General features: G+C 52.0%; 59 protein-coding genes and 1 pseudogene (1 of these 60 only partly in view). 38 read left to right on the top strand and 22 right to left on the bottom strand.

What is annotated here, in order from left to right; genetic code table 11:
• From BOW06_RS09620 to BOW06_RS09600, 4 genes are all read right to left on the bottom strand, one after another.
• A protein-coding gene (locus BOW06_RS09620) for a hypothetical protein (RefSeq protein WP_043117200.1) crosses the window boundary here: on the bottom strand, positions 1–287 show its 5' portion. The gene continues 298 nt to the left of window position 1, outside the view; only the first 287 of its 585 coding nucleotides appear in the window; it begins with the start codon at positions 285–287; the stop codon falls past the left edge of the window.
• Between the two features lie 2 nt (positions 288–289).
• On the bottom strand, positions 290–841 hold the full coding sequence (locus BOW06_RS09615; RefSeq protein ID WP_078453173.1) for a hypothetical protein: 552 nt from the start codon (positions 839–841) through the stop codon (positions 290–292).
• A 335-nt stretch (positions 842–1,176) separates the two neighbouring features.
• On the bottom strand, positions 1,177–1,623 hold the full coding sequence (locus BOW06_RS09605; protein ID WP_370602402.1) for an RT0821/Lpp0805 family surface protein: 447 nt from the start codon (positions 1,621–1,623) through the stop codon (positions 1,177–1,179).
• A gap of 232 nt (positions 1,624–1,855) precedes the next feature.
• Positions 1,856–2,455, bottom strand: coding sequence for a c-type cytochrome (locus tag BOW06_RS09600; RefSeq protein WP_043117196.1), 600 nt, complete (start codon positions 2,453–2,455; stop codon positions 1,856–1,858).
• A 225-nt stretch (positions 2,456–2,680) separates the two neighbouring features.
• Between BOW06_RS09600 and BOW06_RS09595 the strand changes: the two genes are divergently transcribed.
• Entirely contained in the window at positions 2,681–3,232 is a 552-nt protein-coding gene (locus BOW06_RS09595; protein WP_043117195.1) for a GNAT family N-acetyltransferase, read from the top strand.
• A 74-nt stretch (positions 3,233–3,306) separates the two neighbouring features.
• Here BOW06_RS09595 and BOW06_RS12965 read toward each other — a convergent pair whose 3' ends face one another.
• The 4 genes from BOW06_RS12965 to BOW06_RS09575 form a co-directional block, all read right to left on the bottom strand.
• Positions 3,307–3,660, bottom strand: coding sequence for a hypothetical protein (locus BOW06_RS12965; RefSeq protein ID WP_143556078.1), 354 nt, complete (start codon positions 3,658–3,660; stop codon positions 3,307–3,309).
• The gene (locus BOW06_RS09585) at positions 3,600–5,849 is read right to left on the bottom strand and encodes an AAA family ATPase (protein WP_143556077.1); all 2,250 of its coding nucleotides are present in this window, start codon (positions 5,847–5,849) and stop codon (positions 3,600–3,602) included. Before BOW06_RS09585 ends, BOW06_RS12965 begins: the two co-directional genes overlap by 61 nt.
• A gap of 28 nt (positions 5,850–5,877) precedes the next feature.
• Positions 5,878–6,624, bottom strand: coding sequence for a hypothetical protein (locus tag BOW06_RS09580; RefSeq protein WP_078461557.1), 747 nt, complete (start codon positions 6,622–6,624; stop codon positions 5,878–5,880).
• Positions 6,625–6,688: 64 nt separating this feature from the next.
• Complete coding sequence (locus BOW06_RS09575; RefSeq protein ID WP_052132175.1) at positions 6,689–8,041, bottom strand: vWA domain-containing protein; 1,353 nt, start codon at positions 8,039–8,041, stop codon at positions 6,689–6,691.
• A gap of 152 nt (positions 8,042–8,193) precedes the next feature.
• Here BOW06_RS09575 and BOW06_RS09570 point away from each other — a divergent pair, with 152 nt between their 5' ends.
• The gene (locus BOW06_RS09570; protein ID WP_078454707.1) at positions 8,194–11,010 is read left to right on the top strand and encodes a coiled-coil domain-containing protein; all 2,817 of its coding nucleotides are present in this window, start codon (positions 8,194–8,196) and stop codon (positions 11,008–11,010) included.
• An 18-nt stretch (positions 11,011–11,028) separates the two neighbouring features.
• Here BOW06_RS09570 and BOW06_RS09565 read toward each other — a convergent pair whose 3' ends face one another.
• The gene (locus tag BOW06_RS09565) at positions 11,029–12,477 is read right to left on the bottom strand and encodes a hypothetical protein (protein ID WP_144077461.1); all 1,449 of its coding nucleotides are present in this window, start codon (positions 12,475–12,477) and stop codon (positions 11,029–11,031) included.
• Positions 12,478–12,672: 195 nt separating this feature from the next.
• On the opposite strand from BOW06_RS09565, the gene BOW06_RS09560 reads away from it, so the two are divergent.
• Positions 12,673–14,691 (top strand): diguanylate cyclase, encoded by a 2,019-nt coding sequence (locus BOW06_RS09560; RefSeq protein ID WP_078462852.1) that lies wholly within the window; start codon positions 12,673–12,675, stop codon positions 14,689–14,691.
• Positions 14,692–14,716: 25 nt separating this feature from the next.
• On the opposite strand, the gene BOW06_RS09555 is transcribed toward BOW06_RS09560, so the two are convergent.
• The gene (locus BOW06_RS09555; protein WP_043117188.1) at positions 14,717–15,055 is read right to left on the bottom strand and encodes a zinc ribbon domain-containing protein YjdM; all 339 of its coding nucleotides are present in this window, start codon (positions 15,053–15,055) and stop codon (positions 14,717–14,719) included.
• Complete coding sequence (locus BOW06_RS09550; RefSeq protein WP_052132173.1) at positions 15,052–16,725, bottom strand: FMN-binding glutamate synthase family protein; 1,674 nt, start codon at positions 16,723–16,725, stop codon at positions 15,052–15,054. Before BOW06_RS09550 ends, BOW06_RS09555 begins: the two co-directional genes overlap by 4 nt.
• A 259-nt stretch (positions 16,726–16,984) precedes the next feature.
• Between BOW06_RS09550 and BOW06_RS09545 the strand changes: the two genes are divergently transcribed.
• The 6 genes from BOW06_RS09545 to BOW06_RS09520 all read left to right on the top strand — a co-directional run bounded on the left by BOW06_RS09545 (position 16,985) and on the right by BOW06_RS09520 (position 23,497).
• The gene (locus tag BOW06_RS09545) at positions 16,985–17,458 is read left to right on the top strand and encodes a J domain-containing protein (protein ID WP_143555843.1); all 474 of its coding nucleotides are present in this window, start codon (positions 16,985–16,987) and stop codon (positions 17,456–17,458) included.
• Between the two features lie 273 nt (positions 17,459–17,731).
• On the top strand, positions 17,732–18,076 hold the full coding sequence (locus tag BOW06_RS09540; RefSeq protein WP_043117183.1) for an Hpt domain-containing protein: 345 nt from the start codon (positions 17,732–17,734) through the stop codon (positions 18,074–18,076).
• A 9-nt stretch (positions 18,077–18,085) separates the two neighbouring features.
• Positions 18,086–21,919 carry an EAL domain-containing protein gene (locus BOW06_RS09535; protein WP_078454705.1) on the top strand — a complete coding sequence of 1,278 codons (3,834 nt, stop codon included), beginning with the start codon at positions 18,086–18,088 and terminating at the stop codon, positions 21,917–21,919.
• 111 nt (positions 21,920–22,030) lie between these two features.
• Complete coding sequence (locus BOW06_RS09530; protein WP_043117182.1) at positions 22,031–22,255, top strand: response regulator; 225 nt, start codon at positions 22,031–22,033, stop codon at positions 22,253–22,255.
• Positions 22,221–22,418 (top strand): response regulator, encoded by a 198-nt coding sequence (locus BOW06_RS09525; protein ID WP_043117181.1) that lies wholly within the window; start codon positions 22,221–22,223, stop codon positions 22,416–22,418. The genes BOW06_RS09530 and BOW06_RS09525 overlap by 35 nt, the downstream gene beginning before the upstream one ends.
• 107 nt (positions 22,419–22,525) lie before the next feature.
• On the top strand, positions 22,526–23,497 hold the full coding sequence (locus BOW06_RS09520; RefSeq protein ID WP_043117179.1) for a GGDEF domain-containing response regulator: 972 nt from the start codon (positions 22,526–22,528) through the stop codon (positions 23,495–23,497).
• An 83-nt stretch (positions 23,498–23,580) separates the two neighbouring features.
• On the opposite strand, the gene BOW06_RS09515 is transcribed toward BOW06_RS09520, so the two are convergent.
• The gene (locus BOW06_RS09515; RefSeq protein ID WP_078453163.1) at positions 23,581–25,509 is read right to left on the bottom strand and encodes a TSUP family transporter; all 1,929 of its coding nucleotides are present in this window, start codon (positions 25,507–25,509) and stop codon (positions 23,581–23,583) included.
• Positions 25,510–25,520: 11 nt separating this feature from the next.
• Positions 25,521–25,757, bottom strand: a complete 237-nt coding sequence (locus BOW06_RS09510) for a hypothetical protein (protein WP_043117178.1) — start codon at positions 25,755–25,757, stop codon at positions 25,521–25,523.
• A gap of 322 nt (positions 25,758–26,079) precedes the next feature.
• On the opposite strand from BOW06_RS09510, the gene BOW06_RS09505 reads away from it, so the two are divergent.
• The 3 genes from BOW06_RS09505 to BOW06_RS09495 are packed head-to-tail and all read left to right on the top strand — an operon-like array spanning position 26,080 to position 28,436.
• Positions 26,080–26,988: a LysR family transcriptional regulator gene (locus tag BOW06_RS09505; protein ID WP_078453162.1), complete on the top strand. Its 909-nt coding sequence runs from the start codon at positions 26,080–26,082 to the stop codon at positions 26,986–26,988.
• 9 nt (positions 26,989–26,997) lie between these two features.
• Positions 26,998–27,624, top strand: coding sequence for a LysE family translocator (locus BOW06_RS09500; RefSeq protein WP_078453161.1), 627 nt, complete (start codon positions 26,998–27,000; stop codon positions 27,622–27,624).
• A 44-nt stretch (positions 27,625–27,668) separates the two neighbouring features.
• Entirely contained in the window at positions 27,669–28,436 is a 768-nt protein-coding gene (locus BOW06_RS09495) for a hydroxypyruvate isomerase family protein (protein ID WP_043117173.1), read from the top strand.
• Between the two features lie 38 nt (positions 28,437–28,474).
• Here BOW06_RS09495 and BOW06_RS09490 read toward each other — a convergent pair whose 3' ends face one another.
• Complete coding sequence (locus BOW06_RS09490; RefSeq protein WP_043117172.1) at positions 28,475–28,855, bottom strand: hypothetical protein; 381 nt, start codon at positions 28,853–28,855, stop codon at positions 28,475–28,477.
• Between the two features lie 85 nt (positions 28,856–28,940).
• A complete protein-coding gene (locus BOW06_RS09485; protein WP_043117171.1) occupies positions 28,941–30,170 on the bottom strand; it encodes a DNA polymerase Y family protein in 1,230 nt (409 codons plus the stop codon).
• Between the two features lie 129 nt (positions 30,171–30,299).
• On the opposite strand from BOW06_RS09485, the gene BOW06_RS09480 reads away from it, so the two are divergent.
• Positions 30,300–32,042, top strand: coding sequence for a sugar phosphorylase (locus BOW06_RS09480; RefSeq protein ID WP_078454704.1), 1,743 nt, complete (start codon positions 30,300–30,302; stop codon positions 32,040–32,042).
• Positions 32,043–32,056: 14 nt separating this feature from the next.
• Here the strand turns inward: BOW06_RS09480 and BOW06_RS09475 are convergent, their stop codons facing one another.
• Both BOW06_RS09475 and BOW06_RS09470 read right to left on the bottom strand, forming a co-directional pair.
• Entirely contained in the window at positions 32,057–33,271 is a 1,215-nt protein-coding gene (locus BOW06_RS09475; protein ID WP_043117169.1) for a glycosyltransferase family protein, read from the bottom strand.
• 2 nt (positions 33,272–33,273) lie between these two features.
• Positions 33,274–34,056 (bottom strand): HAD-IIB family hydrolase, encoded by a 783-nt coding sequence (locus tag BOW06_RS09470; protein ID WP_078454703.1) that lies wholly within the window; start codon positions 34,054–34,056, stop codon positions 33,274–33,276.
• 137 nt (positions 34,057–34,193) lie between these two features.
• Between BOW06_RS09470 and BOW06_RS09465 the strand changes: the two genes are divergently transcribed.
• The 11 genes from BOW06_RS09465 to BOW06_RS09415 all read left to right on the top strand — a co-directional run bounded on the left by BOW06_RS09465 (position 34,194) and on the right by BOW06_RS09415 (position 41,166).
• Positions 34,194–34,436: a hypothetical protein gene (locus BOW06_RS09465; protein ID WP_052132170.1), complete on the top strand. Its 243-nt coding sequence runs from the start codon at positions 34,194–34,196 to the stop codon at positions 34,434–34,436.
• Between the two features lie 53 nt (positions 34,437–34,489).
• Entirely contained in the window at positions 34,490–35,308 is an 819-nt protein-coding gene (locus BOW06_RS09460) for a polysaccharide deacetylase family protein (protein WP_052132169.1), read from the top strand.
• Positions 35,305–35,646, top strand: coding sequence for an SET domain-containing protein (locus tag BOW06_RS09455; protein WP_043117167.1), 342 nt, complete (start codon positions 35,305–35,307; stop codon positions 35,644–35,646). Before BOW06_RS09460 ends, BOW06_RS09455 begins: the two co-directional genes overlap by 4 nt.
• Positions 35,646–36,380: a carboxy-S-adenosyl-L-methionine synthase CmoA gene (gene cmoA / locus BOW06_RS09450; protein ID WP_043117165.1), complete on the top strand. Its 735-nt coding sequence runs from the start codon at positions 35,646–35,648 to the stop codon at positions 36,378–36,380. The genes BOW06_RS09455 and cmoA overlap by 1 nt, the downstream gene beginning before the upstream one ends.
• Entirely contained in the window at positions 36,377–37,342 is a 966-nt protein-coding gene (cmoB, locus tag BOW06_RS09445) for a tRNA 5-methoxyuridine(34)/uridine 5-oxyacetic acid(34) synthase CmoB (protein WP_043117848.1), read from the top strand. The genes cmoA and cmoB overlap by 4 nt, the downstream gene beginning before the upstream one ends.
• A gap of 179 nt (positions 37,343–37,521) precedes the next feature.
• A complete protein-coding gene (gene rpsP / locus BOW06_RS09440) occupies positions 37,522–37,776 on the top strand; it encodes a 30S ribosomal protein S16 (RefSeq protein WP_043117163.1) in 255 nt (84 codons plus the stop codon).
• 16 nt (positions 37,777–37,792) lie between these two features.
• A complete protein-coding gene (gene rimM / locus BOW06_RS09435) occupies positions 37,793–38,308 on the top strand; it encodes a ribosome maturation factor RimM (RefSeq protein ID WP_043117162.1) in 516 nt (171 codons plus the stop codon).
• A 5-nt stretch (positions 38,309–38,313) separates the two neighbouring features.
• Complete coding sequence (gene trmD / locus BOW06_RS09430; RefSeq protein ID WP_043117161.1) at positions 38,314–39,066, top strand: tRNA (guanosine(37)-N1)-methyltransferase TrmD; 753 nt, start codon at positions 38,314–38,316, stop codon at positions 39,064–39,066.
• 2 nt (positions 39,067–39,068) lie between these two features.
• The gene (rplS, locus tag BOW06_RS09425) at positions 39,069–39,410 is read left to right on the top strand and encodes a 50S ribosomal protein L19 (protein WP_043117160.1); all 342 of its coding nucleotides are present in this window, start codon (positions 39,069–39,071) and stop codon (positions 39,408–39,410) included.
• Positions 39,411–39,506: 96 nt separating this feature from the next.
• The gene (locus BOW06_RS09420) at positions 39,507–40,664 is read left to right on the top strand and encodes an MFS transporter (protein ID WP_078454702.1); all 1,158 of its coding nucleotides are present in this window, start codon (positions 39,507–39,509) and stop codon (positions 40,662–40,664) included.
• Between the two features lie 184 nt (positions 40,665–40,848).
• Entirely contained in the window at positions 40,849–41,166 is a 318-nt protein-coding gene (locus BOW06_RS09415; protein WP_052132167.1) for a TusE/DsrC/DsvC family sulfur relay protein, read from the top strand.
• A 49-nt stretch (positions 41,167–41,215) separates the two neighbouring features.
• Here the strand turns inward: BOW06_RS09415 and BOW06_RS09410 are convergent, their stop codons facing one another.
• The 3 genes from BOW06_RS09410 to trxB all read right to left on the bottom strand — a co-directional run bounded on the left by BOW06_RS09410 (position 41,216) and on the right by trxB (position 43,650).
• Positions 41,216–41,965: an arginyltransferase gene (locus BOW06_RS09410; RefSeq protein WP_052132166.1), complete on the bottom strand. Its 750-nt coding sequence runs from the start codon at positions 41,963–41,965 to the stop codon at positions 41,216–41,218.
• On the bottom strand, positions 41,955–42,614 hold the full coding sequence (gene aat, locus BOW06_RS09405; protein ID WP_052132165.1) for a leucyl/phenylalanyl-tRNA--protein transferase: 660 nt from the start codon (positions 42,612–42,614) through the stop codon (positions 41,955–41,957). The genes BOW06_RS09410 and aat overlap by 11 nt, the downstream gene beginning before the upstream one ends.
• Before the next feature lie 73 nt (positions 42,615–42,687).
• Positions 42,688–43,650 carry a thioredoxin-disulfide reductase gene (gene trxB, locus BOW06_RS09400; protein WP_043117154.1) on the bottom strand — a complete coding sequence of 321 codons (963 nt, stop codon included), beginning with the start codon at positions 43,648–43,650 and terminating at the stop codon, positions 42,688–42,690.
• A gap of 129 nt (positions 43,651–43,779) precedes the next feature.
• On the opposite strand from trxB, the gene BOW06_RS09395 reads away from it, so the two are divergent.
• Genes BOW06_RS09395 through BOW06_RS09385 form a run of 3 tightly spaced genes read left to right on the top strand, consistent with a single transcriptional unit; the run spans position 43,780 to position 48,058 of the window.
• A complete protein-coding gene (locus tag BOW06_RS09395) occupies positions 43,780–46,095 on the top strand; it encodes a DNA translocase FtsK (protein ID WP_230209677.1) in 2,316 nt (771 codons plus the stop codon).
• Positions 46,096–46,136: 41 nt separating this feature from the next.
• Positions 46,137–46,742 carry an outer membrane lipoprotein periplasmic chaperone LolA gene (lolA, locus tag BOW06_RS09390; protein ID WP_143555877.1) on the top strand — a complete coding sequence of 202 codons (606 nt, stop codon included), beginning with the start codon at positions 46,137–46,139 and terminating at the stop codon, positions 46,740–46,742.
• Positions 46,742–48,058, top strand: a complete 1,317-nt coding sequence (locus tag BOW06_RS09385) for a replication-associated recombination protein A (RefSeq protein ID WP_078453153.1) — start codon at positions 46,742–46,744, stop codon at positions 48,056–48,058. The genes lolA and BOW06_RS09385 overlap by 1 nt, the downstream gene beginning before the upstream one ends.
• Before the next feature lie 8 nt (positions 48,059–48,066).
• Here BOW06_RS09385 and BOW06_RS09380 read toward each other — a convergent pair whose 3' ends face one another.
• Both BOW06_RS09380 and BOW06_RS09375 read right to left on the bottom strand, forming a co-directional pair.
• Positions 48,067–48,411: a hypothetical protein gene (locus tag BOW06_RS09380; protein ID WP_143555878.1), complete on the bottom strand. Its 345-nt coding sequence runs from the start codon at positions 48,409–48,411 to the stop codon at positions 48,067–48,069.
• 417 nt (positions 48,412–48,828) lie between these two features.
• Positions 48,829–49,626, bottom strand: coding sequence for an inositol monophosphatase family protein (locus BOW06_RS09375; protein WP_043117151.1), 798 nt, complete (start codon positions 49,624–49,626; stop codon positions 48,829–48,831).
• 78 nt (positions 49,627–49,704) lie between these two features.
• Here BOW06_RS09375 and BOW06_RS09370 point away from each other — a divergent pair, with 78 nt between their 5' ends.
• From BOW06_RS09370 to BOW06_RS09320, 11 genes and pseudogenes are all read left to right on the top strand, one after another.
• The gene (locus tag BOW06_RS09370) at positions 49,705–50,448 is read left to right on the top strand and encodes an RNA methyltransferase (RefSeq protein WP_230209678.1); all 744 of its coding nucleotides are present in this window, start codon (positions 49,705–49,707) and stop codon (positions 50,446–50,448) included.
• A 4-nt stretch (positions 50,449–50,452) separates the two neighbouring features.
• Entirely contained in the window at positions 50,453–51,274 is an 822-nt protein-coding gene (cysE, locus tag BOW06_RS09365; protein WP_043117148.1) for a serine O-acetyltransferase, read from the top strand.
• 152 nt (positions 51,275–51,426) lie between these two features.
• A complete protein-coding gene (locus tag BOW06_RS09360) occupies positions 51,427–52,641 on the top strand; it encodes an IscS subfamily cysteine desulfurase (protein ID WP_043117147.1) in 1,215 nt (404 codons plus the stop codon).
• A gap of 19 nt (positions 52,642–52,660) precedes the next feature.
• Positions 52,661–53,044, top strand: coding sequence for a Fe-S cluster assembly scaffold IscU (iscU, locus tag BOW06_RS09355; RefSeq protein WP_043117146.1), 384 nt, complete (start codon positions 52,661–52,663; stop codon positions 53,042–53,044).
• Position 53,045: 1 nt separating this feature from the next.
• Positions 53,046–53,369 (top strand): iron-sulfur cluster assembly protein IscA, encoded by a 324-nt coding sequence (gene iscA, locus BOW06_RS09350; protein WP_043117144.1) that lies wholly within the window; start codon positions 53,046–53,048, stop codon positions 53,367–53,369.
• A 14-nt stretch (positions 53,370–53,383) separates the two neighbouring features.
• Positions 53,384–53,932, top strand: coding sequence for a Fe-S protein assembly co-chaperone HscB (hscB, locus tag BOW06_RS09345; RefSeq protein WP_078462851.1), 549 nt, complete (start codon positions 53,384–53,386; stop codon positions 53,930–53,932).
• Positions 53,932–55,824: a Fe-S protein assembly chaperone HscA gene (hscA, locus tag BOW06_RS09340; protein ID WP_078454699.1), complete on the top strand. Its 1,893-nt coding sequence runs from the start codon at positions 53,932–53,934 to the stop codon at positions 55,822–55,824. Before hscB ends, hscA begins: the two co-directional genes overlap by 1 nt.
• Positions 55,821–56,159 (top strand): ISC system 2Fe-2S type ferredoxin, encoded by a 339-nt coding sequence (fdx, locus tag BOW06_RS09335; RefSeq protein WP_043117139.1) that lies wholly within the window; start codon positions 55,821–55,823, stop codon positions 56,157–56,159. Before hscA ends, fdx begins: the two co-directional genes overlap by 4 nt.
• A 13-nt stretch (positions 56,160–56,172) precedes the next feature.
• Entirely contained in the window at positions 56,173–56,373 is a 201-nt protein-coding gene (gene iscX, locus BOW06_RS09330; protein WP_043117137.1) for a Fe-S cluster assembly protein IscX, read from the top strand.
• Positions 56,373–56,663 (top strand): hypothetical protein, encoded by a 291-nt coding sequence (locus tag BOW06_RS09325; protein WP_043117136.1) that lies wholly within the window; start codon positions 56,373–56,375, stop codon positions 56,661–56,663. Before iscX ends, BOW06_RS09325 begins: the two co-directional genes overlap by 1 nt.
• A 237-nt stretch (positions 56,664–56,900) precedes the next feature.
• A pseudogene (locus tag BOW06_RS09320) lies at positions 56,901–57,120 on the top strand (sulfur globule protein CV1); the annotation flags it as partial.

Genomic DNA, 57,120 nt, shown 5'->3' with positions numbered 1-57,120 from the left:
ATGTCCTGTGACATAGAGCCGAAATTGTTATACATATCCACCATGTGAGTCGTCATGGCTGACATGTTATTCGCCATCAGGTAGATCATGTAGATAAGCACTACTGATGAGATTGCCAGGGCGGTAAAACCCACGCGTATGATAAGCCGTGTTCGTGCAGCGATCTTGGTGCCGGCATTATTGAAGAACTCCATCTCCTCGCGAAACTCAAGCATGGTATCCGCAATAATATCAATCGCATTTGGTGGGGAATTGCCTTGTTTCGGGCTGTTTGTTTCTTCAGTCATGATTAATCAAATGGATTCATGTCATTCATCAGGCGCATAGGACCATTTGCCCGATAGACATCTCTGCCAATCTGCTGAACTGCAGGGTCAATTGAGCGGAACTCCTGGTTCATGTTGGAGACATGGTTGGTGATTCCGTAAACCTTGTAGTTAAGGCTGGCAATGGTCAGATTCATACCACCCACCTCACCGTTCATATTGCTTACACTGTTACTAATATCCACGGTTGCCTGGGTGATGGCGGGGACGTGGGCAATGTTGCGCTGCATGTTATGCATTGTCGTGCGCATTTTCGTCATATCTCCTGACATAGAGGAGAACTGAGTGTCCATTGTTGCCAGGGCATCAATCATCGCGCCCATTTTGGAGGTGAATGCATACAACATCAGGAGGAGAATAATGGTCACGATACTTAAACTTACCATTCCTACGCGCAGAATAGCTGTGACACGCTTGGCGACACGAATCGTCATAGCGTTACGTATCTCCATCGCGATGCTGAAGTCTTCCGTCGCCTGTCGAAGTTGCTTTTCCTGTTGTTCCGTTATTTCCAAAACTGTCTGTTTCCCGATGCCTGATTAAGTCGCCAGTTGTCTGTTTTCAGCCCATGCAGACCAGTTTTCACTTTGTCCGCAAGATATTCCCTGGTACTTGTAATTACTTTGAAAAAGAATGGCTTAGTACAATTAAGAGAGGGCTGAATATGAATTTGATTATACCAGAAATGATGGCAAACAGTAGAAAGGTAGCGACAGCATTTATGTATAACTATTTTGATTTATACAAGGCTTTCGATAAGAGTCAGCCCCTGATGAATCGCCACCAGGGGCCATTTTCTTCAAATTACTGTTATCCGGCGTATTGAATTTGCCAGATAAAACATTCAGCTTCAGTTGGAAGCGCGCCAAGTTCCATCTGACTGACGGCAGGCCGTACCGTAAACAGTTTCACTACGGCCATCGATAATCGCCTCGGTTTTATATTCCCTGCAAGTGCCATACGAGGAGGTTGGTGTGACCGCGTATTGGTTGCCGGTGTCATCATTTCGCCAGCTGGAAGTCTCATTGGCTGAATTATTCTCCAGCGCATTTCTCATGCGATAGCGATCCTGCTCATCCATCTGCCTGCCGATTTCTCCTCCGATATAAGCGCCAAGCAGGGCGCCGGCTACAATAGCGATATCTCTGCCGGTTCCGTCACCAACCTGCGAGCCAACAACGCCGCCGAGGACGCCGCCAATCAAGGTTCCTGATTCCTGCTGCGTCATACAGCCAGTGAGCCCCAGTGATAGTGCCAATGCAACGGCCGTCGGTCTGAAAATCTGTTTGTTCATCATTTTCCCCTGGTGAATAGTGAGTCTGGTTGTGCCTTCTATAATAGTAAAGAGACACTGAGACCTTCTACTTTGTTCAAATAATATACTGCTTTTAATCGTTGTGCAGCAATTCATACCGGACGCCTTTTGCTGGAATCCGGTTAACGAACAACTGCCAATCATCAGCCGTTTGCTTTAGCAACGGATGTAAGGTCTCGTCATGAGGAGGCCTCACAATTACGCGCTTGTGTCTCTACCACCTCTGCCATCTGGAACCACGGTATCCCTGGTGACAGGCGTTACAGATTGTATTGAGCCGCATGTATTCGTTAAGTGCTTCCTTAATGATACCTCCGTCTCGCTCACCCCAGCGGTTCCCATAGGGAGAGCTGTATTCGGGAACCCAGACACCCTGTTTGTAGTCTTCGCTTGTCGGGCGCTTCTCCAAAGCATCTGCGAGCCTGTCTGCGCTCTCTTTCATGGCTGCAGCATTGGCCTTGAAATTGTCAAAGCTTCCCCAAACTGATGGTGCTGCTCTTGAGCCAGGTGAAGCGACGGAAGAGGGTGAATAGAGACGCCAGAGGTTCTCACCTGCTCCGGCTTCAATCTCACGTGCCAGCATTGTTGCTTCACGCCGATCAAATGGTTTCCTGCCCTGGATAATCGCCGCAAGGTCACGCATTGCCCAGCCATGGTCACGCATCATGCCCTGACGATCCTGCTTGTGGGAATTGGGTCCATGCGGGCCATAGTAGGATGGGGCGTAATACCAGGCTGAGGCTGTGCCAATCGCTCCAATACCCAGTGCCAGGCCTGCAACGACAGACAGAAATTTGCGATTAGGTGTTTTCATAATCTACTCCTCTTATGTCGACCTACTCACACTGGAAATATAGAACCCGGAATCCCGCACTTCAATACCATTTCGGGATAGAGAGCTTGCTTCTGCTAAAAAATTGATGCTTGATTCAGACACATCGTTGATGGTTATAAGATCTTTCTGATCATTGAAGGGTAGAATGAATAGATATTGTTATTTATATCTATTTTTTTCATTCACAATCATTGGTACATCTTGATGAATTACAGAGTGCGCAAGGCACTGGAAGCGGATAGCAGGGCAATAACAGATGTCATCATGGCAGCATTTGGCAACGATGAAGGAGAGCTGATTTCACAGCTGGTGACTGATTTGCAGGCAGACCCGACTGCTCAGCCATCCTTGTCGCTTGTCGCAACTGCCGATAACAGTGTGGTTGGACATATTCTGTTTACAAGTGCCTGTATCAGGCATCTTGACAGGAAGGTCTCCTCATCACTTCTTGCCCCCCTGGCAGTACATCCTGAATGCCAGGGACTGGGTATCGGGGGGCAACTGATCAATGAAGGGCTCAGGCAATTGGGAGAGGGTGATACACAACTCGTATTTGTACTCGGCCATCCTGACTATTATCCCAGATATGGTTTTTCACCTGCTGGGACCAGGGGGCTTGATGCGCCATATCCGATCCTGCCTGAAAATGCCGATGCCTGGATGGTGCAGGAGCTTCAACCGGGAGTTATCGGATCGGTTAGCGGGCAACTGGTGTGTGCAGAGACGTTTGCCGACCCGGCTCTTTGGCAAGAGTAATGCATTAGTAAATGCAATCAGGCTCCTGTATTGGCTACTGTGCGACATCAACGGGATGGTTGGCTCACTGGCAATCAATCCAGGAAGTCGATTTTCAGCGTAACGAAGTCCATATGTTCTGAAATTGGTTCGTATCCATTCAGTTTAATCACCTGCACAGAATAGTGCTTCTCCCCGGCGGGTCCTTTCAGAAGCGCTTCCCTGGTACCAAGCTTGACCTTTGCCCTCCTGTCGGGAATGTTAAGCAGCTTCAGGCTGATTGAATAGTGATTACCCTCTTCCACGATCCCCGGGCCACTTGTTCTCCTGAAGCCGGAATCCGGGTCATACTTATCGATTAATATCGCCTGCGTCCTGGTTCTGATCCTTAACTGGTTTTCAATTTCGTCATACTGTTTAAGTGCCTTGTCATAGGCTGAAAAGGCCACCCGCTTAGGATTTCCAGTTGAAAATATGTTGTTAAGTCCCGTGCGACTTCTCGCTCGGAAAGATCTTTCAATAACTCTTTTGTGAGATCCTGTGCGAGGCCTTTGAGCAGATTTCCGGAAACATTTTTGGCATTGAATCCTGCTTTCAGGTTATCAACGTGCCTGTTGTACCGGACAACTTTTTCAGAGCGTTTTTCCAACACCTTGATGGGTAACTCGTTTCTTATTCCCCTGAGCATGTCCCCTTCAAGCCTGTCAGAAAGGAATTTGCTTACCCTTGTCGTAATATGCTTATCCAGTGTTTCATGGGCATTTCTCGAGAAATTCTCCTTCAGCGCCCGCTCGTATGCCTGCCTTGTGGCAGTGCCCGGATCCAGTCCGAACTTCTCCGGTGTGTAATGAAAATCTTCCTCTACCTCTCGCCTGATTTTATCCGCATCTGCCTCGGCGAAATCAAAACCATATTCCCCGTCGAAGAGAAAAGACTCGACAGCAGTTTTCATCGCCGTACTCAGCGCACCAGCGGGCCCGCCTTTCTTCCAGCCTTGGACAACATCCCACAAGTAGTAACCGCTCTCGATAACAGCCTGTCTCTGGGCTGATTTCCAGATGCTTTTTGACACCGCATCCAGCGCCTCTGAGGTTGAATCGACAGCATCGGTAAAACGCCTGGTAGCCTCCTTTTTTATCTGTCCCAGTTCACGGAGCTTACCTTTTAGTCTGATTATTTCACTATCTCGACGATTGATATCCTCGACAGGTACCCATTTTTTCCATTCGCTTATCGGTACACCTGACTCGTCATGGAGGATGATGGTATCGAGTAATGGCTTCTTCCTGGCCTCAAGATGATCGAGCTTGTCCTGCAGATCGGCAATCTCCCTGCGCCTGTTATCGGTATCGTTCAGATGGCTGTACAGCCTGCTCTCCATGTTATTAATTTCACCTTCAATTGGTGTCAGTTCCTTCTGTAATGACCAGAACTCGTCTGATTTTTCCCTCTTTCTCAAACGCTCCATCTTGTTATAGAGCGCATCGCGTTTCTGCACGAGAGCATCCAGTCTTTGCTTGAAGCTGGGCAGGTTGAAATGCTTCTGAGAAGAGTCATTGTGACTATTCTTTTCAGTTATCAATTTTTTGAGATTGTTAATGTCAAAATGAAGGCCACGCGCAGTTATCTCGAATTTGTCGATAGTGTATCTCGGGTGGTCAGGGATGCGTGTCAATAAGCGTGACTTGAAACGTTCCGTATGCACCCTGGATACAGTGTTTTCATCCGAATCATAGGTGACAAGCCAGGTTTGATATTCCCCTTCAAGCAACCGGTCTTCCGGAGTGTCTCGCAGCCTGAGTTCAAGAGAGAGGTTTGGCTGCCACTTAGTGATGAGTTGCCGGCGCACGGCCATCGGTAGCGTTTCCTTGGTGTCATGCAGGTGCGTTGCTTTTCTTTTTGCCCGGATTGTTCCTGACTGGAATAATCCGTTCCAGGTTAATACCTCGCCGTCCGGGAAGAGCTGCTCGAGTTTAACCACGCTTTCTTGGTAATCGTAAAATTTGCCGGAGATTGTCCATAGGTTTCCATCCTGGTCTTTCCACTTGCCAAGCAGGCTCTGGAAAAGTTGTTCCGCCTCGACCCTGATTTCCTGCGCACTGAGTGATTTGACGGGCGTATCGGAAGGCCTGACTGATCGCCGCACCAACTTGCCATCCTCGTCAACCTCCTCGTGCACAGTCCCCGACAGCCTGATTTCGAACGGTGGCTGATCCTTTCTGCCATAGTCCTTGATCCGTATTTCGAAAGAATTCTGTTCAGGGTTCCAGGTTATGTGAATTTGCTGTCCCTGCTCAAAACCCATGATTGTATGGCTTATCGGCTTGTCGCCATTCACTCTCTCCAGGCCCTGCATACCCCTGGAGCTACCTCCCCAGTTTGTCAGGCCATTTCTGCGCAGAATATCGAGTGTGCGCTTGTTGTAACCACTGTGCTCTTCATCAACACCTGCACCTTGCTGCAGTGTATCCCTGGTTGCACGAACCAGGTCGGCAGTCATGGGGACAAGTTGCTTGGGGGCAGGTGCAGCTAGTGCTGAAGTGGACGCCGCCAGGAGAATGATGAAAGCTGCAATCCACAACAGGTTGAACCGGTATAGCCCGCGCAATCGGGCCGGCCTGCGAAGGAGTCTCTGCACGCCTGTCATGCCTGGCAGTGAGAGCGGGTTACTCTGCTGCGGCCTCGAGTTTGACCCAGTCGAAATTGACAACGGTTTCACCCTGGTTGCGATTCACTTGGTAGATGCCGACCGCCGGTTTTCCTTTCTGGCGCAGAATCGTGAACTTGGGCAGGTCGATCCATTTTTCTGTGGTCACCTTGGTCTTGGCATTGGTGACTTTCCACTGGATGCCTGCGCGGTACTTGCGGCCTTCCTTGGCGATGCGCATCTCTATCGGTTGCGAAATGGTTGCCGCCGCCTCATCGAAAACGAAGTTCTCGAAACCCTGTTCCCATACCAGTCGCTTGCTGAATGTAGTCGGCTTGCCTTTTGACATCTTGATGGTTTCTACGGTGACACACAAACGATTGCCCCAGTTACCGCAATGGAAGGCCCTAGGCTGGACGATGACATAGGTTTTATTATCTGTATACAGCCCAAGGAAGACAGCTTCCTGTTCGGTCTGGAAGTCAGCCGTGAACGAGGTTGAGAGAACCCAGTTGCCGCTTGGCAGTTCATTTGTCAGCTTGAGGATGTTCGGAGTGTTTCCAGTTGCAATCGGATCTGTATTGCCATTGGAAAGGATCAGCAGGCTGCCTTCCTCGACTATAAAGGCATCGGGATCGGGATTGATCACTTCCCAGTGCTCTTTCAGATCGTCGCCCTCGAAGTCATCGAAAAATACCTCGGCTGCCATGATTTGAGAACATGCTGCAGCAAGTAAGATTACTGAAATGAATTTAATAATGTGCATGGGAATCACTCTCTTATCTATTTTGTTCAAATTCGTGTTCATGTGTCCACCCAGTTCGGAAAGATTACTCTTCCCCCTCGATTTTGATCCAGTCGATCGATGCAGCAGATTCACCGTTGGTAACACTCTTCTGGTAAATGCCCATCGCCGGCTTGCCTTTTTGCCGCAAAATGGTGAAGTTCTCCAGTTCCACCCATTTCTCTTCAGTGGCATTGGTCTCGGGATTGAGCGATTGCCATAAAATTCCAGGACGGTATTTACGCCCTTCCTTGATGATACGCATCTCGATTGGCTGCATGACAGTCATGACTGCTTCATCGAATACAAAGCTTTCGAAACCCTGTTCCCGTATCAGCCATTTATCGAATCTCGTGATTTCGCCATTCGACATCTTGATCGCCTCGATGCCGAAACAGAGACGGTTGCCCCAGTTGCCGCAGTGCACGGCCATCGGCTGGACAACCAGGTAGTCCTTCTCCGTATTGTAGAGCCCCAAGAAGATGGCTTCTTTCTCAGTCTGGAAGTCGATGTTGAATGAAGCAGACAGGGTCCAGTTGCCTTTTGGCACTTCATTGGTAAGCTTGAATACGTTAGCTGACTGACCTGTATTCAGTGTCGGTGTCTGGCTGCCGCCAACCATCAGCAGTTCGCCATTTTCAACAATGAAGGCCTCTGGGTCCGGGTTGATGACCTCCCAGTGTTCTTTCAGCTCTGTTCCGTCAAAGTCATCCCGGAAGAGTTCAACAATGCGTTTTTCAGGTTCGGGTTCAGGCAGGCTTTGTTCGGCGACTTGTTTGACTTCGGCAACTGCCGCTTTGAGTTCATTTGCATTGCTTGCATTGAAATAACGTCCGTTACCGGCTTTTGGTATGCATTCAAGCTGTGCCTGTTCTTCCTTGCCGACATCAAAGCCAATGACATGAACGCGCGGCTGGATGTTTGCCTTTGCAAGCGCCGCGGCCGCAGCACAGGGATCGCCGTTACAGGTTTCTAGTCCGTCCGAGATCAGGATCACATGGTTATTGGCATCCTGCAGGTTGGCAAATGCACTCGCACTGGCATTCAGGGCAGCTGCGATGGGCGTCTTACCTGTCGGAGTCAGTCCCCTGATCTTGTTTGACAGAGAGGCTGCCGAATCGGTGCCAATTGCAGAAACCAGCTCGATATCGTCGCAGGAATTCTTGTCGCGATGGCCATACACCATGAGGCCGGCACGCGTGCCTTCAGGCAGACCGGTCAGTAGAGATGCAAGGACATCCTTGGCGGTGTCAATCTTGGCAGTACCGTCGATCTGTCCCCACATGGAGTTCGATCCGTCTAGGATGAATAGCATGTTGGTTTGAGCCATAGAGGATACTGGTGCAATGGAAGCAACCAGCAGCGAAAGAAACGCCAGCTTCTTGAGAAAATGATTCATCGGCTTTCCTATGGATGAGCTCGGGTATCTATAATTCAAGTATAGTCATGGTTAGTGAAACCTGAAACCATGGGGAAATGTGCCACGAGCATGGATTTCTACATTCGGGATTGGCTGCTAGACTGATAGTAAGGGATACCGGTGGACCTGTTATGCGTATCATCCTGTTTTGCATGCTCATGCTCTCTTCCGAGGCAGCTCTTTCCGGCCCGGACACTGTTACCGGTGTCTGGCTTGTGGAGGGCTCAACCCAGGCATATGGGCCTTTTCGCTTTTTCACCCGTTTTGAGACCAGTGATGCAGGCAATGTCACTGCAACCAAGTTGAATGCCAGTCCCTACGTGCCACAGAACCAAGTGCACCTGCGCGGACTAATCCAGGGCGATATATTGCAGGCTGATGTCCAGGTCGCCTTTCCCGGTTTCGATTCGCCTGAGTGGAAGCGTCACCATTTTGCCCTTCAGCGCAGTGACGAGGGGGCGATTACCAGGCTGACCCTGTCGGACGGCACTGAACACATCAAACCCGACGGCTCCACTTTCAATGACCAGTGGAACTACACGCCATGGCCGGGAAGCCAGCTCTACCTCTCCCTGCCGAAAATCAATGACCGCGCTTACCAGCTGGCGAAAAATGACGCCAGCAGTGAGATTGCGGACACAGAGAGGAGTCTTGCCCGCTACCGGGAAGAGCAGGCGGCCAATATCGACGAAGCCTCGGTGCTGAAACATGCTTTCGATGCCCAGCAGCTTGAGGTGGACAGGCTGGCGACAGCCTATGATGCGGCATGGCAGCGTTACGCCAACAGGCGATACCCTCCTCAGGCACAACCGCAAGATGAGATTCCCGATGATTTTCATCCCCGCTTGCGCGGCTCCTATGAGACCCTGCGCCGCAACCTGGCGGATATTGAGCGACTCGAGGGCATGGTTCTCGATCATCAGAACGGCGTCAATAGGCTGAATAACGATGCTATCGCTTCGATATTCAGCAATATCGATGACCTCAAAAGCCAGAATGAAATCATCCGCGAAGCGATTCGCCTCGTGAGCGAAGAGCTGGGCATAACGACACGCATGGAAAGCGAAACCCCGCAACAGAGGCGAGCCTCACTGCAACGCCTGGAGGCTGATGCCGACGAGGCGAGCGACAGGTTGCTCGACGCGCAAAAAGCACTGGCGCGAATCTCCCGAGACCATGAATTGATCAGCGGCAGGGTTGAACACCAGGTTGGGGAAATCGCACGGCTTGAAACCGGCAAGATCCAGCTCTCCATGCGCCAGAAGCTGCTGGACAGGGAGAGAAAGCTGGCCCGCATCGAGGCGGCAGCTGACAGGCGCCTCGTTTACGAAGCGATTCCTTCGGCTCTTCGCGCAGACATACTGGGCCTGAAAGAACAGCTCGACACCGTCAGGGATCTTTTGGGCAGAACCACTGAACTGCGCAGAGATTTCAAGTCCGATTACATGGAAGTCTTCAATGAACTGACAGGCAAGAATGAATATCTTCGCTGGCTGCAGTGGCGCAACGCCCTCAAGATGGCCGCAGCAGAAGCGGGTAGCAAGATAGGCGAGCTGGCGCTCTCGTTTGCGACAGGAGGGCCAGCGGGCCTGGCCGTGGAGATTATCACGACACCAATTCTCCAGTTCCTGTTACACGAAGATGGCGTAGTCTTCAGTAATTACGATGAAACAAACCTGCGGCAGGCGTTCCACCAGGCGCACGAAGACCAGGAGAACGGCTTGCCGGATCCGCAATCTGTATGCGACCTGACCAACACTCGCTTGAGCGAGGCCGTCACCACCCTGTTCGATCCGGCTTCGGTCCCTGCTGAGTACGGGAACGTCAATCAAAGACTCAGTGACATTCCTAACCATGCCGTATCAACCTTGCTGAATACAACCAGGGCGGCAGCGGAACATGCCGGGACCAGGATGCATTACAGGGGCAGCGTCGAGGCTGGCCGGCAACGCCTTTATGACCTGGTGGGTGCCCGTATCGAGGCTGCGCACTTAACTTACCGGGAGCTCGACACTGCTGCAAGGGAGAACCTGGCGAGGCGCATCTCCAGCGCGGATCGCTTGCTGATGCATGAAAGCACCTCTATCGGGGAGAGACGGGCTGCACTCAGGGGGCGGCAGGAGATGCTGGGCAGGCTGGCAAACGATTCAGGCCCCGGTGCCAGTCGTGTTGTCACCAGCGTTCAGCAAGAGGCAGCCGGGCTGCTTGATGCTGTCGAGGCTGCCGAGGCAACAATGCGCAGCTCAACAGATGAGACGGCAGTGGCCGCGGCACGAACTGCCAGGGAGGAGTCCCTGTCACGCCTGCGGGCCATCTTGCCCAACTCGGTTGCGGCGGTCGACAGCGTGGCCGAGATCAACTGGTCGAGTGCTGTTTCCCACTATGATGAACTGGTCAGAAGAGTCGCTGCCGAGGAAGTGAGGTTGAGGGGTTTGCGCGTCAAGCTGAGTGATGCGCGCAACCTGAGAAAGGCGGTTGGCGGATCAGCGGCCTCGATCGCCTTCAGCCTGGCAACGGGCCTGGCTCGCAGCTGGTACCAGAACGAGTTGCAGGAGGCAGAGCGGGAAATCTGGTCTGACATCTTTCTTCTGCAAATGCAGCAGGCATTACGTTACCGTGCCTGGATGCAGGCTTCCTGTGCATACTGGGCAGTGACAGACATCTACAATGATCTGAGCCGCCAGCTCTATCGCCTGTGGGCGGCATACGACCCGGAAAGCGGTTTCCACCTGGCAAGAAATAATGCTTTTCGCGATTACGAGAGCCTGCGGGTGAGCATGGTCTACGAGCCGCCGGTCGAGATGGTGTTGGAGACAAGAGTCGGCGGACACCCCTGCCGCCAACAGGGATCAACGACAGCCTGCAGGATTCCGGCCGGTGCTCTCCAGGATGCCAGTGGTCCCTACCTCGAGCTTGATATCGGTCTTATACCGCCGGGTGGGAACTAGTAACTGTAACTGGTTCTCTCAGGGAGCCTTGCGTGGTGGACGGAACAGGCTGAGCGTGTGGGAGTAGGGCGTATGGATATTGCCGACCTTGTAGTCCATGCTGCCGTAGGTGACATGCATTCTCCACTTCTTGCCTTCTACGCGCAGTTCACCGCCGGCAAGATCGATCTCGGCTTCCAGTTCTATCCATTCCGGCGGGCTCCAGCTTGCCAGTAGCTGGTCGATCACTGTCTGTGGCAGGTTGATGATGTCGCATTGCTGCACCAGCGTTCTGCGGGCGCGGATGCTGCTCCCGGTAATGACTGCCTGGTCGTAACTGTAGCTGCAGCCGCCGGCTTCAATGACGTGGATGTCGATGTTTGTCGCACCTTCTTGTTGTACGTTATCGAAACCGACCGGGTCGTGTTGTTGCACCAGTGGTACTTCCTGCTCTGCCAGCAGGCGCCGTTCCTCTTCCAGGCGGGCTATCTCGGTTTCGGTGTTCTCTTCCCGGTAAACCTGTCCCTCGTAAAACCACGGCTCTTTCAGGCGCCGGAACTTCTCCTGCTTCACTATTTCATCCGTTTCCAGGTTGCGCCACTGGTAAACCTTGCTTGCTTGCAGGGTGGCGATCTCTTCATCGAGAGCGGTGATCCTGGCTGCGCGTGATGAGAGGGTGTCATCCAGTTCAGGTAAATCCTTTTCCCCGGCTGCATCGGGGGAGACGATTTTCCAGCGGTGTCCCTCGCCTGTTTGCCAGTCACCATAGATTTCACGGTCAATGTATTCGAGATCTTCTGCAAGAGTGGGTATAACAGGCTGTGCTGCCGGTTGGGCATCGACAGAAAAGAGGTTCTTGTCAGTATCATAGTGGGGCATGGTATCCGCCCGAAAACGTGCTTGGTAGGGTTCGACATATTCACTGCCGGGCTCTTTAACCAGGACCTGGAAATCTCCGTCAAATGGCTCCCACATCAAGTCAACAGTCGGCTCTGTTTCGGAATCTCCCAGCCTATGGCTCTTTTCCATGGTGCTAAAAGAGTCACTATGGAGTTTATTGAACTGCTCGCTTAATTGGCGCTGTTCATCATCTGACAAAGGAGCTCTTTCAAGTGAGATATAGAGTTTGTCCAGTGCTTCTTCGGTATCTCCCTCGCTGATCTGCAAGAGAAAGTGATTTAACGCCTCCGCTTCATTTGGTTTGCTTAAATCGATCTTCAGCAAGGCTGCTATTGAATCAGCAAGCTCGGGAAGGGTAATCTCTGACTGCGCCCAACGGTGTACACCATATTGTCGTAGTACCTGCTGGGCCTGCAGAATAGCCCATCCTCGTTCCTTGTCTGATGCAGCTTGTTTGAATTCAGAATCCAGTGACCGGTATAGCCCGGAGGCTAATGAGCTCAAGTGAGACGGAACGGCAGCAGCCTGTAGTTGAGGTGCTGCTCCAAGTAAAACAATTGTTACCCACGTCCTGAGTCTCTTCTGCATGCCCATTGCTTCATCTGGCGATTGAAAAAACGATCACTCATATTGCTTATTAACAGCATAGCAGTTAATGGTTGAATGCATTGTGCAAATAGAGACCTTCTTTGATGTATTGAGTAGGCTGATTACCCATTTAGTATAGACATACTCTATAGTGTAGAATCTGAAAAAATATAATTCTAAACAAAGGGAGTCTAAGTGACAGTAGCCTGGCTGGATAATCTCAATGTCCGTGCAAAGCTGTGGCTGTTCATGCTTGCTCCCATGGTGTTGATTCTGCTCCTGATCAGCAGTGGCATTCATCAGAAATGGCAGCAATATCAAAACAGTGTCTACACAGAGTGTTTCGCTGCAGTCACTTCTATTCTCGACACCTTGCTGCATGACTTGCAACAGGAGCGTGGTATCAGCTCCGGGTTTGTTTCGACCGGCAGAGAAGAGTTCGAGCGAGAAATGGTCGTTCTGCGCCAGGCAACAGACATGACAATCGCAAATCTACTCGAAAGAATAGAGATTGCCCGGAATTCAATAGCCAACCCAGATGTAGTCGAACTGCTTGATAACGTGATGCTGCAACTTGATGAGTTGCCGAAATGCCGTGATCTCGTCGATGCTGGAAAATCGATGGAGTTTCTGAAGCCCTACACAGACCTGAATGATGCCATTTTGCAGGTTTTCAATCATCTCGAACTGGTTAGCCAGGATTACGTTACATCGCGGCATGCAAATGCGCTTGCCCTGTTGCTGCAGCTTGAGGAGAAAGCCGGGCAGGAGAGAGGCTTGCTGATGAACAGTTTCTCTTCATCAGAGATGAGTCTGCAGGAGTTCCGCAGGGCCAATGGTTACGTAGCCCAGCAAGAAGTGTTGCACCAGTATTTTGAACTGGCGTCATATCCACGTTTTCACCATATGCTGCATGAAAAGCTTGAGCTGTCAGGTGAGAATCAATTCGAGAGGTTAAGAGCGGCAGCAAACCAGAGAGCGGAGCGCAATGCCCTGCTCAATCAGCTGCAGAGTCATATCGGTTACGGCGGCATGATCCATGATTTTAAAAACTATGTTATCCGTGGAGATGATGTCTACCGCGACAGTCTAATGGAGCGTGTCCGGAATGCAGAGAGGATTCTGCAGGAGTACAGGGGGTTGCCTGGCCTCACAGCTTATGATTTATACCACGTCACGACAATTCAGAACGTGATCAAGTCATACCGGGATCAGATGGATGTCATTCAAGCAATGTGGAATAACGAGGCAGATATCGGTGAAATAGACCGGAAAGTCAGGATTGATGACGCACCCGCCCTGCTAGCATTTGACTATCTTCGCAGCGGATACAGTGATATCGATCCATGGCAGTGGTGGAGTGTTGCCACACGTCGCATCGATGCCATGCATGATGTCAGCAAGGCAATCAATGAAGCCATCGACCAGCAGATCCAGGAGAGGCTGGCCGTCTCCCTGCAGAGGCTGACAATTTATATTGTTACCTTGCTCGTGATTGTTATTCTGGCCATCTATCTTGGTGTTACCCTGCAGCGCAGAGTGGCCGGGGTACTTGGAAACATGGCTGATGATATTGGACGTATGCATGAAAAGCAGAGATATGACAGGAAGCTGTCTGTCACTGGTAATGATGAGCTGGCAACGCTGGCAAATGCCTTTAATCTCCTGATGTCTGAATTGAATCAACGCCAGAAACAACTCCAGGAACAGGCGCGTACTGATCCCCTCACCGGAATCAATAACCGACGCCAGTTCTACAGGTTGGGCGAACCGGAAGTGGACCGTTCACATCGCTATGGGCGACCACTCTCGCTGTTGATTCTCGATGCGGACCACTTCAAACAAGTCAATGATACTTACGGGCACGGGGTTGGTGATCATATTCTCATCGCACTGGCTACCGGCCTGGAGCAGAGTTTACGCAGCTCGGATATTCCGGCTCGTTTTGGTGGTGAAGAGTTTGTTGTACTGATGCCGGAGACCCCATCCGATACCGCAAATGAGATAGCCGAACGTCTGCGTGCCATGGTGGCTGAACGTATTGTTGTCACCTCAACTGGCGAGAGAGTCAGTGTCACAATTTCGATTGGCGTCTCATCACTACAACCGGAAGACACGGATCTGGATCAGATGATCAAGCGTGCAGACAGGGCGCTTTACAGGGCCAAGGAAGCGGGACGTAACCGCGTCGAGTCACAGCTTTCGACTGACTGAGGCTGTCGCACACTGGCTGGTGGCGTTACACTTTTTTTACAAATTTTGACTTCAGCTGCATCTCGCCAATGCCCGGGATTTTGCAGTCAATATCATGGTCACCATCAACAAGACGGATATTCTTCACCCTGGTTCCAACCTTGACTACTGCGGATGATCCCTTGACCTTCAGATCCTTGATGACAGTGACACTGTCGCCATCGTTGAGCTGATTGCCATTTGCATCCGTAACACCGCTGCTGACGATATCCTCGACTTCATTCGCTGACCATTCATGACCACATTCAGGGCAGACGAACATACCGCCCTGTTCGTAAGTATATTCAGAATTGCATGCCGGGCAGTCAGGCAGGGTATCGCTCATGATATCTCCTCGATGTCAGGCTTGTTGATGGTCGAACCATCCTTAATTTCGTCTGGTTGCATTTCCATTTCCGTGAGGCAGTGTTTCGGGCGGAAAGAGCTGGAGGTTGCCTCTTCAAGACAGAGTCTCCAGCTTTCCGGTGGGTTCTCTGTCAGTAATGAACCGTTCTTGATGTACTGGAAGATTTCGTCATAGCGACGTATGGTCTCTTGGCTGACTCGACGGTATATGTGTGTGCGTGTCAATTCTGATGTGTGGCACAGACCTGCGGCGGCGATGATCTCCGCCGTGGCATGCACAGTTCTGCGGTGATAGCGTGCAACGCGTTCTCGCTTGTCACTGACCACGAGGCCGCGATAGAGAAGGGGATTCTGCGTGGCAACGCCTGTCGGACAGTGGTTGTTATTACACACCAGTGACTGTACGCATCCAAGCGCCATCATCATGCCCCTGCCGCTATTGCAAATATCCGCTCCCAGTGCAATGTTCTTTACCAGGTGGAAACCCGAGAAGATTTTTCCCGAGGCGATAAGACGAATCTGATCACGTATGCCAAATCCGGTCAGGCAACTGTCGACAAACGCCACTGATTCCCGCAGCGGCATGCCGATGGAGTTGGCAAACTCCAGTGGTGTTGCACCAGTGCCACCCTCGCCACCATCAATGGTAATGAAATCGGGTGTGAAACCTTTTTCTACCATCGCCTTGCATATGGCTACAAATTCGCTTTTGCGACCAATGGAGAGTTTGAATCCGATCGGCTTTCCGCCTGACAGTTCGCGCAGCTGCCGGATGAAATCGAGCAGTTCGATCGGAGTGCCAAATGCCGAGTGGCTGGGTGGTGAATTAATTAGTGTTCCGGGCTGTACGCCGCGTATTGCAGCAATTTCAGGTGTGTTCTTGTCGGCAGGCAGAATACCGCCATGTCCCGGCTTGGCGCCTTGCGATATCTTGATTTCAATCATCTTTACGTTCGGCAGCGTAGCCTTTTCGCGAAACGCCTCACTGGAGAAGTCTCCATTTTCGTCACGACATCCGAAATAGTTGGTTCCGATTTGCCACACCAGGTCTCCACCCGCTTCCAGGTGGTAAGGGCTGATGCCACCCTCACCAGTGTTGTGATAAAAGTTGCCCTTACGTGCTCCGCCGTTAAGGGCAAGAATTGCATTTTTGCTGAGGGCGCCGAAACTCATCGCGGAGATGTTGAAAATACTTGCATCGTACGGTTGAGTGCAATCCGGTCCACCGACCCGGATGCGCATATCCATATTCATCTCATCTGAATCGATCGCAGAGAGTGAGTGGCCGATCCACTCGTAACCGGTGCGGTAGGTATCGACGCGGGTACCAAATGGCACCGTTTCACGTTGCCCCTTTGCGCGCTGGTAAACGATACTGCGGAACATACGGTTCACAGGCGTTCCGTCAGTATCCGATTCGATGAAATACTGACGGATGAATGGTCGCAGCCACTCCATGATCCAGCGTCCGTGCCCAAACAGGGGGTAGTTACGTTTGAGCGAATGCCTGGTTTGCAACAGGTCATAGAGGCCGAGAGATATTAGTGGGAGGATGATCAGCAACAGCCACAAAGCCTGCGGCCAAAAATGCTGCAGAACAGCGATTGCCAATAGCGTTGAAATAGAAAAAAGGATGAATTTTGTATACATAGCTGAATGTCACCCCGTGAGGTTTTCAGTAGCAATACTGTTTCTGTTTTGTGTCACGAGCATGGCTCGACAGAAGTGCTGTTTAATTATTTAGTCTACTGTAAAAGTATGAGACCGGGTTTTATTTCTTAACTGACCTGGGTTGTTTGGAAAGAGTGGTTGTGAAACCCTGTAGACATAAATCTTATGTTTAGATAAACAATAGATTCAATATTATGGATGGTTACATGCTTGCAATTTGCAAGTGTGGGAGGCTGATTTGGAAAGCTACTATCATTTACTTGGTGTTGATCAGTCGGCAACAGTCGCAGCACTGAAAAATGCTTATCGCAGAGAGGCGATGAAGTGGCATCCTGACCGCAATGGTAACGAGGATGATACGCATGAGCGATTTGTACAGATCGCCGAAGCTTATCGTGTTCTCACGGATCCTGAAAAGAGACGTCAATATGACACGCAACACCTGCACACAGGTGGCAAGTATGGAACGCCCACCAATAAAAGAGAGTACCAGAAGGATTCATTCGACAGGCGTGAAAATGATAGGAAACAGGCTGATATCCTCTTCTGGGAGGTGATGCTGGAGCATGCACTTGGACTGAAAAACTCTGGGGTCTCTCCGGCAAAAATTTGCAAGGACCTCATCAACTCAGGCTGTAGTAAATCAGTTGCGCTAGCTATCGCCAAGCGGGTGAATTTGCCAATCACAGAGTTGCAGAAAATTTATGACTGAATCCAGATCGGTCTAAGTTGCGACACAATCTTTGTGTTCAGTTTCAATTCCGGTTTTGCCATCAATCAACACTGCAAGATGATGATCTCTGGCGATATCTGACCATGCACACATGGTATAAGTCATTCAGGTTTTTACAGGCCGATTTTTCTGAATTAACGTGATACCATCAATTTTGGAGTAGCTAATACTATACGGATGCCCTCTTTCTGAACAAGGAAACTGGTTGTCTTGAATATAGGTAATCATAAGCAATAAGGAGATGTGGCCAATATGTCAGAAGAGAGAGTTGATATCAGCATGCTAACGTCACTTGTGGGTGACAATCGCATGATGCATTGCAAGCTGTTTGAGTCATTTACCAAATCAACACCGCAAATCATCGAGGATATCAAGCAAGCTCATGAAAGACACGATGTGGATGCCGTGAGGCAACATGCGCACAAGATGAAGTCATCTTCACGCAGCATGGGAGCAAGCCAGTTGGCCGATCTGTGCGAGGGGCTGGAAAAGGCAGGAAAAGAGTCGCAGTGGGATCAGATTAACAGCCTGGTTTCACAGCTCGATGACAACTATTCTGCCGTCGCTTCCTGGATAGAGACGTACTGTTCAGCCTAAGATGCCTGGATGAGCAATCGATTGCACCACGAAAAGGAGTTCGCAGAGCCGATAACGGCCAAGGTCAGATGGGCGCAGCTTGACCTGCTGTTTAAAATCCTGCCTGCCAGCACCGTCGGTCACCTTGTGGCTGGTCCTCTTTTTGTTGCAGCCATGTGGCAGCAAAGCGAGTCAACACTTCCTCTGCTGGTCTGGTTGAGTATCCTGTATGTTTACGCCGGCATCAGGATACTGCTGGTTCCCAGTTATAAAAGGTCGGCACTTCAACACACGACCAACTATTGGGAAAATCTTTTTCTGACGGATTCTACTGTAGCTGGCCTGATATGGGGCGGGGCTGCGGTCTGGTTTTTCCCGGCCGGCGATCCTCTTTACCAGGTCGTGATCGCTTGCGCGATGATCACCATGGGAGCCGCGGCTGTCGGCAGTCATTCTTACATGCGCTTGCCACCGCTGGTATTTATCGGCTCGCTGTTCATTCCTTTCGGCATACGCCTTGCTATGGAGGGCACCCAACTGGCGTTGATATTTGCTGTCGTAATGCCGACAGTAGCTGTTTACCTGATAAAGACATCAAACGACATATACAAGGCAACAGTCGATAATATCAAGAGCAGGATCGAGGCAACTGAACGTGGCCGCCAACTGAGGGACAGTGGTGCGTTCCAGACTGCACTTCTGTCACAAATGGTTGATGCACTAATCACCATGGATGATAAAGGCAACATCGATCTTTTTAACCAGTCGGCAGAGAAGATGTTTGGGCGGACTGCAGAGGAGATGACAGGCGAACCAATCGGTTTGTTGCTTCAGTGCATGAATGAGGATGACGAATGCCAAAACCTGATCAATGGTGAGATCGGCCAAGCTTCTCTCGACAAGGTGATCAAGGTGAGTGGTAAGTCACCTGGTGGTTCACTGTTTCCCCTTGAAGTTGTTGGCACCCGCGTCACCATGCAAGATGGTGAGCGCTACAGCTTCCTGGTTCGAGATATCACCGAACGCAAGCGTTTTCAGCAGGAGTTGATTGACGCAAAAGAGAGTGCAGAGAAAGCAAGCCAGGTAAAGTCACAATTTCTCTCCAGCATGAGCCACGAACTGCGTACGCCGCTCAACGCCATAACGGGATTTGCACAGCTGCTTGAATTCAACAGGCATCTTGATGAGACAGGCAAAGCTAATGCGAATCAAATCCGCACAGCGGGAGAGCGCCTGCTTGAAATGGTCAACGATGTGCTCGATCTCTCCGAAATTGAATCAGATCAAATCGAACTGAGTTTGGAGCCTGTCCCTGTCAGTCATGTCGTGAGTGAGTGTATGGAGTCAATTCAGCAAGTTGCTGACGCACATGATATCTCGATGGAATTTGACACATCCGGTTGTGGTGCAGTGTGCGATACCTGTTATATCAAGGCTGATTACACTCGCTTGAAACAGGTGATCTTGAACCTGCTCTCAAATGCAGTTAAATACAACCGGAAACATGGAAAAATAGCTGTCACGTGCAAGGCGGTTGATAATAACCTGGTGCGAATAAAGATTAGTGATACAGGCCTTGGTATACCGCAAAAGCGGCAACACCGGCTGTTCGAACCTGTGATTAATTTGAACGTGAATCAAGAAGGGGGCCAGGGTATTGGTGTCGGACTGCTGGTCACTCGTCAGCTGGTCGAATTGATGGGGGGCTCTATCGGTTTTGAGAGTGTTGAGAATGAGGGTTCGACATTCTGGATCGAGTTTGCAGTAACTGACGCCGACTTTGCCCCGAAGCGTTATGAAGCAGGATGCGGTCCACAGGCCGATTTACCTGTTCAGGAATCAGATGTAACGAATATCAATATACTCGTAGCTGAAGACAACATGGCTAACCAGGACGTGATAAGGCAGCAAATGGAACTGCTGGGGATTCAAATTGATATCGCGGGTGATGGTCGGCAGGCACTGGAGATGATGAATAAGAAGGATTACGACATTCTTCTGACGGATCTGCAGATGCCTTGCCTGAATGGATATGAGCTGGCCTCGGAAATTCGTGAAAAGGAACAGTCCACAGGTAAACGCATATCGATTGCCGCGATTACTGCGAATAATACGGCGGAGAACCGGAAACGCTGTATCGAATGTGGTATGGATACCTTCCTCAGCAAGCCTGTGAGTCTGACGGAGTTGCAAAACATTATCGACGACTATCTCGGCAGGGGTGACACGGAGAGCGAGACCCAGTCACAGGAAATGGTTGAGGATTCGACTGACACGCGGGAGTTGATCGATTTCGGCATGCTCAATGACCTGGTTGGTGACAACCACGGTAGGCACTGCAAACTACTGGATTCATTTCTTGAATCTACCCCGGCCATTATCAGGGATATCTGTAGCGCACAGCAGGCACGCCTTGCTGACGATGTCAGGCAGCATGCACACAAGCTTAAATCTTCAGCACGGAGTATGGGAGCACATGGGCTTGCAAACAACTGCGCGGTGCTCGAATCTGCGGGGAAGGCGGCGCAGTGGGACCGTATCGACAGCCTGGTCTGGAGTCTGGACGAACAGTTTGCAAAGGTCGCCAGGAAGATCGCTCTTTACTGTGAGGCAGGCGAAACTGGCGCAATCAATGTGCAGTCTGAAGCAGTGCCTCAGGCACCGACTGTTCTGTTGGTCGATGATGATGAACTGATCATCGAGATTGGCACCATGACACTTAACGACCTGGGTGTAAGTGACGTCGAAACGGCTGTATCTGGTGTGGATGCACTTCGGGTGCTTGAAGTGCGCGCAGGAGAGATCGATGTTGTCATGTGTGACCTGAATATGCCGGAGATGGATGGCATCACATTTTTGCGTCATCTTTCTGAAACAGACTACAAGGGCGCCGTGATTCCTATCAGTGGCGAGGATGAGCGTATCCTGAAAATGGTTGGCAAGTTGGCATCTGAACATAATCTCAGGGTGCTGGGTGTGTTGACCAAACCGATCATGCCGGATGAGGTGAGCGGTTATCTCGACAAGCTGCACGAGATGCGGCAGGAAGTAGATCAGCAGGAGAAGCGGGTTGCCGGTACCAGTATCAATGTCAGTGTAGATGAGTTGCGTCATGCTATCGAGAATGATGAGCTGGTGGTCTACCTGCAGCCCAAGGTAAGTGTCAACACTCTTGAGGTGATCAGCGCTGAGGCACTGGTGCGTTGGGAGCACCCTGAAAAGGGCAGAATTTCACCAGACGACTTTATTACCATGGCCGAAGAGAATGGCCTTGTCGATGCCCTGACGCGTGTTGTCTACAGGCAGTCTCTCAGAAATCTCGCGAAACTCATTGCGGCAGGATACACGATCAAGGTCGGGGTCAATATCTCTGTTGAAACGCTCACTGATCTTGAATGGCCTGACTATGCAGTCGCCCAGGCCAATGAGGTCGGTGTTGATCCATCCTTCATCATCATGGAAATCACCGAGAGCCAGTTGATGAGCAATATCACCTCGGCCATGGAGATTCTGACGCGTCTCAGTCTTAACAAGTTTGCAATCTCTGTCGATGATTTTGGTACAGGGTACTCATCCATGGAGCAGTTGCAGCGCGCACCTTTTTCCGAACTGAAAATCGACCGCGCGTTTGTACACGGGGCATGCCATGACAATTCGCAACGTGCGATTCTTGAATCAAGTATCGACCTGGCCAGGAAACTTGACCTGGAGACCATTGCAGAAGGTGTCGAGAATCGCGAGGACTGGGATCTTGTTGCCGAGCTCTCATGCGACATGGTGCAGGGCTACTTCATTGCCAGGCCGATGCCAATTGACCAGATGTTGGAGTGGCTGGAAAAATGGGACAGGAAGTTGCCGTCCTGAGTCCGGTGAAGCGCAGATTCCCGGGTTGCGCAAGTTAACGCTCTACATCTGTATACAGTATACTGATACTTTAGCTCTTTAACGAGAGCAAGGACATGGAGAGGAACAATTATGGAATGGCATACATCTCAAGCAAGGATTCTGGTTGCCGAGGATAATGAGATAAACCAGATGCTTCTCGAGAAACAACTGGAGATGTTGGGTGTCGATGCCGATTTCGCTGATAATGGCGCGATAGCCTGGGAATCCCTGCAAACAGGCTCTTATGCCCTGCTTCTCAGTGATATCTCAGATGCCGTTGATGGATGGTTACGAACTGATCAATCGAATTCGTGAATCGGAACGACAGACGGGCGCTCACCTGCCGGTGATTGCCGTTACAGCTAATGCAATGGCTGATGATATAAAGAAATGCCTTGATAGTGGCATGGATGATTACATCAGCAAGTCGGCCCATCTTGATGACCTGCAGTTGAAGTTGGAAGCCTGGTTAAAATAAACGGATTGAAGAAATTTTCCCCGAATGAAACTAAAATGATAAAAATGATGGCATACTAGCGACTAGGAGCCGATAGTTTGCAGTAATGATGAGTAATAGGGTGATGCATGGCAAAAGATTACAGTAGAGATTATACGATCGTTATCGTTGAGGATGATCCTGAATCACAGCGCATGTTGACTGAGCGTCTCGATGAGATGGCAGTGCTGGTGATATTCAATACAACGGAAGAGGCATTCGTCTACTTTTCCAAGGGCTACAAGGCTAACCTGATTATCATCGATATCCTGATGCATGGCAGTAATATGGATGGTCTTGAGCTGTGTAACAAGGTTCGATCCATACCGGATTACACCCAGACTTCCATTCTGCTGCACAACGCACTTGGTGATCAGAACCTTGAAGCGCTGGCGCTCAAGGCCGGTGCTACCGATTTTCTTGAAAAGCCGATGAGTGCGACAAGGATGCGCATGCGTATCGCTGCACACCTGACTTCCACCTCGACAGCTGCTCCCGGTGCTACTGCTACTATCGTAACGGAGATGAGTAAAGCGTCTGATGAATTGACCAGCCTGATGAGTCGTGGTGCCTTTCATGACATGATGATGTTGGAGCTGAAACGTGCCGGCCGCCTGAAATATGCCGTGTGCCTGATGATGTTCCATATCGATAACCACGCTGATTACAACAACAGGTTCGGACATGTGACCGGTAATCGTGCGCTCATGTCCTTTGCGCGAGCGCTTAAATTCAGTTTTGAGCGTGTCGAGGAAGAGGTGTGTCGTTTTGACCGTGAGACCTTCGCTGCATTTACCTCAACGGTCGATCCCAAGCGCCTGATAGAATACGCAACCAAACTGGATGAGATCTTCAACGGGCTGACAATTCCTCATGATGACAGCTACCTGCCTCTGAGCATATCAACTGGTATCGCAATCGCCAGTTTTGGCAAAAGTCAGCAGATGCCCTTTATCAATGAGGCCCTGATCACCAAGATTAACGGTATTGCCCAGCGAAATATGTACGAGGCTCAGAGTTCAGAAGGGACCAAGCTCAAATATTCTGTTATCAAGTGCTGACAAGCATCTGACCGACTGATCCGAGATACAAATAAAAACACCCGCTGATGCGGGTGTTTTTATTGCTATGGAAGCCAGGCTTCTTACAGCTTAACCACCATGACAGGACAGTCAGCATTACCGATAACCCGCTCGGAAACACTGCCAATCAGCAGGCGGTCGAGACCTGTACGGCCATGACTGCCAAGGACGATGAGGTCAGCACCGTTCTCCCTGGCTGAAGCAACAATTGCCTCCGAAGGGGTACCAACCCGAACGTCAACCTTGACGTCCAATCCATTGCCTTTCATGAATTGATGTACCTTCTCGGCATGCACAATCGCATCCTCTTTGAGGCGTTCATCAACTGCAACAGAGACAATCGTAACCGGTGCGCTGCACTGTTTGACCAGATTCTGTACCGTGACGGCAGCAGCATCGCTGTAACGTGATCCATCGACAGGCAGGATAATGCCCTTGCCCTCGATTTTGCCGCCCTGGGGAACAACAAGAACATCGCTGTGAGTGTGGCCAATAACCTTCTCGGCCGTGCTGCCGACCATGGATCTAACCAGGTCGTTGGTGTCGCTGCGACCCATAACGATAATATCCATTGAGCTGTCTTCGGCCTGGTCAACGATCTCGGCAAAAGGCTCTTCACCATGTCCCAGCAGGATCTCACAGCTGACACCCACTGCTTCTGCCTGTTTGCGTACTTTCAGCAGACGATCGACAACAGCCTTTTTCTCAACATCGTGCATGGTGTTCTGACCAAGCGGTGACCCAAGGGTTGGCGTGGGCAGCACACTGAAGGCGAAGAGGTCGGCCTTGCAGCGAGCAGCGATATTGATTGCTTCTGCAGTCGCAGACTCACTGTGCTCCGAGTTATCTGTCACCAGCATGATGCGCTCAAGACGCCCCGTGGGCGAGAGTTGATGTTCTACAACATCAACTTCAGGTGCGCTGAAGGTGCCTGGTACGGCATTCTCGGCAGCCATCTTTGCACGGTGTTCCCGCATTCCCTTGATTAAGGCCTTGAAGACGATCACCGCACCTGTTGTCAACGCGAACAGCAGCAATCCAAAGCTAAGGTTCTTCAGTATAGTGATGGTTCCCGGTGCAAGAGGGTCAATTTCGCCCAGTTCTGAAAGATAGACAGGAATGACTACGGCACGGCTCATCAGGGCGATCATCATGATGACACCCATGACGATTTTAACCATGTAAGGCTTTACGTAAGTTGTTCCGATTGCGCCAAGCTGCACACCGAAAAGTGAGCCTGCGAGGATAATCATTGCAAGGCGGATATCAACATAACCTGCCCATGCAAATTTGATCGTGCCGCCCATGCCCATAATAAAAGCGATAACCAGTTCGGTGGCTGAGGCGATGAGACCGGGAACACCCAGTACGTACATCATTGCCGGTACACCGATAAAACCGCCGACCGCGATAGTGGCTGCGAGCATACCCGTTGCAAACCCGATCGGGATGGTGAAAAGTACGGAGATTTTCGCATCGATCGACTTGAAGTACATCATGGTGCCCGGGATGTGGACTGACTGTACCCATTCGGCGAGCTTGGTCTTCTTCTCTTCTTCAGGGTTCTTTGAATAGAACATCTTGTATGCATCACGCAATACATAAGCACCGACGATTGCCAGGACCACGACGAAGACCGAGGAGACATAGAGGTTTGAACCGGCCTTGCCGAAGAGTTCACGGATGGTTTCCTGTACCCCGGCGCCGTAAAGCACGCCAGCCTCGGCCGAGATGCCAAGCACGATACCCAGCTTGACATCAACCTGGCCAAACTTGTGGCGCTTCATTGCACCGACAAATGCCTTCGGGAATTTGTGTGCCATGTTGGAAGCAACGGCCATAATTGCGGTTACGCCCATGTTCATCATTGCAGGAGTCAGAACGAAAGCACCGCCGGAACCGATAAAACCACTCACCAGGCCACCAACAAAACCGATGAGGAAGAGCAGGATGACACTGCCTGCCGTCAAATCTATAAAACTGATATCCATTATATTCTTCCTTACTTCTTGGTGGTCTTGGCTTTAACGCCAAACATGTCCCAGAACTGGCCAGTGAAATTGCCGTGCACAATTGAGAAAGAGAAGGCAATCAACATGGGAATATAAAAGTTCCACTTACCTTCCTGGGAGAGTTCAAGAATATCCATCTCGAAGTGGTAGAGAAGGGCGTAAAGGATGATGCTTATCGTCCCGTAGATCAGAGTGCGTTTTACCGCTCTTCTGTGTTCGACTGACATAGATATGACTCCTGGCAAATGATTTAGCGGCAAAACAGAACGGGCATCTCTGCCTGGAGAGATGGCTGCTGAAGCTTCAACCTGAGAATGTGATGCGCTGCAGGGTCATGTTCGGGAATACGATCACACCACAAGGCAGGGGGGCACCAGGGCGCCTTGCTTGTTTCAACTCTGCTCAAATATGCATAGCAGGTGCACAAAACGCCCGGTGTGAAGCACTTCAAAATAGAAGGAACCGCTTCACACCCTTGTATTTCACGGGCGCATTTTGGGGATTAAACCCTTTATATTCAAATGAATTATAATATGCTAATATTCCGTGATGGAATATAAACAGCTACCGGACCTGAAAGCCCTGGCGACCTTGCGCGCCGTCGTTGAGCTGGGTGGAGTAGAGCAGGCCGGGCGTGCCATGAATGTTGGACAGCCGGCTGTTACCAAGCGTCTGCGTGCCCTCGACGAGAGATATGGCGTCACCCTGATGCAGCGCAAGGGGCGCAAACTGAGCCTCACTCCGGCCGGGGATCGTGTCTACAGTTATGCGCGGCTGGTTCTTGATCATCAAGGGCTTTTGCTTGATGACCTCAAGTTGTTGCGCGAGGGGCATGATCGACTGCGCCTTGAAGTCTCTTTCGCCATCGGCGAACACCTGTTGCCGGACCTGCTGCTGCAATTTGATGACGTCCATCCCGAGTACCGTATCCAGAGCCGTATGCGTTACTCAAGGCGTATCCAGACAAACCTGGCAACCGGCCTCGCAGACCTGGCACTGATGGAGCAGGCGCCCGATCATCCTGACATCATGGTGCAGAAGTGGCTGGATGATGAACTGGTGCTGGTGTGCGGATCCGGGCATTCCCTCTGTCAGAGCGAATCAATCACCATTGATGAACTGACTCGTCTCAAGTATGTTTTGCGTGAACCCCAGGCCTCTGTACGCGCCAACCTTGACGAGGCGCTAAGAAATATTGGCATTAACGAGATACCGGTTGCGATGGAAGTGGGCTCTACCGATACCATCGTGGAGATGCTAGATCACGGCAAGCATGTCAGCTTCCTGCCCTGGTTCGCGGTCGAGGAGGAGATTGAACGAGGCAGCCTTTGTCATATCAGGGTCAGCGGTTTTCGTATACTCAGGACACTCTGGATCGCCCGCCATCGTGACAACATCAACCATCCGGTTGCCGAGGCCTTCATCGCACTGATACGCGAGAAACAGAAAAGTGGCTGACAGCCTGTCATGACAGAATATCTATCGATCGGAATCTTGCTGGGAATCTCTGCAGGCGTTGCACCAGGTCCCTTGTTGACGCTGGTGATATCAGAAACGCTTCAACATGGTATGAAATCCGGCATCAAGGTTGCGCTCTCTCCACTTGTTACCGACCTGCCAATCATCCTGCTGACCCTGTTTGTTGTCGGACAGCTGGCTGAATTTCACACTCTCCTCGGAATCATCTCGCTTATCGGGGGCAGTGTGATTTTGTACATGGCTTACCAGGGCATGAACCCGAAAGTTCCCGTATCCGAATTGCCGCCGGAAGAACCAAGATCCCTGACAAAAGGAATACTGGTCAATGCCCTGAGCCCCCACCCGTACCTGTTCTGGTTCAGTGTGGGCGGTCCGATCATGAGCAAGGCGATGAATCTGAATATGGCAGCTCCATTCGCTTTTATTGGCAGTTTTTACATCCTGCTGGTCGGGTCAAAAATCCTGTTGGCGATACTGGTCGGGAAATCAAGATCTTTTCTGAGCGGTACTGTCTATATCTACACAATACGCCTGCTGGGTTTGGCATTATTCGTTCTGGCGCTGTTACTTTTTCGGGATGGCTTGATCCTGCTGGATGTCATTCATATCGATTAATGTTTTACTGGTCATCGAACCTGTTCGAAGTGTAATTAACCACGATGAGAAAATTTTCAGCAAACCTCGGATTCCTGTGGCAGGAGCTTCCACTGGCTGATGCCATCCGTGCTGCGGAGCGTGCCGGCTTTGATGCAGTTGAGTGTCACTGGCCATTCAGTTACGCCTCAGCCGATGTTCGTGAGGCGCTCGTACAGACGCAACTGCCATTACTGAGTCTGAATACCTGGGCGGGTGACAAGTCAAACGGCGACTTCGGTTTGTGTGCATTGCCGGGACGCCAAGATGAGGCCGTCGCGGCAATTGACGAGGCAGTCTCTTATGCGGCCGATGTTAACTGCAGGAGTGTCCATGTCATGGCCGGCGTTACGGACGCAGGCGCTGTGGCGGACCACGTCTTAAAAAAGCATCTCGACTACGCCTGCAGCAGGGCTGCAAGGCATGGTATCGGCATCCTCATCGAGCCGATTAATCAGCGTGACGTTCCTGGTTATCATCTTTCCAGGCTGGAGCATGCAATCGATATTATTGATGCTGTCGATTGTCCCAACCTGAAACTGATGTTCGACTGCTATCACATCGAAATTACCCATGGAGACCTGATGCGGCATCTGCAGCAGACGCTGCCTTACATCGGCCATGTGCAGATCGCTGCTGTGCCTGATCGCAGCGAGCCCGATAACGGAGATGTTGATTATCTGAAAATTCTTTCAGTACTCGATGCGATTGGATACGAGGGATATGTCGGTGCTGAGTACAAACCACGCCTGACGACAAGCACAGGTCTTGGCTGGCTTGATCTTCTTAAATAGTGCAAGGGCAGACAAGCTCAATCCTGCGCACTCAAACTTCACCGGCCGCTGCTGAAGTCTCCATCGCCACCACCGCTGCGAATCACTGTCAGGTAGCTGACAGGGGTCTCTGTTCCCTCTGCATGAAAGGTGTAACTGCCACCCCAGTAGCTGCCGAGGAAAACTGTCTGACCTGCCGGAAAAGCTTCCGGGTAGACATTGTTGCCCTTGATGGTTAATTCACCATCGCCGGACGGCATGACGAAATAGACAGCGCATGGCTCCTCCATGCAGATTGCAGAATCGCCGGGTCGCAGGGTCACTTTGTCGAAGTGGTTTCTGTTATCGGGATCAGCCTCTTTCACGTTGCCTTTTTCTGTTGGCAGAACACAGCCGCCGAGCAACATGCTCATAACGACCAAAACCAGTAATCTCTTCATTGTCTGTTACCTCTGCCTATATTCTAGACCCTTTGCCAGAAAGTGGGATTGTAGGAGCTCCGCCTCGGGGCTCCTGCAGCGTGATTTATTCAATCGTCTGGCGTATCCCGATCGGCTTCCATGCCGGTGCAATCACGTCCGGCATATCGGAGCGTTGCACCAGGATGCCGGGTGCGATTGAGAGTGCTCCGAACTTGCTGTTAATGGCATCCACGGTCCGGTTAAGGAGTTGCTTGCGGTTGTCCTCCACGGCAAACAGGTCAGGCTGAATCTGCATTTGAGCCGGGTTAAGCGCAGTGACCTGGATTTGTGAGATTCCCTCGCCGCGCCACTCATCGCGCAGGAATTCAATACAGGCCTCGTAGATGATATGGCTGTCATTTGTCGGCGTGGTCCTCACCTTGGTGCCGAGCCAGCCATAGTCTGTGCGCAAACCGAAAAAGAACAGCGACGCTTCCAGTTCATAATGACGCAGGCGTGCAGCGACCTTGACTGTCATGTGGCCGAGATAGGTCAGCACGACACGCCTGTCAGTCGTACCGGGTGGCATCACCTTGCCATGTCCGACAGATTTGGGGTCTGCAACCGTGGTGATAACGGGTTCAGGGTCCAGCCCCTGTGCCATGTACCAGATACGCCTGCCGGGATTACCGAAACGCCGTGCCAGTTCACTGATGGGAAGCTGCCTCATCTGGCCGCATGTTGTGACGCCACGCTGCTCAAGCCAGCCGCCGATGCCACGGTTGATACCGCACAGGTCTGTGACCGGCAGTGGTGCGAGAAAAGCAGCGGACTGCCAGGGCACCACCACGGTGATGCCTTTCGGTTTTTTCTGTTTTGCGGCAACTTTTGCGGTTGTTTTGTCGCCTGACAGTCCCACCGAGCAGGGCAGGCTGGAGGCATTCCATACCTGGCGCTGGATCATTTGTGCGAGCCACTCGGGATCGCGTTGCTGCAGCGGCAGCATATGTGTCAGGTCGAGGAAGGCTTCATCGACCGAGAAGATCTCGATATCCGGCGTAATGCATGCCAGTGCCCCCATGATTTTCGTTGAGACTTGCGCATAACGGCGAGGGCGCGCGGGGCGCTGGACGATCCCGGGACAGAGCTTGCGCGCCTCACGCAATCGCATACCGGTCCTGATGCCCTGCGCACGCGCCTCGTAGCTGGAGGTGATGATGCAGGTGCCCCTCTCGCCATTGGTGACGGCAACAGGCTGCTCGCGTAGCTGCGGGAAATCGAGCTGTTCAACGGAGGCGAAAAAGGCGTTCATATCGACCAGCGCGATAGCACGTGGCCAGTTGGAAATCGGCATCGGCGTTCTCTTTATGTTCTCTATTTTTATCATAGAGAATCATGGCGGGGGTATGCAAGCAGGTGAGACCAGAATATTGGCACTGGTTTTGCATATAAACTGTCAGGAAAGCGAGGAAATGGTAATACGATGACGCAAACTGATCTTGATAGCCGGCTGTTGCACCATCTTGGTGTGCTTTATGGTGAACAGGCGCAGGAACTGCTGCCGCGGTTGCACCAGGTGATCAGTCACCATATTGAACTGCGCCAGGGGGAGTGCCTCAAACGCGCCAAGTGGGATGAGCAGGACATTATGCTCATCACGTACGGTGACAGCGTCCAGTATCCGGGTATGAAGCCGCTGGCAGGATTGAAACAGTTTCTCGACCGCCGTCTGCATAACGTCTTCAGCATGGTGCATATTTTGCCATTTTTTCCCTACAGTTCGGATGACGGCTTTTCAGTTTCAGATTTCCGCAGTGTCAATCCTGACCTTGGTGATTGGGATGATATTGCAGCTTTCAAGCAGAATTTCGACCTGATGTTTGACCTGGTGCTCAATCACATGTCGCGTGAGCACCTGTGGTTTGTCAACTATGTCCAGGATGCATCGCCGGGCAGGGACTATGTCATTGAGGTCGATGAAGAGGAGTCAAAAAATCTGTCGATGGTTGTGCGCCCAAGGGCATCCCCGCTGTTAAGTCGGGTAAGGACGCCGCGCGGCAATCGTCACGTGTGGGCGACTTTCAGTAATGACCAGATCGACCTGAACTACGCTAACCCCGAGGTGTTGCTGGAGTTTATCGACACCCTGCTGGACTATGTACGCCATGGCGCACGTGCAGTACGTCTGGATGCGGTGGCATTTTTATGGAAAGAGCTGGGCAGCAGTTGTATCCATTTGCCGCAGACGCACGAGGTGGTCAAGCTGTTTCGCACCCTGATGGAAGTTCTCGAACCGGGGGCGATATTGCTGACAGAGACCAATGTGCCGTATGCAGAGAATATCGGCTACTTCGGTGAAGGTGATGAGGCTGACATGATTTACCAGTTCAGCCTGCCACCGCTGATACTGCATGCAATCCATACGGAGTCGACACGCTACCTGACGCAATGGGCGATGCATCTTGACCAGGAGGAGCGACCGGCCGGCTGTACATACCTGAATTTTACTGCGTCACATGACGGTGTCGGACTGCGTCCGCTGGAAGGCATTATTCCCGACGACGAGGTCGATGAACTGATCGAGGAGATGCGCTCGAGAGGCGCCTTTGTTTCGATGCGTGCAAACAGCGACGGACAGGATCGTCCCTACGAGCTGAATATCAGTTACTTTGATGCTTTCCGGCACCCTGAAGAGATTCCAGATCGCTGGCATATATCACGCTTTTCTCTTTCGCAGACGATGCCGCTTGCCTTGCGAGGCATACCCGCGGTTTATATCAATGCACTTGCAGGAACGCCGAATGACCCGGTTGGTGTTGAGCGAACAGGCATGACGCGCAGTATCAACAGGCGTAAATGGGATGGTCCCGAACTTGAGAACCTGATCGATCATCCGTTAACCGAAACGGGCAGGGTGTTCCCTGAATACGCGCGTCGCCTGAAAATCCGCCAGGGGATCAAGGCGTTTCATCCGGAGGCACCGCAGAGGGTGCTTGATTTGCCGGATGGCATATTCGGAATCATGCGTACCAGCCTGGATGGCCAGCAGGAGGTGCTCGCATTGCATAACCTGAAAAGCCGGGTGATGGAGATTGACCTCTCCGAAATCTATGGGGAAAAGGTCAACTGGTTCGACGTACTGCACCAGGAGATACCTGATATGTCAGCTGATACCTTGCGCATGCTTCCCCTGCAGGCCGTGTGGCTGCTGCCCGAGAAAGAGTGAGGGATTCGTTGCGATTAAACCTTTGAATCCTCGGCAACAGCATCAAACAGGCGCTTTTCGAAATCAGGCAGTGCGGAGAGAATGCGCTTCCAGTTCGGAATGAATGGTGTCTCAAGCGGGTTGGCAGCGAAAGATTCCCCCGCATCGACAATACTCTGCTGAAAGACCTCAATCGCTCCCTCTTCCGAGTGGCGGTGGAAAGAGAGGCCGTTGATTTTGGCATCGTCGTAGTACATTTCAACAAAATCGAGTGCGATGCGTAAATACGTGGCCTTTAGGGTGCGCATAAAGGACGGGCTGATTTCAATGCCTTCGGTAGCCAGTTTGCGATAGATAGACTTGGCGATATCCGTGCTCATTTTTGCAAGTCCTGCTGCACGGTCTTCGGCCGACAATTCCTGGTGCTTATGATCATAGTTATCGGCAATATCGACCTGGCAGACCTGCTTGAGTGATATGTTTCGGTAGACCTCTGAAAGCAAGCCAACTTCCAGTCCCCAGTCGCTTGGAATTCTTACCTGCGAGAGCAAATCACGTGACATGGCAAATTCACCGGAGAGAGGATAGCGGAAGCTGTCCATGTACTCGAGGTAATCGATCGAGCCAACTATTTTTTTCAACGCACGCAGTAGCGGAGTGACAAACAGGCGTGTCACACGCCCGCTCAGAAGATCGCCGTTAACGCGCGCGTAGTAGCCTTTTGCGTATTGAAAGTCGAAGCGCGGGTGGCTCAGCGGATAAAGTAGCCTGGCCGGCAGTTCACGTGAGTAAGTGAGAATGTCACAGTCATGTAGACCGACAACTTCAACATGCTCAAGTGCCATTGCATAACCAAGACAGTACCAGACATTTCTACCTTTGCCGGGCTCCGGTGGTGCCAATCCCTCTGTTTGAAGTTCCTTGTCCAGTGCGCTCAGGCGCGGGCCATCGTGCCACAGCAGGTGTGTTCGCTGGGGAAGTTCCGAGAAGAACTGCTGAGCGTGGGCAAACTGCTCACTGTCGCAGCGGTCAAGCCCGATGATAATGTCGCCGATGTAATACGCATGCTGAAGCGCATCAACTATTTTTGGCAGGGCTGGTCCTTCCAGTTCGGAAAAAAGGCTTGGCAAAACCAGTGCCATAGGGCGTGTGCTTGAAAAGCTTGTGAGTTCATTCTCCAGTTCATCAATCGGTCGATCGGTCAGTTTATGCAGCGTGGTGAGCTTGCTGTGCTGGTAGAAATCAGCCATGGTTAACTCCTGATAGTGTCAAGTTGTTGCAGGATCATTTCGTTCCATCCGGCAGGTCCGGGTTTGCTGCTGAGCAGTGCATCAGTGCGCTCTTCGAGTGTTATGTGTGATTTGTCCGGTTTGCGGATAATGATGGGGACATCTGCTGCTTCAAGCATCAGGCGGTCGTTGTCGCTATCTCCAAGGGCAATCGTTTGTTTGATTGCATAACCCTGGCCGCGGTACCACTCGGTGATTGAGTTAAGAGCCTCGCCCTTGTTCGTGTTGCCGAGCAGGTGCAGGAAACGGCCGCCATGTAGTGTGACCAATCCGGCATGTTCAGCCTGCAGCTTGAATGCCTGCAGCCTTGCTGCGCTGTCTTGCCACAGCAGGGGTTCCGATGCCAGTCTCTGCTTGGCCAGTGCCGCTTCTTCAAACGATAGTCCTGTTGATTCGGTAACCGCTTCCACGCTCATGTCGGCAAAACCGGTGAATTGGTAGCCATCTCTTATTCTGCAATCTTCCAGAAATGTGCAAATCCTTTCATAACCGGGTGGAGCGATATCGATTTCACAATCAGGAAAACGAATCACGCAGCCGTTCTCCCCGACAATCGGACCGTTGAAACCGATGAGCTCTGCCAGCACTTCGAGTTCAGCCAATGTCTTGCTTGATACCGGTATAGTCGGAACGCCACTTTCGTGCAGGCACACCAATGCAGTGCGGGCTTTATCCCATGAATAGCCATCATGCTCTAAAAGAGTGCCGTCAAGATCGGTAAAGACCAGTAAATTGCCTGGTTTCATAACAGTCCAGTCTGATTGTCATGTCCAATGACAAGCAGATATCGTGCCGGGAATTGATAAAGGCTGTTTGAAGATGCGAAACAGGCGCTTACCGCGCTATAATAATCAGAATCTCCCACTGATGATTCATTGAATAAATGCACACAGCTGTCGAAATCGTCGTTGAATCGCTCTGCCAGAATGGCTGCAAAGCCGTATGGGGCTACATTGCAGAGCTGGAAGCAGGGCGCACTCTTCCTGACACGGAAAGCCTCAATGATGTGCAGCGCCGCCAGGTACTTATCGAACTAAAAGAGATCATGGCGGTTTACGGAGAAACCAGTTGTACGCTGGATGACGCCATTGCAACGGTTGAAGCAAAATACTCCACGGGCAGTTGATCCATCTCTCCTCTCACATTAATTTCAATAACTGAATAAACGACTGGAACTCAATGCGGATCACACTGAGCATTATGATCAACACGGTTTCAGCCTGTGGTGACCCACTTACGCAGATTCTGGAACTGTTGCGATCCTACGAGATCAGTGCGACATTCTTTGTATCGACCGGCACCGATCACGCACTTCCCTGGACGCGCCGCCTGGCCGGCCGTGGTGAGATCAGGCGCCAGGCCGAGAGTCTGAAAGCGATTGCAGCTGCCGGACATGACGTTGGTATGAGCAGTCATGATCCGCAGATGTGGAGCAACAAGGCAGCTCATGCCGATGCATCCTGGATTCGTGAACAGTGGAACAGGGGTGTGTCAGAATGGTCAGAATTGTTTGGTGAACAGCCACAGATGCATGCCGCAGCAAACTACCAGTTGCACCCGGAGCTTTTCGCATGCGAACAGGATGCGGGTTTGAAGTTTGCCTCAGATACGCGCGGGCAAACACCTTTTTACCCGGTCATGATGGATGTTGAATCAACTGTTGTGCAGCTACCGGTGACGGTTGCTTCACCCGAGGAGATGATGCGCGTCAAGCCAAACTGTCTTGCGCATCTGCACGAGGAGCTGTTTGACGCCAGTCTCAAGCTGTTGCCGCAGGGGCAACACTGGCGCATTGTTGCCGGTCGTGACGACCTGGAACTGGTCGAGAAACTGATTGTCATGTGGCGTGGTACATCGAAAGAGTTTATCAGCCTGTCGCAGATTGCCGCTATCTACAGTGTCGATGGAGAGGTGCGTCAGCACCAGGTTGGCTGGCAGGAGATTGGCACAGGTCATTATGTTGCGGCACAGAGCCTGCCGCTGGACGAGGAGTTATGAGCAAGAGAGTATCCAACAACGAACTGAGTCATTATGTCTATTCAGCAGATTCAGCCATTCACGGCACTGGCCTGTTCGCTGCAGTGCCGTTTGAAAAAGGCGAGTATATCGGCACCTATGCCGGGCCGCGTGCATCACGCAATGGTATGTATGTGTTGTGGGTCTACGATCCGGATAATCATGATGATATCTACGGTATCAGCGGCAAGAACCTGCTGCGCTTCCTCAACCACGAGGCAGATGGCAATGCAGAATTCGAAGGCCCCGATCTTTTCGCGACCCGCGATATAGCGACAGGCGAAGAACTCACCTTTCACTACGGCGATGAGTGGGAGTAATGGCACGCGACCGGATTTTCGCTGACCTGCAATCCGATCTCGAGGCCTTTGTCTTCGACGAGCGTGTGACCAGTGTGTTCGCGGACATGGTACGTCGTTCTGTACCCGGCTATGCCACGGCGGTTGCCATGAGTGGCGTGCTCGCTGGTCGCTATGCCCAGCCCGGTAGCCATCTGTACGACCTCGGTTGTTCACTTGGAGCAACCACACTCGCCATGCACAAGCATCTCGATCAGTCGGACTGTACTATTATTGGTATCGATAATTCGCAGGCGATGATCGATGCTGCCAAACAGGCATGCCTGGCAAGTGACGACACAGGTGCAGAAGTTCGTTTCGTGTGCGCCGACATTCGTAACGAGCTGATTGAAGACGCCTCCGTTGTCGCTATCAACTACACCTTGCAGTTTATTCCTCCGGAAGATAGGGACGCTCTGATCGCGCGAATCTATTCCGGCATGCGCCCGGGCGGGGTACTGATCCTATCCGAGAAGGTGATCGATAGTGACCCGCAGGCTTCCGAACGCATGACATCGCTCTATCTCGATTTCAAACGTGCCAATGGCTACAGCGAACTGGAGATCAGCCAGAAGCGTACAGCGCTTGAAAATGTGCTGGTTCCGGAGACTGAAGAGCAGCACATGCAGCGTCTCGGGCAGAGCGGTTTTATCGATATTACGCGCTGGTTCCAGTGCCTCAACTTCTCCTCCTGGATCGCATGCAAACCCAACTGATTGACCTGCAGCGGCTCACGGCTTCCCTGCGTGAGTTGGGTATGGAGGCCTGGGCAGAGAGCCTGCCCGAGGATCTTGAGCGGTTATTTGCACAGCGCCGCCATGGTGATGTGCCGCGTTGGCAGGCAGTGCTGGATGAGTTGCCGGAAATCGCTGACGGTGAGGTCGATCTTGGGCAGTGTGTTGCAGTGACCTCGTCTCTTCCTGAAAAAGAGAGGGATGCACTCAAAGCACTGCTGTTGCGCCTGAGTCCCTGGCGCAAGGGACCATTCCATCTACATGGTGTTGATATCGAGACCGAGTGGCGTTCCGACTGGAAATGGGAGCGCGTCAAACCGCACATCTCCCCACTGGCAAAGCGCAGCGTTCTCGATATCGGTTGCGGCAGTGGATATCACGCATGGCGCATGGCGGGAGAGGGTGCATCGCTGGTGGTTGGTGTTGATCCAAGCCTGCTGTTCCTGATGCAGTTCAATGCTGTGCGTCATTTTATCGGCAACGACTGGCCTGTCCATCTTCTGCCGATCGGTATTGAACAGTTGCCGTCACGGGGACTCGGTTTCGATACGCTTTTCTCGATGGGGATTCTCTACCACCGGCGCTCGCCCATCGAGCATCTCCTCGATCTGAAAAACCTTCTCCGGCCAGGCGGTGAGCTGGTGCTTGAAACACTCGTTATCGAGGGGGGCGAAAATAGCGTGCTGGTACCGGAATCGCGCTATGCCAAGATGCGCAATGTCTGGTTTATTCCATCGACTGAGATGTTGATGATCTGGCTGCGCCGTGCGGGCTTCAGGGATGTACGCCTGGTCGACCTGAATCGTACATTTATAGAAGAACAGCATTCGACCGAATGGATGCAGTTTGAGTCCCTACCAGACTTCCTTGACCCCCGGGATTCGCTGAAAACCGTCGAGGGCTACCCGGCACCGCTGAGGGCAACGCTGATCGCCACGCTATAAGGGAGTTTCCCGGGAATCCCCGGGTTGTCCTTTTGCTTGAATTTACTCAACTTTTTACTTCACAAATGCGTGGATTTGCGTATAATTCGCGCTTTACTGATGACCCCTGAGGGTCAGATTGTTTCGTTTTTCTTCCGGGTGTCTGGAGGAAAAGCTTTTGTATTCAATAGGATAAATGAATGGTTACCATCCGTCTTTCTAGAACTGGCGCGAAAAAACGTCCTTTCTACCACCTTGTTGTGACCGACAGCCGCAATGCGCGTGACGGTCGTTACATTGAACGTATCGGTTTTTTCAACCCGGTTGCTCGCGGCCAGGAAGAGCGTCTGCGCGTTGAACTTGACCGTATTGACCACTGGGTCGGCCAGGGCGCACAGCAGTCCGAGCGCGTTCAGGAACTGGTGAAGAATTATCGCAAACAGGCTGCTGCCTGATTGCAAGAGGTCAGTCTTGGCTGACAAATCCGGCCAGCGCCTCGTGGTTCTGGGGCGCATATCGGGACTCCATGGAGTCCAGGGCTGGGTGAAGATTTTCTCCCATACGGATCCGCGTGAAGGAATCGTTAAATATACCCCGTGGCTGATACGTCGCGATGGTAAATGGGAAGGGATCAAGGTCGTCTCAGGGCGCAGGCACGGCAAAACAGTCGTTGCCAAAATTGAAGGTGTTAATGATCGCAACCAGGCAGCTGAACTGCTGGAGTGTGATATCGCTGTCGAGAGATCGCAGCTGCCGCCTTCATCGCAGGACGATTATTACTGGACAGATCTTGAAAACCTGTCCGTACAGACTGTCGACGGTGAACTGCTTGGCCGAATCGACTATCTGTTTGAAACAGGCTCGAATGATGTCATGGTGGTACAGGGTGAGCGGCAACGGCTGATCCCCTTTATCGAACCGGATGTCGTCAAGCAAGTTGACCTGGAAAATGGCCTGATGGTTGTTGACTGGGATCCGGAGTTCTAGCGCGGATGCGATTTGACCTGGTAACCCTGTTTCCGGAGATGTTCGAAGCGATACGCTGCGGCATACCCGGCAGGGCGATCGATAAGGGAATTGCATCGATTAATTGCTGGAATCCGAGGGATTACACGCAGGATGTCCATCGCACTGTCGATGATCGCCCCTACGGTGGCGGCCCCGGCATGGTGATGAAAGTGGAACCGCTGCGAGCTGCAATTGAAGATGCACGCAAGGCAGCGCCGGGTAGCAAGGTAATCTACCTGAGTCCACAAGGCAGGCGCTTTGACCAGGAAGCGGCACTGCAGATGAGCAAGCGTGAAGGAGTGATACTGCTTGCAGGGCGTTACGAGGGAATCGATGAACGCCTGCTTGAACTGGATGTTGATGAAGAGTGGTCGATTGGTGACTATGTGCTTTCGGGTGGTGAACTCCCGGCAATGGTCATGATGGATGCCATTATCCGCCTGCTACCAGATGCCCTCGGGCATGCACAGTCGGCACAACAGGATTCACATGTGGGTGGTTTGCTTGATTGTCCGCATTTTACCAGGCCGGAAGAGATTGACGGGCTGGCGGTACCGCAGGTATTACTTAGCGGTGACCATGAAAAAATCCGCCAGTGGCGGTTGCAGCAGGCACTGGGTCGTACGTGGTTACGCAGACCCGACTTGCTGGAAGGGCGCTCAATGAGTGCCGAAGAGACGAATTTGTTAAATCAATTTATCGCTGCGCATGAGCAGCAGAAGTGTGAGGAAGAGTAACAATGGGAAACATCATCGAGCAGCTTGAAGCGGAACAGGTCCGCGATGTGCCTGATTTCGGCCCGGGTGATACCGTCGTCGTACAGGTGAAGGTAAAAGAGGGTAACCGCGAGCGCTTGCAGGCATTCGAGGGTGTTGTCATCGCAAAGCGTAACCGTGGCCTGAACTCGGCATTCACAGTGCGCAAGATTTCACACGGCGAAGGTGTTGAGCGTGTCTTCCAGACTCACAGCCCCAGCGTTGCTGAGATCAAGGTCAAGCGTCGCGGTGACGTTCGTCGCGCCAAGCTTTACTACTTGCGTGAGCGTGCAGGAAAATCTGCGCGTATCAAGGAAAAGGTATAAGTTACAGGGGCTACCAAGCCTTGTGTACGAAAAGCCGGGTTTCAGCCCGGCTTTTTTTGTGCCACAAGATAAGTGCCTTTGAGATGAAAACACGCTATGCCTGAATCACTCAAAAAACCGGAATATTTCCTGATTTTGCTGGCAGCAGCAGGCTCTTTTGCTTTTGCTGCCTGGCTAACGCTGTTGAATAATTTTGTAGTGGAAAAGGCCGGCTTTAGCGGGATAGAAATCGGCATATTGCAGAGCTTGCGTGAAGTACCGGGATTTCTTGCTTTTACCACTATTTTTATCCTGCTGCTGATTCGCGAACAGAGCTTCGCGCTGATCTCCATTGCTCTGCTTGGTCTTGGTGTAGCTATGACCGGACTGCTGTCAACTGAAGCCGGGCTCTATTTTACGACTGTATTGATGTCGGTGGGGTTTCACTACTACTTTACCTTTCAGCAGTCGCTGACCCTGCAGTGGGTTGATAAAGCGCGATCCCCGCTAATCATGGGGCGACTCTCATCTGCCAGGTCGGTTGCATCCATCATCGTCTTTTGCGGGATCTGGGCAGGTATCGAGTGGTTTCAGCTCGATTATGTCTGGCTTTATGGTATTGCCGGTATTGGAGCTGTGCTTGTTGCCCTGTTGGCATGGAGATGGTTTCCTGCTTTTCCTCACCATGAGCCGCAACATAAGCACCTGGTGCTCAGAAAGCGCTATTGGCTTTACTACGCACTGGTTTTCATGAGCGGTGCCCGCCGCCAGATCTTCATGGTGTTCGCAGGCTTCCTGATGGTTCAGAAGTTTGGCTACAGCGTATCTGATATCGCCTTGCTGCTACTGGTTAACCACGTCATCAATACGCCCCTGGCTCCGAGGATAGGGCGTCTGATCAGCCACTGGGGCGAGCAACGTGTACTGGCACTGGAATATATCGGCCTGGTTTTCATTTTTGTTTCCTACGCCTTTGTAGAGACAGGCTGGGTAGCAGCCGTGTTATACGTGGTTGACCATCTTTTGTTTGCCATGGCGATAGGAATTAACAGCTATTTTCACAAAATTGCCGATCCGAAAGATATCGCATCTACTGCTGGTGTCTCTTTTACAATTAATCACATCGCTGCGGTTGTTATACCTGTAACCTTTGGCCTGATCTGGATGGTATCTCCTTCCAGTGTATTTCTGGCTGGTGCTGGTATGGCGGTTGTATCTTTGGGGCTTGCTCTGATGGTGCCATCGAAAGCACGTTTGAAGGCAGTGGCCGGATAAACGGGAAAGCCTGTATCAATAATTCAGCTCTTCAACATACCGGTTTAATTCCCTGATTTACGTACGGATGAAATTCTGGAAACGCCATCTACACTTAAATATACAACAAGAAAAAGCGGTTTCCGGAATAAACCGGACTCACCGTGGATTAAGTGCGTAACCATTTCAAGAGGAGAAACTGAAAATGGCTGACTTTCCCTATGCCCCAAGTGACTGGAGCCTGGACGATGCCGAGCGCATTGCAGGTGAAGAGAATATCAAGCTTGGCAAACCCCACCTGGAATTGATCTCTGCCCTGCAGGAGTATTATTCGCGGGATGAGACACCGGCGATCAATGTTCGAAAACTGACCGACGCCCTTGATGAAAAATTCCATTTTGCCGGCGGGAGAAAATATCTGTATCAACTACTGCCCGGTGGACCGATCGCGCTTGGCTGCAAACTTGCAGGCCTGCCTGTCCCGCCAGGCGCAGTGGATAAATCATTCGGCAGCACTTTATAGGGAAATGCCGGATAAGGTTGAATGGAGTTGACTTCGCGCCTGGCTTGATTCAAAACCCGAGGTCTTGAAACAGCCGGGTGTCATCAAGGAAACTCCATTCGCCTTCTTGTAACAGTTCAATCGGTTTAAATGCCTGCTTGTAGGACATCTTGCGGCAATTCTCTATCCAGTAGCCAAGATAGAGCCATGGCAGTCCCAGCTGCGTGCAGCGTTCGAGCTGGCACAGGATGCCAAATGTCCCAAGGCTGCGCTTGTGCAGTTGCGGATCGAAAAAGGTGTAGAGTGCAGAGAGAGCATTGGGCGTTCTGTCAGTAACAGCAACCATCACCAGTTGATCATCCAGCCAGCCTTCGATCAGTTCGGTTTCACCCCAGCTGCAACCGAGGAACTGTTCCATCTGTTCCTGGGTGTGCTCAGCCATACCGCCTTCCTGGTGGCGTGATTCCAGGTAGCGATTGTAGAGTTCAAAATGGACATCACTGAAACCAGCCTGCGAGCGGTAGCGAATGTCGATATCCCGGTTTACTTTACATGTGCGTTTTTGTGATCTGTTGGCTTTGTAATAGGTGGCTGGAATGCGTGCCGGTATACAGGCATGGCATTTTTCACATCCGGGCCGATAGACCATATCGCCGCTGCGCCTGAAACCCTGTGCCAGCAAGCCGCCGTAAAAGGCAGAATTCATGCTGAACTGGGGGTCGATGATGTGCAGTGTCGTGGTCTCGTTTTCGAGATAGCTGCACTGGTGCGGAACGCCAACATAGAGGGTAACGCTGACACTGGTCTCATCATGCATCATTTGTTGTTACCGCCTCCTGTCGCCATTCAAATTTCTCTTCTGATTCTACCGCCAGCTGATTGAGTTGCAGAAAATCCTGGCGTGTAACTGTCTCGGCTCCCAGTGACACCAAGTGGCTGGTGACAACCTGGCAGTCGATGAAATGAAATCCCCATGCAAGCAGGCGTTTTGTCAGCATGACAAGGGCAACCTTGGATGCATCCGGCACAAGGCTGAACATCGACTCGCCATAGAAGGCCTTGCCGATCGACATGCCGTAGAGTCCGCCTACAAGTTCCTTATCCTGCCACACCTCGACCGAGTGGGCGAATCCCAGGATATGCATGCGTTTGTAGGCAGCCTGCATTTTGTCGACGATCCAGGTGCCATCCTGCTGCTTGCGTGAAACAGTTGCGCAGGCAGAGACCACGCGGTTGAAGTCGAGATCGAAAGAGATTTCAAAACGCCCCTGCCGCAAACGTTTTGCCAGGCTTCTCGATATGTGCAGCTTACCGGGGAAGAGCAGGGTACGCGGGTCAGGTGACCACCACAGGATCGGCTGACCTTCGCTGTACCATGGGAATATCCCCGAGCTGTATGCATTGACGAGCCGGATGGGTTCAAGGTCACCACCTGCTGCGAGAAGACCATCTGGCTCTTTTTCCGCCATTTCCGGGTCCGGAAATGGCGTTGCCGGGTCAGTTCCTTCGAGTGAGATGAGTATTGTTACACCCCGTTATCCATTAATCATCTTCCTCGAGGCCATCAAAGAAGCGTTCTGCATCAAGGGCGGCCATGCAGCCGGTTCCTGCAGAAGTGACTGCCTGGCGGTAGATGTGATCCATGACATCTCCGGCAGCATAGATACCGTGAACGGATGTTTGTGTGGCATGGCCCATGGAGCCGCCTTTCACCTTGATGTAGCCGTTATCCATCTCCAGTTGACCCTCAAACATTGCAGTATTCGGCTTGTGGCCAATTGCAATGAAAACGCCTTGCAGGTCGATCTCCTTGGTGCTGTCATCCTGTACATTTTTTATACGCATACCGGTGACACCCGTGTTGTCACCGAGCACTTCATCGAGCACATGGTTCCACTCAATCTTGATGTTGTCATTCTCAGCTTTTTCAAAAAGATGATCTTGCAGTATTTTTTCAGATCGCAGTGAATCACGACGGTGCACCAGGGTAACCTCTTCAGCAATATTCGAGAGGTAGAGTGCCTCTTCCACGGCTGTGTTTCCGCCGCCGATAACAGCGACTTTCTGCCCACGGTAGAAGAAACCGTCGCAGGTCGCGCAGGCTGATACGCCCTTGCCCTTGAAAGCCTCTTCCGATTCAAGCCCAAGGTACATGGCTGATGCACCGGTGGCGATAATCAATGCATCGCAAGTATATTCGGACTGGTCGCCAGTGAGGCGGAAAGGGCGCTCGGAGAAGTCGACCTTACTGATCCAGTCAAAAATGATTTCAGTATCGAAACGTTCTGCATGCTGGCGCATGCGATCCATCAGTTCCGGACCCTGGACGCCGTTGAAGTCACCAGGCCAGTTATCCACTTCAGTGGTGGTCATCAGCTGACCGCCCTGTTCCATACCAGTAATCATGACCGGATTAAGGTTGGCTCGTGCGGCGTATACAGCAGCAGTATATCCAGCCGGGCCTGATCCAAGGATCAACAGTCGGCAATGACGGGTTTCACTCATGTATAATTCTCCAGATTAGAATAATGATCGCAGTTTGTTCTGCATCACCATGTAAGATATATATATTATAAACGGAATGACAGAGTGCGGGTAAAGCACTCTGCGCCACAGTTGGGGAGAAATTTGTCGTTGAGTAAAAATGCGAATATCGGGAACAGGGGAATCAGGGAGCGTCTGCGCGAAGGTGCCTTTGTTCTGGTAATAGCTATCGCGGCCTATTTCCTGCTTGCCTTCCTTTCCTATTCTCCTGATGATCCGGGCTGGTCCTATGTCGGTGAGCGCAATGGTGTCCATAATGCAGGTGGCCCTGCAGGCGCCTGGTTTGCCGATGTTTTCTATGCCTTTTTCGGAATTTTCGCTCTGCTCTTTCCTATCATGATCGTCTGGAGTGGCTGGCTTTTCATGAAAGAGCGTACGCCCGATGACCACCTCAACACGCCGCTTTTCCTGATCCGTTGGAGTGGTTTTGCGCTAACCATTATCAGTGGCTGTGGCCTTGGTGCCCTTCACCTGACGGATTTTGGTCTTGGCCTTAGCCATGGTGCCGGCGGTATTTTCGGCAAGACGATTGCTCCCGGCCTGGTTGAAGCACTCAGCCCGGTGGGTGGAACGCTTCTGTTGGCCGCACTTTTCCTCGCAGGACTGACACTTTTCACCGGTCTCTCCTGGTTTGCCCTGATGGACTGGATTGGCGGCATGACGCTCGATTTCTTTGCCTGGATCCAACGACTTTTCGAATTGCACAAGGAGAAGCAGGAGGAGGCGAAAGAGGCGAAAGAGGCAAAACAGAAACGCAGCGAGGCGCTCAAGGTGGAGAAACGGCGCGCCAAGAAACGCGAGTTGCCCAGTATCGAGCCGAAGGTACAGAAAATCGTCAAGAGTGAACGAGTCGAGAAGGAGAAGCAGGTCACACTGTTCGAGCCTGATCCTAATACTGAACTGCCACCACTGGCGCTTCTTGATGAGCCAGAGGAGCGTGTTCAGCAGTACTCGGAGGAGTCATTGCAGGGAATGTCTCGTCTGGTCGAACTGAAACTGGCAGACTTTGGTATCGAGGCTTTGGTCAAACATGTCCACCCGGGTCCTGTCGTCACTCTTTTCGAAATTGAACTTGCTGCCGGTACCAAGGCCAGCAAGGTCACCAGTCTTGCCAATGACCTGGCACGCTCCATGTCCACCATCAGCGTGCGTGTTGTCGAGAATATCCCCGGCAAGAGCTATATCGGCCTGGAGATTCCGAATGAGCAGCGCGAGATTGTCTATCTCAGCGAGGTGCTGCGTTCGGAACAGTATGACAAGTCGAAGTCACCTCTGACAGTGAGCCTCGGCAAGGATATTGCCGGTCACCCGACAGTTGCGGACCTCGCCCGCATGCCACATGCGCTGATTGCAGGAACCACGGGTTCGGGAAAGTCCGTCGGCGTTAACGCGATGATCCTGAGTATTCTCTTCAAGGCACGCCCTGACGAGGTTCGTCTCATCATGATCGATCCGAAAATGCTCGAGCTGTCGGTCTATGAAGGTATTCCTCACCTGCTGTGCCCGGTGGTTACCGATATGTCTGATGCAGCCAATGCGCTGCGCTGGTGTGTCGCCGAGATGGAGCGTCGTTACAAGTTGATGGCTTCACTCGGGGTGCGAAATATCGGTGGTTACAACAAGAAAGTCGTCGATGCCGAAAAGGCAGGCTCACCACTTACCGATCCGACATTCACAATCGACCCCAACCTGGTCCTTGATGAGGATGCAGAGCTGCCGCAGGCGCCTGAACTGGAAAAAATGCCTTATATCGTGGTGGTGGTCGACGAATTTGCAGACATGATCATGGTGGTCGGCAAGAAGGTTGAGGAGTTGATTGCTCGACTCGCACAGAAGGCACGTGCTGCCGGTATTCACTTGCTGTTGGCAACACAGCGTCCCTCGGTTGATGTGATTACCGGTCTCATCAAGGCGAACATTCCGACACGTGTTGCCTTCCAGGTCTCTTCGCGTGTCGACTCGCGTACTATTCTTGACCAGCAGGGTGCCGAGCATCTTCTCGGCCATGGTGACATGCTCTATTTGCCGCCCGGATCCGGTATACCCAAACGTGTGCACGGTGCCTTTGTCGATGATCACGAAGTGCATGCGGTGGTCGAGTTCATCAAGAAACATGGCCAATCGAGTTATCTGAACGAGATTCTCGAGGAACCTTCGGAGCCGATTCCGGGTCTATCTGCTGAAGCGTCTGGTGTTGATGTCGAGGACGCTGATCCACTCTTCGATGAAGCGGTACAGATTGTAACCGAAACGCGCCGTGCCTCGATTTCAGGTGTACAGCGCCGACTCAAGATCGGTTACAACCGTGCTGCACGTATGATCGAGGAGATGGAACGCATCGGTATCGTCTCCGCACAGGAGAATAATGGCAACAGGACGGTGCTTGCGCCGCCACCGGTTGAGTAACAGGCGAGTTGGCCTATACCGGAATACGACACGGAGTCTAAGTGAAAAAAATAGCAGTAATAGTCTCGATGCTGTTGGTATGCAGTACGACCATGGCAGACGCCTCCCGCGTGGATGGCTTTCTTGGCGGCCTGAAAACTCTCAAGGCTGATTTTACCCAGCTCATTGAAAGCGATGATGGCGTCACTTACTCGCAGAAAGGGGTGTTCTATCTCAGCAGGCCGGGGAAGTTTCGCTGGGACTACAAGGGTGACGAGGGGCAACTGATCGTGGCAGACGGCAAGCGTGTGTGGCTGCTCGATCGTGACCTTGAACAGGTATCACACCAGTCCCAGGAGATAGCACTGCGCGGTACACCAGCCCAGCTACTCGCTGACGAGGCCGGTGTGGAAACCCATTTCACAGTCATTGACAGTTCATCCGATGGTGGAATCGAGTGGACTGACCTTGCGCCAAAAGAGACTGAGAGCCAGGTTGAAGTGGTTCGCATCGGTTTTAGTGGCGAGCAACTTGCAAGCCTCGAAATGAAGGACAAGTTTGGACAGACAACCCGTTTCATCTTTTCTGATGTGAAACGCAATCCACAACTTGAACGTGAGCTGTTCAAGTTCGTCACACCACCCTCGATGGATGTCTGGCAGCACTGATGGAAGACCTCTTCGACAGCGACAGTGAGCAGGCTGGTTACCGCCCGCTTGCTGACCGCATGCGTCCGTGTTCCCTTGAAGAGTTTCGAGGGCAGGTCAAAATTGTCGGAGAGGGTACCCCGTTACGCCAGGCGATTGAGAGTGATCGCCTGCACTCAATGATTTTCTGGGGGCCACCCGGTACCGGCAAGACGACGCTTGCGTCGATGTTGGCAACTCACTCGGGGGCCGAGTTTATCAAGCTTTCTGCCGTGCTCTCGGGCGTCAAGGAGATTCGCGCTGCCGTCGACAGGGCGAAACAGCTGCGCCAAGTGGGCAAGAGCGCACTGTTGTTTATCGATGAGGTACATCGCTTCAACAAGTCACAGCAGGATGCCTTTCTGCCGCATGTCGAGGATGGAACTATCGTCTTCATTGGCGCGACAACAGAAAACCCCTCGTTTGAACTCAACAATGCACTCCTGTCGCGTGCGCGTGTTTACGTTCTGCAGGCGCTGGATAAGGAGTCACTCGTCGAGGTGCTGCAGCGGGCACTTGAAGATGAAGAGCGTGGCCTCGGCGGGCGCAAGTTACACATAGAACCTGAGCAGGTAGAACTGATCGCGGAAGCAGCGGATGGAGATGCACGGCGTGCACTCAACCTCCTGGAGATAGCCGCTGACCTGTGCGACGGGGATGTGATCGACTCGCATACGGTCGCCGAACTGGTTGCAGGGCGAGTGCGTCGTTTCGACAAGGGCGGTGAGGCATTCTACGACCAGATCTCGGCCCTGCATAAATCCGTACGTGGTTCATCACCTGACGGTGCGCTTTACTGGTTCTGTCGCATGATAGATGGTGGATGTGATCCGCTCTATATTGCACGTCGTGTCGTACGTATGGCATCAGAAGATATCGGTAATGCCGACCCGCGTGCACTTCGCATCGCACTGGATGCGTGGGAAGTGCAGGAGCGTCTCGGCTCTCCTGAAGGTGAGCTTGCAATTGCACAGGCCATCATCTACATGGCGGCAGCGGCAAAGAGCAACGCAGCTTATCTCGCTTACAAGGCGGCAATGCGTGAGGCCAAAGATTTAGGCTCGCTGGAAGTGCCGCTACACCTGCGTAATGCGCCAACAAAACTGATGAAAGAGCTCGATTACGGCAAGGAGTACCGCTACGCACATGACGAGCCGGATGCTTATGCGGCGGGGGAGAGCTATCTGCCGGAAGAGCTTGATGGCAGTCGATACTACTTTCCGGTCGACCGCGGGCTGGAACAGAAAATTGCCGAGAAACTTGCCTGGCTCAGGTCAAAAGACAAGCAGGCCGATTAGCCAGTCAGCTAGCCTTGTTTCGCCTTGCGAACTTCGTCCATCGGGTCTGTTTCGTCGACCATCGGTGACACCTTGTTGTTAAGCGGGCTGAAAATTCCCTTGCAGCGATCTTCCTCGAGGCCACTCATGGTCAACAGGGTCCACATTGAAGCGATGAACCACATGACAACGCCGAGGGCGAGGGTGTAGAAATCAACACCTTCTGCACCAGTAGGTCCGCCAAACAGTGAGTAGATGATGGCGACGACACCAGCCAGCCAGAAAACCGAGATCGGGGCAGCGCAGGATGTACCGCAGCCATAGCGGCATGCGCCCATCGGGGGGATGATCACGGAGGTGAGCATTTTATTCATTTCTATCCTATCCAACAGCAGTGATTCTTTATTATGTTTGCTCATCTGCGTGAGCATGGAGTAGGTATATCACAGCGTTCCTGATGTCACAAGCGCATGCCCTTCAATAGCGTCACCCGGGCTTGACTCGGGAGCCATCCTGATTGATGTGATGATTTATTGTTATGAGAGACGCTTCGCGTCAATATTGATTTAGAAAGCGCGCGGTGGCTCGCACCCACCCTACTTTCTTGTGCTGACAAGAAAGTAGGCAAAGAAACAGCTCCTCATTGACGCCTGATCGCACGTAACTTGGCCATCACAGCGCGAAAAAAACTCGTGATCTCCGATCACTCAAACAGTTTTTCGCTTTTTCCTGTGATGTCCGGCGTCACGTACGGGCGCCAATAACGGAGAGTCCTCAAACAAAGAGAGGCGTTAAAAAGTCAGATTTTCGTTGAGATACGGTTTGACTCTATCTACCAGGAAATGGTGAAGATGCGGACCACCGGCGAGAACATTGCCGGACTCAAGATAACGCTCACCACCGGCAATGTCAGTGACCATACCGCCTGCTTCCTTGACCAGCAGTGCACCGGCGGCAAAGTCCCATGGTGCCAGTCCAAGTTCCCAGAAACCGTCGAGACGGCCAGCTGCAACATAGGCAAAGTCGAGAGCGGCCGAACCGGGACGACGCACACCCGCAGTGTCGACAATCAGGTCGCGCATCATACCGAAGTAGGCGTCAGCGTGGGTGAGATCACGGAACGGGATTCCTGTTCCAAGCAGTGCGCCCTCAAGTCCTTTTTTCTGGGTGACCCGTATACGTCTGTCATCTAGGTAGGCACCTTCGCCCTTTGATGCATGGAAGAGCTCATCACGGGATGGATCATAAACAACGGCAACAGTCAGCTCACCCCTGAAACGCAGGGCGATGGAGACGGCGTACTGTGGGAAGCCGTGCAGGTAGTTGGTGGTACCGTCGAGAGGATCAATAATCCACTGGTAGTCGTTACCCTTATGGACGCCCGACTCCTCGGCAATGATGGCGTGGTCAGGAAATGCGGCGCGAATCGTAGAGATAATTTCGCGTTCGGCAGCACGATCCACTTCACTGACGAAGTCATTGCGCTTCTTGGTTTCGATCTTGATTGCGTCGAGGCGCTCGCTGTAGCGTGAAATGACACGCCCGGCTGCACGGGCTGCGCGGACTGCTATTGTTGTCGTAGGGTTCATGGCGCGCGAGCATACAGGAAGTATGCTGCCAAGGCAAAAGAAAGCTACAATACGTGAATTGATTTTGTGGAGAAGATTTTGCCCCTTTCACGTGTACGAATTGTTCTGATTGCGACATCGCATCCCGGAAATATCGGTGCAGCTGCACGCGCCATGAAGAACATGTGTCTCGACAAGCTGGTGCTGGTACGTCCGCGGCTGTTTCCGCACGAGGGTGCCACTGCCCGTGCCTCAGGTGCCGGTGAGTTGCTTGAGAATGCACGCTGTGTCGACAGCCTCGAAGAGGCAGTGACAGGCAGTCGCCTGGTGATCGGTGCCAGTGCACGCCTGCGCACGATTACCTGGCCCCAGATGACACCACGTGAAACAGCAGAAAAAGTCGTCTCTCATTATGATGAGACAGATGTTGCGCTGGTATTCGGGCGTGAGCATTCAGGCCTCACCAACGAGGAGCTCGATCTGTGCCACTACCTGGTCAATATCCCGACCAATCCTGATTTCAGTTCGCTCAACCTGGCGATGGCTGTACAATTGCTTGCTTACGAGGTGCTACTGGCAAGTAATGAGGTGGGACCGGCAAAGCAGCAGGGGCAGTTGCCGGCCGAAGTGGAGAAGTTTGAGGGTTTTATTCAGCACCTGGAACAAACCCTTACGGATATCGATTTTTCAGATCCGAGAAAATCTGACAAACTGATCAGAAAGCTAAGGCGCTTTTTTATGCGTGCGGCACCCGACGACGAGGAGTTGAACCTGCTGCGTGGCATTCTGAGTGCCGCACAGGGTCGCAAGTCGATGCGTCGTGATGAAACCAGCAAGGGGTAATAGCGTGTTTCAAAGACTGAAAGAGGAAATAGCTGTCGTATTCGAACGTGATCCGGCCGCCCGGAATACGTTCGAGATCGTACTGACTTATCCCGGATTTCATGCGGTTCTGATGCATCGCGCAGCACATCGGCTGTGGAATTTTAAATTACCACTGCTGGCACGCATTCTATCCAACATTTCGAGGCTGCTGACCGGCATCGAGATTCACCCCGGGGCAGCTATCGGAAAGCGTTTTTTCATTGACCATGGAATGGGTGTGGTTATTGGTGAGACTGCCGTGATTGGTGACGACTGCACCCTTTATCATGGTGTGACTCTTGGCGGTACCAGTTGGGAGAAGGGCAAGCGGCATCCGACGCTCGGCAATGGTGTTGTTGTCGGTGCTGGCGCCAAGGTTCTGGGCCCGATCGAGATTGGTGAAAAGGCACGTGTCGGTTCTAACTCTGTTGTTGTCAGGGATGTGCCTGCGGGCATGACTGTTGTCGGTGTGCCTGGCAACCTGATTCAGCCGAAGAAAGAGGCGGATGCGCCGCATCGTGGTGAAATAGCTGAGAAAATGGGCTTTGATGCCTACGGTGTAACACGAGATGCAGCCGACCCGGTAGCACATGCGGTCAACTGCATGCTGGACCACATTCATGTCATGGATCAGCGCATGGAGAAAATGTGCCAATCGATGAAAGCGCTTGGTATGGAGGCACAGTTCGATCTGCCTTCACTCGACCAATGCGAGATAATTTCTACCGCTGATGAGCTGGAGCGACTCGATGGAGACGCACCTGTGGCAAATAGCCCCAGTAAGTCAACGGTTGATAATAACTGAGTAAAACACTAAGTTATTCCCAGCAACAGCAGAGTGTGCGCGATCGTCGATTCTTGACTAATTTACTCGGTTAAGTATGATTTGCGCCCGGAATGACCGTTTTTGGGTTATTTTGCTGAAATATTAGAATTTTATAAAATGAGTTGAACAGTATGAAGCTGCCAATCTATCTTGACTACTCGGCAACAACGCCGGTCGATCCGCGCGTAGCCGAGGCAATGTGCAACTGCCTTACCCTCGACGGGAATTTCGGTAATCCCGCATCACGCTCCCACGCTTTCGGTTGGGCAGCAGACGAGGCGGTCGAAAATGCACGTAAAGAGGTCGCTGAACTGGTCAATGCTGACCCTCGTGAAATCGTCTGGACATCGGGTGCAACCGAGTCAGACAATCTCGCGATCAAGGGTGCTGCACACTTCTATAATAAGAAGGGCAAGCACATCATCACAATGAAAACCGAGCACAAGGCTGTGCTCGACAGCTGTCGCCAGCTCGAGCGTGAAGGCTACGAGGTCACCTACCTGGACCCTAAAGATGATGGCCTGCTGGACTTTGATCTTCTCAAGGGCGCTATGCGTGAAGACACCATTCTGGTTTCTGTCATGCACGTCAACAACGAGATCGGTGTCATACAGGACATTGCGGCAATTGGAGAACTCTGCCGTGAGCGCAAAATCATCTTCCATGTTGATGCAGCACAGAGCGCCGGCAAGGTACCGATCGACCTGGCTGAACTCAAGGTCGACATGATGAGTTTTTCAGCACACAAAATTTATGGCCCCAAGGGTATCGGCGCACTCTATGTACAGCGCAAGCCGCGAGTCCGTGTCGAGGCGCAGATGCATGGTGGTGGGCATGAGCGCGGAATGCGTTCAGGTACCCTGGCAACACACCAGATCGTCGGCATGGGTGCCGCTTTCCGTCTCGCCAGGGAAGAGATGGCCAGCGACAATGAGCGCCTGCTGCAGATGCGTACGCGCCTGCTTGACGGTTTCAAGGATATGGAAGAGGTTTATGTCAACGGTGATCTCGATCGCCGTATTGCGGGTAACCTCAATATAAGCTTCAATTTTGTCGAGGGCGAGAGCCTGATGATGGCGCTCAAGGATATGGCGGTCTCTTCCGGTTCTGCCTGTACCTCTGCGTCACTCGAACCAAGCTACGTGCTTCGCGCACTGGGTCGTGAAGATGAATTGGCTCACAGCTCAATCCGATTTACAATAGGAAGATTCACCACGGACGAAGAGGTCGACTACGTCATCAAGGAAACCCGTGAACAAGTCGAGAGGTTACGTGAACTTTCACCCCTCTGGGACATGTACAAGGAAGGTATCGATCTGAAATCTGTCAAGTGGGCAGCACACTAACTAACTAGAGGTAAATGTCATGGCATATAGTGAAAAAGTCATCGATCATTATGAGAATCCACGTAATGTTGGTGTTATGGATAAGGAATCCAAGGATGTCGGTACCGGCATGGTTGGTGCTCCTGCATGTGGTGACGTTATGCGTCTGCAGATCCAGGTTAATGATGACGGTGTTATCGAAGACGCCAAGTTCAAGACTTACGGTTGTGGCTCGGCTATCGCTTCAAGCAGCCTGCTGACCGAATGGGTCAAGGGCAAGACGCTTGATGAAGCTCAGCAGATCAAGAACACAGAGATCGCCGAGGAACTGGCATTGCCACCGGTGAAGGTACACTGCTCGGTGCTTGCCGAGGATGCAATCCAGGCAGCCATCACTGACTTCAAGTCGAAACAGGAAGGCTAGTATGGGCATTACTCTGACCGACGCAGCAGCCAGTCGCGTTTCGAGTTTTCTTGCCAATCGCGGCAAGGGACTTGGTGTGCGCCTGGGTGTGAGAACATCAGGCTGTTCGGGAATGGCGTATGTGCTGGAGTTCGTCGACGATATGAACGATGACGACGAAATTTTTGAAGATCATGGTGTCAAGGTGATCATCGACAAAAAGAGCCTTGTCTACCTTGACGGAACCGAGCTCGACTATGGTAAAGAAGGCCTCAACGAGGGCTTCAAATTTAACAATCCCAACGTCAAGGATGAGTGTGGCTGCGGGGAAAGTTTTACAATCTGACTTGCCCCCTTCCTATGCTTGATCTGTCGAAAAACTATTTCGAACTCTTTGGCCTGCCTGCAGAATACCAGGTAGAGATTCCAGCCCTGCGCGAACGCTACCGTGAGCTACAGGGTGCGGTGCACCCTGATCGCTATGCTGCCGGCAGCGATGAGGAGAAGCGCAAGGCGCTGCAGTCTGCTGCCTATGTCAACGAAGCCTTCGAAACCCTCAAGGATCCAATGCTGCGTGCCAGGTACCTGCTGTCGCTGCACGGTGTCGATATGGAGTTGGGGGCGGAAACAACCAGGGATGCAGCATTCCTGATGCAGCAGTTGGAAATGAGAGAGGATCTCGAGGCGCTGCGTCACACTGATGACAGTTTCGATACTCTAGGCGAATTCATGGACAGAGTGAGCGGTATGATCAAGGCCCTGGTCAGCAGGATCACGGTCGATTTCGAAACACCGTCAAAAGAAAATCTCGAAGATGCCCGCGAAACAGTGCGGAAAATGCAATTTCTCAACAAGCTGTTTGCCGAGGCACAGGCTGTCGAGGCGCAACTTGAAGAGGAGTTTGGATAATGGCGTTGCTGCAGATTGCCGAGCCGGGCGAGGCGCAGGCACCACATGAACACAGGCTGGCTGCCGGCATCGATCTTGGTACCACCAACTCACTGGTAGCTACAGTGCGCAGTGGTACGTCAGAAACTTTGCCGGACCATGATGGCCACCATCTGCTGCCGTCTGTCGTCAGTTACAGTGAGGAGGGCATCCTCGTGGGCCAGCAGGCTCGAGAACGTGCTACTACTGATCCTCTCAATACTATTTCCTCAATCAAGCGTCTTATGGGACGTGGGATTGCCGATGTCATGAGCCTGGGTGAGCAACTGCCATGGCAGTTCGCTGACAGTGAAGCATCAGTGCCTCGAATCAAAACCCGTGCCGGTGACGTCAGTCCGGTCGAGGTATCTGCAGAGATTCTCAAGTGTCTTAACCGGCGTGCCGAGGATTCACTCGGAGGAGAGCTATCCGGTGTTGTGATTACAGTTCCCGCCTATTTTGATGATGCCCAGCGCCAAGCCACCAAGGATGCAGCAAAACTTGCAGGCCTGCATGTCTATCGTCTGCTCAATGAGCCGACCGCGGCAGCCATAGCCTACGGGCTTGACGAGGGTGCTGATGGCATCCATGCCATTTTTGATCTGGGCGGTGGTACTTTTGATATTTCCGTCCTGCGACTCACTCGCGGTGTTTTTGAGGTGATGGCGACAGGCGGTGATTCCGCACTCGGGGGGGATGATTTTGACCATGCCATTGCCGGCTGGATCATGCAGCAGGCCGGGATCAGCAATGATGCAGATCCAATGATTCAGCGCCGCCTGATGCACGCGGCACGCCATGCCAAAGAAGCACTGACAGAGGCTGATTCGACAACGGTCGTGATGCAACTGGCAGACGATTCGAACTGGCAGGGTGAACTTGATGTTGAAACACTCAATACCCTGATCGACCCACTGATACGCAAAACCATTACAGCCTGCCGCCGCACACTGCGGGATGCTGCAGTCGATATTGATGAAATTGAAGATGTCGTCATGGTTGGCGGCTCGACCCGCGTGCCTCGTGTACGTGAAAAGGTCTGTGATTTCTTTGCACGCGAACCGTTGGTCAGTATTGATCCTGATTCAGTCGTTGCAATCGGCGCCGCCCAACAGGCGAATCAGCTTGCGGGTAACAATCCGGATGGTGAAATGCTGCTTCTCGACGTGAATTCGCTCTCGCTCGGTCTCGAGACCATGGGCGGACTGGTGGAGAAGGTGATTCCGCGCAATACCACGATTCCGGTCGCACGTGCGCAGGAGTTCACGACATTCAAGGATGGCCAGACAGCAATGGCGATTCACGTTGTACAGGGTGAGCGCGAGATGGTTGATGACTGTCGGTCACTGGCGCGCTTTGAGTTGCGCGACATTCCACCGATGGTGGCTGGCGCCGCACGTATTCGTGTCACTTTCAATGTCGATGCTGACGGTTTGCTCAGTGTCGAGGCGATGGAAGAGACCAGCGGAACAAAAGCCAGCGTCGATATCAAACCTTCATACGGCCTCTCGGATAACGAGATAGCCGACATGCTGCGTGCATCAGTTGCACATGCTGAAGAGGATCGGGACCTACGTCGCCTGCGCGAACAACAGGTAGAGGCGTATCGAGTCATTGAGGCACTGCAGGCAGCGCTGACAGTTGATGGTGACCAGTTGCTCTCGGCAGAAGAGAGGGCAGGGATCGATGCGCATCTGAACAGCGTCATCGAGTCTGCAAAACTGGATGATGTCGATGCAATAGAAAATGCAATCAAGCAGCTGGAATCCGGTTGTGAGTTCTATGTTGAACGTCGTATGAATGCCGGAATTCGCGAAGCGATGGCGGGTCATACGGTTAGCGAATTCGAGTCCAGCGAGGATGACTCAAAATGACACAGATAATTATTCTTCCACATCACGAAATTTGCCCTGATGGGGCGGTCATCGAGGCTGAGCCCGGTACGACCGTATGTGATGCGGCTCTTGCCAATGGGATTGAGATCGAGCACGCTTGTGAGAAGTCGTGCGCATGTACCACATGCCACGTCATCGTACGAGAGGGATTTGATTCGATGGAAGAGTCTGACGAGATTGAGGATGACCTGCTCGACAAGGCATGGGGTCTGGAGCCTGAGTCACGTCTCAGTTGCCAGGCGGTTGTCGGTGATGAGGACCTGGTCGTGGAGATTCCCAAGTACACCATCAACATGGTTTCTGAAAATCATTAAGAGGAACTGAACGATGTCACTGCAATGGACAGATGTACTCGATATCGCTATTGAACTGGATGAGACTTATCCTGATGTCGATCCGAAAACCGTGAATTTTGTTGACCTGCGTAACTGGGTCATGGAACTGCCCGATTTTGATGATGACCCCGAGCGTTGCGGTGAGAAAATTCTTGAGGCAATCCAGATGTCATGGATTGAAGAGAGCGAGTGATGCTGCGACTCCTGCCAATTCTACTGTTAGTACTTCTCGGTGGCTGCCAGGCCGCAGATAGCGATAGTGTCCAGCAGGTACCGCAGGAATTGACACAATGTAAAGAGCCACGCCCACAGATGTGTACCATGCAGTACGATCCCGTCTGTGCATGGATGCCGGAAAGCGGTAAATGGAAGACAGCATCCAACGGCTGTGATGCCTGTGCGGACAAACGCGTTGCCGGTTATCTTGCCGGAGAATGTAATGTGCAAGGGGTTTCAACGCCACTGCGTAATAGCCTGCAATAATCCTGATCAGTTTTTTGACACCCAATAAAGCCCGGCATTGCCGGGCTTTATTGTAGGTAAACTCCTCACCTACGGGCGGGGAGTCTTCTCATTATATGTACCATGGTGGCTGAAAACGAAAGCCAACCACTTGAATTAATAATAACGATCGGTCTGATTAGAAATAACAATGAAAATAAGCCCGGATCAAACAGATTTTAAAACTTTAATACTTTTTAAATATTTTTGGAGATTCAAATGAAAAAGATTATTACTGCTGCAGCGATCGCTGCCATCATGGGTTCATCTGCTGCTATCGCTGATTGGGACATGCCTTTCTTCGGTGACGATAACAACTCATACAACGACAGCCGTTGGAACAACGACAGCTACGGTTACGGAGACGGACGTGGTGAAGGTCGTGGCCGTGGTCGTGGCAAAGGTCGTGGAAGCTTCAACTTCAGCATGGACGCAGACG

It is taken from the genome of Solemya velum gill symbiont (genome assembly GCF_002020255.1).
Lineage (GTDB): Bacteria > Pseudomonadota > Gammaproteobacteria > Chromatiales > Chromatiaceae.
This window is presented reverse-complemented; position numbering and strand designations above follow the sequence as displayed.

Excerpts from the sequence above, each read along its gene's own strand:
- BOW06_RS09500 (WP_078453161.1), top strand. The coding sequence starts at position 26,998 with ATGACAGAATATCTATCGATCGGAATCTTGCTGGGAATCTCTGCAGGC.
- trmD (WP_043117161.1), top strand. The coding sequence starts at position 38,314 with ATGCGATTTGACCTGGTAACCCTGTTTCCGGAGATGTTCGAAGCGATA.
- BOW06_RS09530 (WP_043117182.1), top strand. The coding sequence starts at position 22,031 with ATGGAATGGCATACATCTCAAGCAAGGATTCTGGTTGCCGAGGATAAT.
- BOW06_RS09485 (WP_043117171.1), bottom strand. The coding sequence starts at position 30,170 with ATGCCGATTTCCAACTGGCCACGTGCTATCGCGCTGGTCGATATGAAC.
- BOW06_RS09460 (WP_052132169.1), top strand. The coding sequence starts at position 34,490 with ATGCGGATCACACTGAGCATTATGATCAACACGGTTTCAGCCTGTGGT.
- BOW06_RS09360 (WP_043117147.1), top strand. The coding sequence starts at position 51,427 with ATGAAGCTGCCAATCTATCTTGACTACTCGGCAACAACGCCGGTCGAT.
- hscA (WP_078454699.1), top strand. The coding sequence starts at position 53,932 with ATGGCGTTGCTGCAGATTGCCGAGCCGGGCGAGGCGCAGGCACCACAT.
- BOW06_RS09495 (WP_043117173.1), top strand. The coding sequence starts at position 27,669 with ATGAGAAAATTTTCAGCAAACCTCGGATTCCTGTGGCAGGAGCTTCCA.
- BOW06_RS09580 (WP_078461557.1), bottom strand. The coding sequence starts at position 6,624 with ATGCACATTATTAAATTCATTTCAGTAATCTTACTTGCTGCAGCATGT.
- BOW06_RS09565 (WP_144077461.1), bottom strand. The coding sequence starts at position 12,477 with ATGCAGAAGAGACTCAGGACGTGGGTAACAATTGTTTTACTTGGAGCA.
- BOW06_RS09515 (WP_078453163.1), bottom strand. The coding sequence starts at position 25,509 with ATGGATATCAGTTTTATAGATTTGACGGCAGGCAGTGTCATCCTGCTC.
- BOW06_RS09520 (WP_043117179.1), top strand. The coding sequence starts at position 22,526 with ATGGCAAAAGATTACAGTAGAGATTATACGATCGTTATCGTTGAGGAT.
- BOW06_RS09380 (WP_143555878.1), bottom strand. The coding sequence starts at position 48,411 with ATGAATAAAATGCTCACCTCCGTGATCATCCCCCCGATGGGCGCATGC.
- BOW06_RS09480 (WP_078454704.1), top strand. The coding sequence starts at position 30,300 with ATGACGCAAACTGATCTTGATAGCCGGCTGTTGCACCATCTTGGTGTG.
- BOW06_RS09465 (WP_052132170.1), top strand. The coding sequence starts at position 34,194 with ATGCACACAGCTGTCGAAATCGTCGTTGAATCGCTCTGCCAGAATGGC.
- BOW06_RS09420 (WP_078454702.1), top strand. The coding sequence starts at position 39,507 with ATGCCTGAATCACTCAAAAAACCGGAATATTTCCTGATTTTGCTGGCA.
- rpsP (WP_043117163.1), top strand. The coding sequence starts at position 37,522 with ATGGTTACCATCCGTCTTTCTAGAACTGGCGCGAAAAAACGTCCTTTC.
- rplS (WP_043117160.1), top strand. The coding sequence starts at position 39,069 with ATGGGAAACATCATCGAGCAGCTTGAAGCGGAACAGGTCCGCGATGTG.
- BOW06_RS09410 (WP_052132166.1), bottom strand. The coding sequence starts at position 41,965 with ATGATGCATGATGAGACCAGTGTCAGCGTTACCCTCTATGTTGGCGTT.
- trxB (WP_043117154.1), bottom strand. The coding sequence starts at position 43,650 with ATGAGTGAAACCCGTCATTGCCGACTGTTGATCCTTGGATCAGGCCCG.
- BOW06_RS09525 (WP_043117181.1), top strand. The coding sequence starts at position 22,221 with ATGGATGGTTACGAACTGATCAATCGAATTCGTGAATCGGAACGACAG.
- BOW06_RS09550 (WP_052132173.1), bottom strand. The coding sequence starts at position 16,725 with ATGTATACAAAATTCATCCTTTTTTCTATTTCAACGCTATTGGCAATC.
- BOW06_RS09385 (WP_078453153.1), top strand. The coding sequence starts at position 46,742 with ATGGAAGACCTCTTCGACAGCGACAGTGAGCAGGCTGGTTACCGCCCG.
- BOW06_RS09510 (WP_043117178.1), bottom strand. The coding sequence starts at position 25,757 with ATGTCAGTCGAACACAGAAGAGCGGTAAAACGCACTCTGATCTACGGG.
- BOW06_RS09540 (WP_043117183.1), top strand. The coding sequence starts at position 17,732 with ATGTCAGAAGAGAGAGTTGATATCAGCATGCTAACGTCACTTGTGGGT.
- iscX (WP_043117137.1), top strand. The coding sequence starts at position 56,173 with ATGTCACTGCAATGGACAGATGTACTCGATATCGCTATTGAACTGGAT.
- aat (WP_052132165.1), bottom strand. The coding sequence starts at position 42,614 with ATGGCGGAAAAAGAGCCAGATGGTCTTCTCGCAGCAGGTGGTGACCTT.
- BOW06_RS09555 (WP_043117188.1), bottom strand. The coding sequence starts at position 15,055 with ATGAGCGATACCCTGCCTGACTGCCCGGCATGCAATTCTGAATATACT.
- BOW06_RS09505 (WP_078453162.1), top strand. The coding sequence starts at position 26,080 with ATGGAATATAAACAGCTACCGGACCTGAAAGCCCTGGCGACCTTGCGC.
- BOW06_RS09455 (WP_043117167.1), top strand. The coding sequence starts at position 35,305 with ATGAGCAAGAGAGTATCCAACAACGAACTGAGTCATTATGTCTATTCA.
- BOW06_RS09600 (WP_043117196.1), bottom strand. The coding sequence starts at position 2,455 with ATGAAAACACCTAATCGCAAATTTCTGTCTGTCGTTGCAGGCCTGGCA.
- BOW06_RS09570 (WP_078454707.1), top strand. The coding sequence starts at position 8,194 with ATGCGTATCATCCTGTTTTGCATGCTCATGCTCTCTTCCGAGGCAGCT.
- BOW06_RS09605 (WP_370602402.1), bottom strand. The coding sequence starts at position 1,623 with ATGATGAACAAACAGATTTTCAGACCGACGGCCGTTGCATTGGCACTA.
- hscB (WP_078462851.1), top strand. The coding sequence starts at position 53,384 with ATGCTTGATCTGTCGAAAAACTATTTCGAACTCTTTGGCCTGCCTGCA.
- BOW06_RS09415 (WP_052132167.1), top strand. The coding sequence starts at position 40,849 with ATGGCTGACTTTCCCTATGCCCCAAGTGACTGGAGCCTGGACGATGCC.
- BOW06_RS09375 (WP_043117151.1), bottom strand. The coding sequence starts at position 49,626 with ATGAACCCTACGACAACAATAGCAGTCCGCGCAGCCCGTGCAGCCGGG.
- BOW06_RS09575 (WP_052132175.1), bottom strand. The coding sequence starts at position 8,041 with ATGAATCATTTTCTCAAGAAGCTGGCGTTTCTTTCGCTGCTGGTTGCT.
- iscA (WP_043117144.1), top strand. The coding sequence starts at position 53,046 with ATGGGCATTACTCTGACCGACGCAGCAGCCAGTCGCGTTTCGAGTTTT.
- BOW06_RS09325 (WP_043117136.1), top strand. The coding sequence starts at position 56,373 with ATGCTGCGACTCCTGCCAATTCTACTGTTAGTACTTCTCGGTGGCTGC.
- BOW06_RS09475 (WP_043117169.1), bottom strand. The coding sequence starts at position 33,271 with ATGGCTGATTTCTACCAGCACAGCAAGCTCACCACGCTGCATAAACTG.
- BOW06_RS09535 (WP_078454705.1), top strand. The coding sequence starts at position 18,086 with ATGAGCAATCGATTGCACCACGAAAAGGAGTTCGCAGAGCCGATAACG.
- BOW06_RS09595 (WP_043117195.1), top strand. The coding sequence starts at position 2,681 with ATGAATTACAGAGTGCGCAAGGCACTGGAAGCGGATAGCAGGGCAATA.
- cmoA (WP_043117165.1), top strand. The coding sequence starts at position 35,646 with ATGGCACGCGACCGGATTTTCGCTGACCTGCAATCCGATCTCGAGGCC.
- iscU (WP_043117146.1), top strand. The coding sequence starts at position 52,661 with ATGGCATATAGTGAAAAAGTCATCGATCATTATGAGAATCCACGTAAT.
- BOW06_RS09490 (WP_043117172.1), bottom strand. The coding sequence starts at position 28,855 with ATGAAGAGATTACTGGTTTTGGTCGTTATGAGCATGTTGCTCGGCGGC.
- BOW06_RS09470 (WP_078454703.1), bottom strand. The coding sequence starts at position 34,056 with ATGAAACCAGGCAATTTACTGGTCTTTACCGATCTTGACGGCACTCTT.
- fdx (WP_043117139.1), top strand. The coding sequence starts at position 55,821 with ATGACACAGATAATTATTCTTCCACATCACGAAATTTGCCCTGATGGG.